Origin of the sequence: Streptomyces sp. NPDC050509, assembly GCF_044457965.1 — a bacterium.
GTDB lineage: Bacteria > Actinomycetota > Actinomycetes > Streptomycetales > Streptomycetaceae > Streptomyces.
Genome location: NZ_JBITHL010000010.1, coordinates 286539 through 341102, shown reverse-complemented (window position 1 = coordinate 341102; position 54564 = coordinate 286539). Strand labels below are relative to the sequence as shown.

The 54564-nt window shown below is 70.6% G+C and carries 48 protein-coding genes and 1 tRNA gene; 25 read left to right on the top strand and 24 right to left on the bottom strand.

The features are described 5' to 3' along the window. Positions 1–439: 439 nt before the first annotated feature. The 6 genes from ACIBJC_RS28750 to ACIBJC_RS28725 form a co-directional block, all read right to left on the bottom strand. Positions 440–3379 carry a hypothetical protein gene (locus ACIBJC_RS28750; protein WP_399297311.1) on the bottom strand — a complete coding sequence of 980 codons (2940 nt, stop codon included), beginning with the start codon at positions 3377–3379 and terminating at the stop codon, positions 440–442. 2 nt (positions 3380–3381) lie between these two features. Next, on the bottom strand, positions 3382–5229 hold the full coding sequence (locus ACIBJC_RS28745; protein ID WP_399297309.1) for an HSP90 family protein: 1848 nt from the start codon (positions 5227–5229) through the stop codon (positions 3382–3384). 57 nt (positions 5230–5286) lie between these two features. Then, on the bottom strand, positions 5287–6270 hold the full coding sequence (locus tag ACIBJC_RS28740; protein ID WP_399297307.1) for a hypothetical protein: 984 nt from the start codon (positions 6268–6270) through the stop codon (positions 5287–5289). A gap of 149 nt (positions 6271–6419) precedes the next feature. After that, the gene (locus ACIBJC_RS28735; RefSeq protein WP_399297305.1) at positions 6420–7364 is read right to left on the bottom strand and encodes a lysostaphin resistance A-like protein; all 945 of its coding nucleotides are present in this window, start codon (positions 7362–7364) and stop codon (positions 6420–6422) included. Positions 7365–7606: 242 nt separating this feature from the next. Continuing rightward, on the bottom strand, positions 7607–8440 hold the full coding sequence (locus tag ACIBJC_RS28730) for a PIG-L family deacetylase (protein ID WP_399297303.1): 834 nt from the start codon (positions 8438–8440) through the stop codon (positions 7607–7609). Between the two features lie 434 nt (positions 8441–8874). Next, a complete protein-coding gene (locus ACIBJC_RS28725; RefSeq protein ID WP_399297301.1) occupies positions 8875–9504 on the bottom strand; it encodes a TetR/AcrR family transcriptional regulator in 630 nt (209 codons plus the stop codon). 233 nt (positions 9505–9737) lie between these two features. On the opposite strand from ACIBJC_RS28725, the gene ACIBJC_RS28720 reads away from it, so the two are divergent. The 7 genes from ACIBJC_RS28720 to ACIBJC_RS28690 all read left to right on the top strand — a co-directional run bounded on the left by ACIBJC_RS28720 (position 9738) and on the right by ACIBJC_RS28690 (position 17242). Continuing rightward, the gene (locus ACIBJC_RS28720) at positions 9738–10943 is read left to right on the top strand and encodes a cytochrome P450 (RefSeq protein ID WP_399297299.1); all 1206 of its coding nucleotides are present in this window, start codon (positions 9738–9740) and stop codon (positions 10941–10943) included. Next, positions 10940–11080: a hypothetical protein gene (locus ACIBJC_RS28715; RefSeq protein ID WP_399297298.1), complete on the top strand. Its 141-nt coding sequence runs from the start codon at positions 10940–10942 to the stop codon at positions 11078–11080. The genes ACIBJC_RS28720 and ACIBJC_RS28715 overlap by 4 nt, the downstream gene beginning before the upstream one ends. Positions 11081–11148: 68 nt before the next feature. Further along, positions 11149–12375 carry a cytochrome P450 gene (locus tag ACIBJC_RS28710; RefSeq protein ID WP_399297296.1) on the top strand — a complete coding sequence of 409 codons (1227 nt, stop codon included), beginning with the start codon at positions 11149–11151 and terminating at the stop codon, positions 12373–12375. An 84-nt stretch (positions 12376–12459) separates the two neighbouring features. Further along, positions 12460–12657, top strand: coding sequence for a ferredoxin (locus ACIBJC_RS28705; protein ID WP_399297294.1), 198 nt, complete (start codon positions 12460–12462; stop codon positions 12655–12657). Beyond that, the gene (locus ACIBJC_RS28700; RefSeq protein WP_399297292.1) at positions 12654–13844 is read left to right on the top strand and encodes an NAD(P)/FAD-dependent oxidoreductase; all 1191 of its coding nucleotides are present in this window, start codon (positions 12654–12656) and stop codon (positions 13842–13844) included. Before ACIBJC_RS28705 ends, ACIBJC_RS28700 begins: the two co-directional genes overlap by 4 nt. A gap of 729 nt (positions 13845–14573) precedes the next feature. Beyond that, positions 14574–15254 carry a DedA family protein gene (locus tag ACIBJC_RS28695; protein WP_399297290.1) on the top strand — a complete coding sequence of 227 codons (681 nt, stop codon included), beginning with the start codon at positions 14574–14576 and terminating at the stop codon, positions 15252–15254. A gap of 140 nt (positions 15255–15394) precedes the next feature. Then, positions 15395–17242, top strand: a complete 1848-nt coding sequence (locus ACIBJC_RS28690) for an MFS transporter (protein WP_399297288.1) — start codon at positions 15395–15397, stop codon at positions 17240–17242. Between the two features lie 55 nt (positions 17243–17297). Here ACIBJC_RS28690 and ACIBJC_RS28685 read toward each other — a convergent pair whose 3' ends face one another. Together ACIBJC_RS28685 and ACIBJC_RS28680 are read right to left on the bottom strand one after the other, a co-directional pair. Continuing rightward, the gene (locus tag ACIBJC_RS28685; protein ID WP_399297286.1) at positions 17298–17948 is read right to left on the bottom strand and encodes a response regulator; all 651 of its coding nucleotides are present in this window, start codon (positions 17946–17948) and stop codon (positions 17298–17300) included. Then, positions 17945–19090, bottom strand: a complete 1146-nt coding sequence (locus ACIBJC_RS28680; protein WP_399297284.1) for a sensor histidine kinase — start codon at positions 19088–19090, stop codon at positions 17945–17947. Before ACIBJC_RS28680 ends, ACIBJC_RS28685 begins: the two co-directional genes overlap by 4 nt. A 132-nt stretch (positions 19091–19222) precedes the next feature. On the opposite strand from ACIBJC_RS28680, the gene ACIBJC_RS28675 reads away from it, so the two are divergent. Both ACIBJC_RS28675 and ACIBJC_RS28670 read left to right on the top strand, forming a co-directional pair. Continuing rightward, positions 19223–19948 (top strand): class I SAM-dependent methyltransferase, encoded by a 726-nt coding sequence (locus ACIBJC_RS28675; protein WP_399297282.1) that lies wholly within the window; start codon positions 19223–19225, stop codon positions 19946–19948. Continuing rightward, on the top strand, positions 19945–20622 hold the full coding sequence (locus ACIBJC_RS28670) for a DedA family protein (protein ID WP_399297280.1): 678 nt from the start codon (positions 19945–19947) through the stop codon (positions 20620–20622). The genes ACIBJC_RS28675 and ACIBJC_RS28670 overlap by 4 nt, the downstream gene beginning before the upstream one ends. On the opposite strand, the gene ACIBJC_RS28665 is transcribed toward ACIBJC_RS28670, so the two are convergent. From ACIBJC_RS28665 to ACIBJC_RS28640, 6 genes are all read right to left on the bottom strand, one after another. After that, positions 20592–21248 carry a response regulator gene (locus ACIBJC_RS28665; protein WP_399297278.1) on the bottom strand — a complete coding sequence of 219 codons (657 nt, stop codon included), beginning with the start codon at positions 21246–21248 and terminating at the stop codon, positions 20592–20594. The two genes, ACIBJC_RS28670 and ACIBJC_RS28665, sit on opposite strands and share 31 nt — an antisense overlap. Beyond that, positions 21245–22579 carry a sensor histidine kinase gene (locus ACIBJC_RS28660; protein ID WP_399297276.1) on the bottom strand — a complete coding sequence of 445 codons (1335 nt, stop codon included), beginning with the start codon at positions 22577–22579 and terminating at the stop codon, positions 21245–21247. The genes ACIBJC_RS28665 and ACIBJC_RS28660 overlap by 4 nt, the downstream gene beginning before the upstream one ends. Before the next feature lie 240 nt (positions 22580–22819). Continuing rightward, positions 22820–24100 carry a sensor histidine kinase gene (locus ACIBJC_RS28655; protein ID WP_399297274.1) on the bottom strand — a complete coding sequence of 427 codons (1281 nt, stop codon included), beginning with the start codon at positions 24098–24100 and terminating at the stop codon, positions 22820–22822. Between the two features lie 139 nt (positions 24101–24239). Continuing rightward, positions 24240–26690, bottom strand: coding sequence for an MMPL family transporter (locus ACIBJC_RS28650; RefSeq protein WP_399297272.1), 2451 nt, complete (start codon positions 26688–26690; stop codon positions 24240–24242). Between the two features lie 600 nt (positions 26691–27290). Next, entirely contained in the window at positions 27291–27506 is a 216-nt protein-coding gene (locus tag ACIBJC_RS28645; RefSeq protein ID WP_399297271.1) for a DUF6243 family protein, read from the bottom strand. A gap of 620 nt (positions 27507–28126) precedes the next feature. Beyond that, positions 28127–28200, bottom strand: a tRNA-Gly gene (locus tag ACIBJC_RS28640). A 210-nt stretch (positions 28201–28410) separates the two neighbouring features. Here ACIBJC_RS28640 and ACIBJC_RS28635 point away from each other — a divergent pair. The 3 genes from ACIBJC_RS28635 (at position 28411) to ACIBJC_RS28625 (ending at position 29726) form a co-directional block, all read left to right on the top strand. Then, positions 28411–28596, top strand: coding sequence for a hypothetical protein (locus tag ACIBJC_RS28635; RefSeq protein ID WP_329824222.1), 186 nt, complete (start codon positions 28411–28413; stop codon positions 28594–28596). Positions 28597–28666: 70 nt separating this feature from the next. After that, the gene (gene dcd / locus ACIBJC_RS28630; RefSeq protein WP_329824221.1) at positions 28667–29242 is read left to right on the top strand and encodes a dCTP deaminase; all 576 of its coding nucleotides are present in this window, start codon (positions 28667–28669) and stop codon (positions 29240–29242) included. A 7-nt stretch (positions 29243–29249) separates the two neighbouring features. Then, the gene (locus ACIBJC_RS28625; protein ID WP_399297268.1) at positions 29250–29726 is read left to right on the top strand and encodes a phosphoribosyltransferase; all 477 of its coding nucleotides are present in this window, start codon (positions 29250–29252) and stop codon (positions 29724–29726) included. A gap of 76 nt (positions 29727–29802) precedes the next feature. On the opposite strand, the gene ACIBJC_RS28620 is transcribed toward ACIBJC_RS28625, so the two are convergent. The 5 genes from ACIBJC_RS28620 to ACIBJC_RS28600 form a co-directional block, all read right to left on the bottom strand. Next, a complete protein-coding gene (locus ACIBJC_RS28620; protein ID WP_399297266.1) occupies positions 29803–30726 on the bottom strand; it encodes a Yip1 family protein in 924 nt (307 codons plus the stop codon). A gap of 162 nt (positions 30727–30888) precedes the next feature. After that, positions 30889–32079 (bottom strand): FG-GAP repeat domain-containing protein, encoded by a 1191-nt coding sequence (locus ACIBJC_RS28615; RefSeq protein WP_399297264.1) that lies wholly within the window; start codon positions 32077–32079, stop codon positions 30889–30891. A 46-nt stretch (positions 32080–32125) separates the two neighbouring features. Next, on the bottom strand, positions 32126–33481 hold the full coding sequence (locus tag ACIBJC_RS28610; protein ID WP_399297262.1) for an FG-GAP and VCBS repeat-containing protein: 1356 nt from the start codon (positions 33479–33481) through the stop codon (positions 32126–32128). Positions 33482–33824: 343 nt separating this feature from the next. Continuing rightward, positions 33825–36113: a (Fe-S)-binding protein gene (locus tag ACIBJC_RS28605; RefSeq protein WP_399297260.1), complete on the bottom strand. Its 2289-nt coding sequence runs from the start codon at positions 36111–36113 to the stop codon at positions 33825–33827. A gap of 67 nt (positions 36114–36180) precedes the next feature. Beyond that, positions 36181–36777 carry a sugar transferase gene (locus ACIBJC_RS28600; RefSeq protein WP_399297258.1) on the bottom strand — a complete coding sequence of 199 codons (597 nt, stop codon included), beginning with the start codon at positions 36775–36777 and terminating at the stop codon, positions 36181–36183. 260 nt (positions 36778–37037) lie between these two features. On the opposite strand from ACIBJC_RS28600, the gene dnaK reads away from it, so the two are divergent. From dnaK to ACIBJC_RS28580, 4 genes are all read left to right on the top strand, one after another. After that, complete coding sequence (dnaK, locus tag ACIBJC_RS28595; RefSeq protein WP_399297256.1) at positions 37038–38894, top strand: molecular chaperone DnaK; 1857 nt, start codon at positions 37038–37040, stop codon at positions 38892–38894. Continuing rightward, positions 38891–39547 (top strand): nucleotide exchange factor GrpE, encoded by a 657-nt coding sequence (gene grpE, locus ACIBJC_RS28590; RefSeq protein WP_329824213.1) that lies wholly within the window; start codon positions 38891–38893, stop codon positions 39545–39547. The genes dnaK and grpE overlap by 4 nt, the downstream gene beginning before the upstream one ends. A 111-nt stretch (positions 39548–39658) precedes the next feature. After that, positions 39659–40858 carry a molecular chaperone DnaJ gene (gene dnaJ, locus ACIBJC_RS28585; protein ID WP_329824212.1) on the top strand — a complete coding sequence of 400 codons (1200 nt, stop codon included), beginning with the start codon at positions 39659–39661 and terminating at the stop codon, positions 40856–40858. 4 nt (positions 40859–40862) lie between these two features. Next, complete coding sequence (locus ACIBJC_RS28580) at positions 40863–41339, top strand: heat shock protein transcriptional repressor HspR (RefSeq protein ID WP_329824211.1); 477 nt, start codon at positions 40863–40865, stop codon at positions 41337–41339. Between the two features lie 143 nt (positions 41340–41482). On the opposite strand, the gene ACIBJC_RS28575 is transcribed toward ACIBJC_RS28580, so the two are convergent. Beyond that, positions 41483–42460: a LuxR C-terminal-related transcriptional regulator gene (locus ACIBJC_RS28575; protein WP_399297253.1), complete on the bottom strand. Its 978-nt coding sequence runs from the start codon at positions 42458–42460 to the stop codon at positions 41483–41485. 281 nt (positions 42461–42741) lie between these two features. Beyond that, positions 42742–43752 carry a helix-turn-helix transcriptional regulator gene (locus ACIBJC_RS28570; protein WP_399297251.1) on the bottom strand — a complete coding sequence of 337 codons (1011 nt, stop codon included), beginning with the start codon at positions 43750–43752 and terminating at the stop codon, positions 42742–42744. A 126-nt stretch (positions 43753–43878) separates the two neighbouring features. Here ACIBJC_RS28570 and ACIBJC_RS28565 point away from each other — a divergent pair, with 126 nt between their 5' ends. From ACIBJC_RS28565 to ACIBJC_RS28550, 4 genes are all read left to right on the top strand, one after another. After that, a complete protein-coding gene (locus ACIBJC_RS28565) occupies positions 43879–44154 on the top strand; it encodes a hypothetical protein (RefSeq protein WP_399297249.1) in 276 nt (91 codons plus the stop codon). After that, complete coding sequence (locus tag ACIBJC_RS28560) at positions 44151–44474, top strand: (2Fe-2S)-binding protein (protein ID WP_329824207.1); 324 nt, start codon at positions 44151–44153, stop codon at positions 44472–44474. Before ACIBJC_RS28565 ends, ACIBJC_RS28560 begins: the two co-directional genes overlap by 4 nt. A gap of 469 nt (positions 44475–44943) precedes the next feature. Then, positions 44944–47562 carry an ATP-dependent chaperone ClpB gene (gene clpB, locus ACIBJC_RS28555; protein ID WP_399297247.1) on the top strand — a complete coding sequence of 873 codons (2619 nt, stop codon included), beginning with the start codon at positions 44944–44946 and terminating at the stop codon, positions 47560–47562. Between the two features lie 128 nt (positions 47563–47690). Further along, complete coding sequence (locus tag ACIBJC_RS28550; protein ID WP_329824203.1) at positions 47691–48218, top strand: YbjN domain-containing protein; 528 nt, start codon at positions 47691–47693, stop codon at positions 48216–48218. A gap of 1316 nt (positions 48219–49534) precedes the next feature. On the opposite strand, the gene ACIBJC_RS28545 is transcribed toward ACIBJC_RS28550, so the two are convergent. Next, positions 49535–49744, bottom strand: coding sequence for a DUF397 domain-containing protein (locus tag ACIBJC_RS28545; protein WP_399297245.1), 210 nt, complete (start codon positions 49742–49744; stop codon positions 49535–49537). After that, a complete protein-coding gene (locus tag ACIBJC_RS28540; RefSeq protein WP_399297243.1) occupies positions 49741–50625 on the bottom strand; it encodes a helix-turn-helix domain-containing protein in 885 nt (294 codons plus the stop codon). Before ACIBJC_RS28540 ends, ACIBJC_RS28545 begins: the two co-directional genes overlap by 4 nt. Before the next feature lie 161 nt (positions 50626–50786). Between ACIBJC_RS28540 and ACIBJC_RS28535 the strand changes: the two genes are divergently transcribed. The 5 genes from ACIBJC_RS28535 to ACIBJC_RS28515 all read left to right on the top strand — a co-directional run bounded on the left by ACIBJC_RS28535 (position 50787) and on the right by ACIBJC_RS28515 (position 53370). After that, positions 50787–51269, top strand: coding sequence for an ATP-binding protein (locus ACIBJC_RS28535; protein WP_399297241.1), 483 nt, complete (start codon positions 50787–50789; stop codon positions 51267–51269). A gap of 211 nt (positions 51270–51480) precedes the next feature. Further along, a complete protein-coding gene (locus ACIBJC_RS28530) occupies positions 51481–52446 on the top strand; it encodes a helix-turn-helix domain-containing protein (RefSeq protein ID WP_399297239.1) in 966 nt (321 codons plus the stop codon). An 86-nt stretch (positions 52447–52532) separates the two neighbouring features. Next, entirely contained in the window at positions 52533–52880 is a 348-nt protein-coding gene (locus tag ACIBJC_RS28525) for a hypothetical protein (RefSeq protein ID WP_399297237.1), read from the top strand. Next, complete coding sequence (locus tag ACIBJC_RS28520; RefSeq protein WP_329824196.1) at positions 52877–53134, top strand: hypothetical protein; 258 nt, start codon at positions 52877–52879, stop codon at positions 53132–53134. Before ACIBJC_RS28525 ends, ACIBJC_RS28520 begins: the two co-directional genes overlap by 4 nt. Before the next feature lie 26 nt (positions 53135–53160). Further along, positions 53161–53370, top strand: coding sequence for a hypothetical protein (locus ACIBJC_RS28515; RefSeq protein ID WP_399297235.1), 210 nt, complete (start codon positions 53161–53163; stop codon positions 53368–53370). Positions 53371–53391: 21 nt separating this feature from the next. On the opposite strand, the gene ACIBJC_RS28510 is transcribed toward ACIBJC_RS28515, so the two are convergent. After that, positions 53392–54543, bottom strand: a complete 1152-nt coding sequence (locus ACIBJC_RS28510) for a pyridoxal phosphate-dependent aminotransferase (RefSeq protein ID WP_399297233.1) — start codon at positions 54541–54543, stop codon at positions 53392–53394. Between the last annotated feature and the right edge of the window lie 21 nt (positions 54544–54564).

The window sequence follows — 54564 nt, the reverse complement described above, 5'->3', positions numbered from 1 at the left end:
CAGCAGTCAACACGAACTCGACGGAAGGACGCCTCGGAAACGACATCCAGAAACCCTAGCAACTTAATGCCGGAATTTCAGGCGCATAACACTAGGACACCGGGGCCTCAACGGTGAGACCACCCAGGAGATGGCCTCAGGTCCCCGTTTTCCGGATCGGCGAGCACTTGTGGCGACGTGGCCCGACCCTGAGAAGTGAGCACCGGTCCCCCCCCCTTGACCGGGCACGGTCAGAGCGTGCTGCCACCAACTGCTCGACGGGGAGCAGCCGCCCGGCCACCACCGGGCGCTGCCAGGGGCCGCTGGTGGCGCACCCTCACCTGGGACCACGTCCACACCTGGCGCCTGCCGCGCTGAGCGCCTGCCGCGCTGAGCGCCTGCCGCGCTGAGCGGCTGTTGCGCTGAGCGCGGCAGGTGCCCCGCACCGCGGGCCGTCAACTCACTTCTCGTCGCGCAGCCGGGCCGCCAAGGAGGTCAGGGAGGTCAGCGGCTCGGTTCCGGCCGGGTGGCCCAGGGCGGTCAGGTGGGAGACCGCCGCGTCGAGGCGGGTGAGGGCGGGGGCGGGGCGTTCCAGGTAGATGCCCTCCACGGCGCCCGCGAGGCGGACGCACTCGGCCCACTCGTCGGGGCGGTCCCCCTCCGCCGGCTCGCCGAGCAGGGCGAGGGCCTTTTCCAGGGCTGCCAGGGCGTCCTCGTACTCACCGGCGTAGGCATGGACCCGCCCGTGCTCGTAGGCCAGAGCGGTGTCCAGGGAGCGGCCGTGGGCCTGGTACCCGGCGGCGCGGGCCTCGTCGGCGATCCGGCCGGCTTCGGCGAGGTGGGCGAGGGCGTCGGCCAGGCCGTCGGAGCCCTGCTGATGGGCCTGGAGGCGGGCGAGTTCGCGCAGGCAGTTGCTGAGCTGCTCGTAGCGCGGGGCGCGGGCGTGGGCGGCGAGGGCCTGGTCCGCGACCTCGCGGGCCCGGCCGAACGCGCCGGACTCGCCGAGGAGCATGGCCGTCTCCGCGGCGATCATGGCGTGGCTCCCCGGGTCGTCGTCCCAGCCGGCCGACTCGGCAGCGAGGGCGACGAACTCCGCCGTGGCGGCCTTGAGGTCCTCCCCGGCGTGCAGCGCGCGGGCGCGGGACAGGCGCAACTGGGCGACGAGCCGGTCGTCCAGCTCTCCGGCGGCGACGGCGGGGTCGGCCAGGAGGGAGTCGAGCAGAGCGATGCAGTCCTCGAAGCGGCCCAGGTCGAGGCTGAGTTGGGCCGCGTTGCTGTACGTGCAGAACGCCTCGGTCCGGCTGCCGCGGCGAAGGTCCAGCTCGGCCGAGCGGGTCAGGTGCCGCAGTGCCTCGTCGGGGCGGCCCAGGTGCATGCACACCTCGGCCAGATCACCGTGGAGGCGGGAGACGCCGACCACGTCGGCCGACCAGTCGGCGGCCAGCCGCAGGCCCTCGGCCAGGTCCGCGTGGGCCGACCGCGCGTCCTGGAGGCCGAGTTGGCACCGGCCACGCAGGACGAGCGTGCGGGGCAGATGCCAGGCGGGGCCGTGCGCCCTCAGCAGGTCGAGGAGGGCGTCGATCTCGGTGACCGCGGCTGGCAGGTCACCGGAGACGGCGCAGGTACTGGCCCGCAGCAGCCGGGCGCCGGAGATCTGCCCGGCGATCTCGTGCCGGGTGGCGAACGCGTGCAACAGGTCCACCTCGGCGAAGGCCGACGCGATGTGCTCCTCGCTCCGCGAGGCCTGAAGGCGCAGGCCGAGCGCGGTCGCCCGCAGCCGCAGCAGCCGAGCCTCCTGGTACGGGGCGAGCCCGGAAGTCTCCTCGTGCAGGCGGACCATGGACGCGTGGGCGGCGGTCAGCGCGGCGGCCTTCGCCTCGGCGCCGTCGGCGCCCTCCGCGGGGATTTCGGCGGCGGCGAGCAGGGCGCAGGCGCGGGCGAGCGCCGCGTGACCCGGCGCTCCGGCGTCGTCGTACAGGCCCGCCGCCTCCTCGTGGAGGGCGACGGCGTCGGCGAACTCGTCCTGCTCGCCGGCCCGGCTCGCCTCGTCGTCCAGCAGGTCCGCGCGCAGTCGTACGAGCGGGCCCACTGCCGGGTCGTCGGGGTGGGTGTAGCCGCGGGCGGTGACGAGCGTACGCAGCCGCGCCCAGCAGGCCTTCGCGTCCGGGTGCCCCTGTTCGTCCAACGCCCGTGCCTGGGCGATGAGTTCCGGCAGTGACTCGGGGACGGCGACGGGTATGGGGGCGGCGGGCGCGGCGGCCGGCGCGGCCGGGGCCACGTCGTCGAGGCCGCGGGTGCGCAGGGTCAGTTCCAGTGCGTCCCGGAGCGGGGCGCGGTCGAGGCGGGCCCTGCGCCGGTCGGTGTGGGCCGTGGTTCCGTTGCGGGCGTCGAAGCGGGCGGCGAGGTCGTCGGCGCGGCCCCGCACCTCGGCGCGCAGGCCGGTCACCGTCCAGGTACGGCCCGCGTATCCGGCGGCGGGCAGTTCGCCGTGGCCGAGGAGCTCGACGCGCTGGAGGAGGACCTCCACGCCGGTGGAGAAGTCGAGCAGGTCCAGCGGCGAGTCCACCTCGTCGAACAGGCTCCGGTTCTCGGCGAGCAGCTCCAGGCCGCGTGCCTCGTTGCCGGTCAGCGCGCAGAACTCCAGGTGCCGGCCGACCTCCCCGGACATGGCGGGGTTGCGGCGGCAGCCGCGGTAACCGGCGAGGTGCAGTTCGCGGGCCCGGTCGGTGCGACCGGTGCGCAGCAGGGGCAACAGCGCGTGCGAGACGGAGTGGGCGGGCTCCTCCTGGCAGGACTCCTTCCCGGCCAGGACGGGTTCCCAGGCGCGCAGTGCCCGCTCGTCGTCGCCCGCCGCGAGGTGGTACAGGGCGCGCTCGCAGATCTCGCAGGCCTCGCAGTCGCTGAGCGGGGTACGGGTGCGGCCCGCCCACAGCTCGTAGGCGAGGGTGGTGTCCTCGCCGAGGTGAGCGGCGAGCTGGTACGCCTGTCCGTAGGAGGGCTGGAGGCCGAGACCGGCCTTCTCGTACCGGTCGCTCATCTCCGTGAGCCACTGACGCAGGCTGGCCAGCGGGATCTCGGGCAGCGCGCGCAGGGCGTTGGCCACCCATTTGAAACGCCAGAACAGCATGTGGCGCAGGCGCTCGTCGAAGACGTCGGGCTGCTCGTCGAAGAGGGTGAGCAGGCGGGCGAAGACGACGGGCGACTTCCGGGGTTCGGAGCCGTAGGTGTACGCCTCCTGGAGTTCGAAGAGCGCGCGGACGAGCGGGACGGGCTCGTCGAACTGCTCGGCCGCCTCGACGAGTTCCTCGGCGGTGACGGTACGGGTGCGGCCGTAGGGGCGCCGGTCGTTCTCCTGGAGCGCCTGGTACAGCTCATCGGTGGTCTGGGGTGCGGTCGGCATCGTCAGCTGTCCTTGCGGAGGGCATGGGCGAGAAGGTCGAGGAAGGAGCGGTTGATGAGGCTCGACTCGGCGGGCCTGAGCGGGCGCCGGGACAGCAGCGCGGCCTGCCCGTAGAGGGCTTCGGCGCTGGTGCGGGCCAGTTCGGGCGCGTCGATGGCGATGGCGGTGCGGACCAGCGGGTTGAGCTGGTTGAGGATCAGTTGGGCCCGCGGGGCCTCCTGGCGCAGCGCGCCGAGGATGTCGCCCCACAGGCCGCCCTCCTGCTCACGGGCGAGCTGGGAGCGGGTGCGCTCGTGCCGGGCGTCGCGGCTGTCGACGAGGAGGGCGGGGGCGGAGGCGGGCTGGAAGGTGCGCAGCGCGACATCGCAGTCGAAGACGGCGAGGGCGTCGCGGGCCAGGGCGAGATAGGCCGCCGCGGCCAGTTCCGTCTCGCGGTCGACGGGGTCTAGGTGGGCGGTGAGGGTCGCCGGGTCGAGGTCGGCGACGCTGACCTCGGGCCTGATCTCGGGCAGCCGGTGGACCAGTTCACGGTCGTAGGTGTAGCCGCCGTTGACGACGCCGAGCCCGGCGGCCGAGGCGATCGCCGCGACCTGCCGGAACTCCTCCACGCTCGACGTCACGAGGACGGTGCGGTGGGTGCGCGCGAACCCGTCGAGGGTGGTGTGCCCGTCGGTGGTCTCGAACGGCAGCCAGGGCAGCAGCATCCGCAGGATCTCGTCGTCGTGCACCGCGAGCGACTTCACGGCCAGGTGGTGGGCCTGGAGGAAGCGGGCGAGCAGGTCAGGGTCGCTGGCGGCGGCCCGGGCGATCCACGCGCGAAGCCGCTCGGCGAGGGTGTCGCGGACGGCGGCGAGGGTGTCGTCCTCGTACAGGGACTCGCGGGACGCCGTCGGGCGCAGACTCTCGGCGTCGACCACGCAGCGGACGAAGAACGCCCACTCGGGCAGGATCTCCGCGGCCTGCTCGGACAGCAGCATGCCCTTGACGTGTACGCGGTGGCCGAGGCGGCGCCCGGCCGGCACCGCCTCGGGCAGCACGCACGCGATGCCCTTCAGGCCGACGGCCGGCAGGTCCAGATCGATGGTGTCCAGCGGTGTGAACCCGAAGACCTCCTCGCCGTAGGCGGCCAGCGCGCGGGCACGCGTCCCCGGCGTGGGGTAGGTACGCGCCCAGGGGGCGGGATCAGGGTTGACGGACGCGCCCGGGCCGCCCGTGCCGTCGTCGAAGGTCACCGGGTGGCGCAGCAGGGAGCCGAAGTGCCGGGCCAGCGCGTGCACCCGCACCGGCCGGGTCCACTCCTCCGCGTCGGCGCGCGGCGTCAGGGTGACGGTGGTACCGGGCCGGGGGCGGGCGGAGGCGGGCAGGGTGCGCACGGTGTAGCTGCCGTCGCCGCGGCCCCGCCACTCCACGGTGGGCGCGTCGGGGGTGCGGGCGGAGCGGGTCATGACGTGGATCTCGTCGGCGACCAGGAAGCAGGAGAGCAGGCCGATGCCGAACTGCCCTATGAAATCGCCGCGTTGCTCCGCTATCCGTTCGGCGCGCTTGCTGCTGCGGCCGATCGTGGCGAGGAAGGCGTGCACGTCGTCCGCGGTGAGACCGACCCCGTCGTCCTCGACGCGTACCACCGAACCGTCGGCGTACAGGCGGATACCGAAGGCGTCGGCGGGGGCGGCCGGTTCGAGGCCGCGCCGGGCGGTGAGCGCGTCCACCGCGTTCTGGAGAAGTTCGCGCAGGTAGACGCGGGGGCTGGAGTAGAGGTGGTGGGAGAGGAGGTCGACCAGGCCGCGCAGATCCACCTGGAAGGTGTGGTCGGCGCCGGACGGGTTCGCGGTGATGTCGGGCAGAGTCATGGGCAGTCCGGAGTGGGAGGGGCGACAGGTACGGGCGGAACGGGGACCGGCGTGCGCTCAGACGCGGCGGCGGCGGTCGAACTGCTCCTCGGGCTCCGCGAAGTAGGTCCAGGGCCAGTCGGTGTAGGCGCCGTCGAGGGCCTGGAAGACGCGCCGGACCGTGTGACGCTCATCGGCCAGCGACAGGGCCATGGCGAACGTGTTGAAGTCGTACTGCCAGCCCGGGCGCCGCGGGTAAGCGGGGTGGAGGATGCTGTGGTCGGCCGCGTTCCGCAACTCGGCCTGGATCTCCGGGGTTTCGAGGCACTCCGCCGTGTCCGACTCCACCCACTCCTCGATGTGGGCCATGGCGACCACGCAGCCGAGCCGGTGCCCCTGCGGGGCGCGGGCGAACGCGTCGCGGGCGAACCCCAGGGCCTGGCCCGGCTCGCCGCCCCAGCGGGGCTGCGACTGCGACACCCATTCGAGGTGGGTCTCCAGGTCCAGCGGGTCGCGGCGCAGGGCGGCGTCGAGCCGGGTCTCGTTGACGGCGAGGCCCAGCGACATACCGCGGCCGGAGGTGAGGAGGCGGCGCCACGGCGTCACCCATTCCGGCCGCGACTCGGCGGCCTCGAACAACTGCTCCTCGGCGATGCGGAGCCGCTCGTGAAAGACCCGCCACTGCTCCTGCGTGACGTTCTTGGCACGCGCGTCGGTGCGCGCCTCCCAGCCCCAGATGATGTGGCGGGCCCCGGATATCAGCAGGGCCGTCGCCCGGTGCTCCTTGTCCTCCTCGACGGCCCGGCCGATCCACTCCTCCACGCCGCCCAAGTCGGCGAGCTGGCCCAGGACATGGTGGTCGCGGCCGAGATCGAAGGGGGTCAGTGCCGCCTTGACCGCCTCCCAGTCACCCGCGTCGGCCGCCTCCACCAGCGCGAGCACCCGGGTGTCCCCGAGCGCGCGCAGTGTGTACATCCCGTTCTTCCGCCTGCGTGGGGCGGGAAGGGCGTACGGATCCGCACCCGGTCTCTCCCCACCCCTACCGAACAGCCTGTCGAACATGCCGCGCCCTCCCCTGAACCGCGTGATCGTCGGTGCAGCATAGGCGGCCCCACTGACATCGGCTCCACAGGGTATTCACAAGTGCTTCACGAGCCCGGGGCCCGGCTCCGCCTCTGGCGGCCGGGCCATGCGGACGAGCTGGCCGTCGATCAGCCTCGGGTCCCACCGGCCTGACGCGACGCGGCGGTGACCAACGGCTGCGGGTGAGGGGCCGCCTGACCGGGCGGGTCCGTCCGGCGGTCGCGCTGCGTGGCGAGCAGCGTCATCGCGAGGACGACCTGTACCGCCAGGATGTATGCCTGCGTCAGGGGCGACTCGACGGTCAACACGGCCATGGTCGCGTTGAAGCCGAGATGAACCGCGATGGCCGCCGCGACTCCGGCCCGCTCGTAGGCGTAACCGGTCAGCAGCGCCACCGGCAGGACGCTGAGCGAGAACATCAGGCCACTCCAGCTGATCAGACCGAACGCGGCCTGGACGGTTCCCTCGATGAAGAACAGCGGCAGATGCCACACCGCCCAGACAGCACCCAGCAGAAGGCCTGCCTGAAGACGGCCCATGGACGCCCGCAGGCGCGGATAGGCAGTGCCGCGCCAGCCGGGCTCCTCGGCCAACGGACCGGCGATCAGCATGCTGACGAAGAACGGGACGACTCCGCCGACGGTCGACACCAGCTCCTTGCCCTCGGTCAGGCTCACCCTGGTACCACCCAGGAACTCCGCGAGCAGCGCGCCCGCCACCACGGTCGCCGATGCCAGCACCAGTAGGGGCAGCACCCAGAACAGCCGTACGCCCTGCCGGAATTTCACCGTACGAGCGGGTACGGGCTCCCCACGACGAGTGCGGCGCACCCGGACCGCGATCGCGCCGAACACCGGGCCGAAGCCACCGAGCAGGAAGGGAACGGCGGTGGGGGAGCTCGTCGGCGATCCGCCGAGCGCGATCGCGATCAGCCAGAAGGCCCAGCTCGTCGTGAACGTGACAGCGAAGAAGAGAACGAGCCCGCTGCGCCGACCCTGAACGCCGCCGCCCCCGACCTGCCGCGGCGCTCCACCGCTCCTGGTGGGTCCGGTTCCGCTCGTCCGCTGGAACATGTCCGCCGTCCTCTCCGCAAGGCGCTCCCTGCGCCATGTCCATGACGCTACGGAGAACGAGAGCCCGGCACACTGGGCGTACGGACCCGCCGGGGGGTGGGGCTGAGTACACCCCCCGGCCCGGGCCGAGTCACTGTGCGTATCGGCGCCGAACCCCTGGAATGTCTGGCCCGCGGTTCCAACGGAGCCGGGGTGAGCCAGTTGGGCCGATGAACTTCCCGGGCCCCGGCCGGACGGGCGGATCAGCGCAGTCCGGCGAAGAGATCGTTCTCGGGTACGGCCGCGCCGGTGGCGTCCTTGACCCGTACGAAGGTCTCCATGCCCATCAACTCGCCGAACTTCTCCTTGCCCATCTTGAGGAAGAAGATGTTCTCGCCCTGGCTGGCGTGCGCGGCCAGCGCATCGAACTTCTGGCCGCTGAACGCGGTGGTGTCCACCCACGTGGTGATCTCATCGTCGGGGAGGCCGATCTCGGCCATCGCGGCGACCTCGGCAGGATCCGGCTCCGGCATGTCCTCCTGGAACTCGCGCATGGTCTCCCCGAACCGCTGCATCATCGAGCGGGGCATGGTCGTCCAGTACACCTTCGGTGTCAGCTCGGTCATCTCCAGCGCCGCCATCGTGATGCGGTGGGCCTGGATGTGGTCGGGGTGGCCGTAGAAACCGTTCTCGTCATAGGTGACGACCACATCGGGTCGGTAGTGCCGCATGAGTTCCGCAAGGCGGGCGGCGCCTTCCTCCACGGGGGTCTGCCAGAAGGATCCGGGGGCGTCGTTGCTCGGCCAGCCCGTCATCCCGGAGTCGGCATAGTCCAGCATCTCCAGATCGCTGATCTTCAGGACGTCACAGCTCGCCTCGAGTTCTTGGCGGCGCATCGAGGCGACGGCCGCCGGATCGTGGCCGGGATCGCTCGGCTTGACACCCCCTGGCCCGTCACCGCAACCGCCGTCGGTACACGTCACGAGAACCGTGCGGATGCCTTCCGCCGCGTACCGCGCGAGGACCCCGCCGGTGCTGGTGGCCTCGTCGTCGGGGTGGGCGTGTACTGCCATGAGCGTCAAGGGCCGGTCGGTCATGAAAAACAGTCCTCCTGCGGAAGTACGTCTGGGTTCGAGTGCGCGGCGGGCGTGTACCGCGATCCTGGGGCCCGGATCCTGGTGGGGCGGACGACCTCGCGGTCTCCGTGTTCCCCGACCGTGCCGGTCCCTCGATGGCAACTGTGCCGACCGGACCGGTTGTTCCCGGCGGGGCGGCTCGCCTTCCGGACGTCGGTGAACCGATGGAGTCGCGACGCGTCGGTAGCGCCGCACCCGGCAGCACCGCCATGTCTCTTCCGTTGTCCCGAGGGGATGGTGGCCCTTGGGCGACTCCGGATTCGGTCACGCTGATTTTCTGGCCTGGCCTGCCGGAAGCGCGCTGACGGGTGCCGGGATGCCGGGATGCCGTACGGAAATTCCGTCCGTTGGGCAGGGGCGAGTGTCCCGCCGAGGGGCGCCGTTCGGCCCTCGCGTCAGATCGGCCAGTTTCCAGATCGTGGTGATGGCCGCAGCGGGACGGACTCGGGAAGCGGGGTCGCCGCCGCCGGTGAGAGGCCGTCGAGGATGAGGGAGAGGTAGCGGCGCCAGCCGTCGCCGGCCGGGTCCATGGTCCACAGCAGGCTGAAGAGCATGGCCATGATTCTGGGCAGGTCCTCCGGGACGAGGTCGGCGCGGATACGTCCGGCCTGCTGGGCGCGCCGGGCGAGCAGGGTCAGCGATGTGTAGAACGGGCCGATCGCGTCCGAGATGACGGCGCCGGCGTTTCTCGCGGCGGCCAGAGTGTTGTGCTCACGGGCGGCCAGCCCCATGGCGGCGTCGATGACGGAGGTGAGGGCACGTAGCGGGTCGTCATCGAGGAGCGCCTGTTCGATGGCGGGAGCGATGCACTCGGCGATGCCCTGCTCCAAGGCGGCCTTCGCGAGGACGGCCTTGTTGGGGAAACGCCGGTAGAGCGTTCTGCTGCCGACCCCTGCGTGTTGGGCGATCTCGTCCAACTGCGCGTCGGGCCCGCTCTCTGTGAAGACTTCGCGGGCGGAGCGGAGGATTCGCTCCACGTTGCGGGCCGCGTCGGTCCGCAGGAGTCGCTCGGGATCGGTGGCCACGAGAACAGAGTAGCAAAGAGGCGGTTGACTGCCACTTGCGTCAGGTGCACCATGGAACTGGCAGTCAACTGCCAGTTCCTGCCGTACGTAGGTTCGCGGTGATCCGGTGAGTGGCGAACGCCGAGCGCGGCGCGCTGCCCACGACGCGCGCAGTGCCTCTGCGTTCTTCCAGGTCACGACGGCTCGCTCAGCAGTACCTCGGCGCCTTCCCCCACGACGCTCCAGGAGTTCTCATGTCCACCACGACCGACATCGATGACGCCACCGGTCTTCCGGTCTTCCCCGGTGACCGCGACGCACGCTGTCCTCTCGCCCCCGCCCCCGAGTACCGGGAGTGGCGTGAGACGGATGGTCTGCGCCGGGTGAGCTTCAGAGGCCACGCCGCCTGGGCCGTGAGCCGGTACGAGGACGTGACGGCCGCGATGACGGATTCGCGGATCAGCGCAGAGGTCCCGATACAGCAGATCGGCATGGGCCCCGACGCCCAGATGTTTCCCCGGATGGACGACCCCGAACACGCCCGGCTGCGCCGCATGCTGACCAAGGACTTCACGGTCAAGCGGGTACAGGCCATGCGCCCGCGCATCGAGGAGATGGCGAACGAGTTCATCGACACCATGGTGGCCTCCGGCAGCCCCGCCTATCTGGTCCAGGCGTACGCGCTGCCGATTCCGTCCCTGGTGATCTCCATGCTGTTGGGGGTGCCCTACGACGACCACGCCTTCTTCCAGGACATCACCTCCGTCCTGATGAGCCGCACCGCCACGGAGGAGGAGAAGCAGAAGGCCAGAGGGTCGCTCTTCGTCTATCTGCTCGACCTCATCGGGAAGAAGGAACGCGAACCGGACGACGCCCTGATCAGCCGCGTCGCGCGCGAGCACCTCCAGGAAGGGCGGCTGAGCCGCGAGACCTTGGCGGTGAACGGCTTCATCCTCCTCAACGCCGGGCACGAGACCACCGCGAACATGATCGCGCTGGGCACCCTCACGCTGCTGGAGAACCCGGACGCGCTCGCGCGGATCCGCGACACGGACGACCCGAAGGTGGTCTCGGCCGCGGTGGAGGAGCTCCTGCGCCACCTCACGATCGTGCACAGCCTGGTCACCCGGGTGGCCAAGGAGGACATCGAGATCGGTGGCCAGCTCGTCCGCGCCGGTGACCTCCTGGTCATGAACCTCTCGGCAGCCAACTGGGATCCCGGCTTCGTCAGCGACCCCGACCGCCTCGACATCGGGCGCGACGCCCGCGGACACGTGGCCTTCGGACACGGCGTGCACCAGTGCCTCGGACAGGTCCTGGCCCGTGCCGAACTCGAGATCGCCCTGCCCGTGCTCCTGCGCCGGCTGCCCGGCCTGCGGCTCGCGGTGCCTCCGGAGGAGATCAGGTTCCGCAACGACATGAACGTCTACGGCGTCCACGCGCTGCCGATCGCCTGGTGACGGACACGACCCGGGTGCCCTGCCGCACCGCCGTCGCCCCGGTCGCCGCCACCCGCATGCTCGCGGGATCCCTGGCGTACGCGCGGATCGGCGGCGCGGGGACGGCCCCGCTGCGGAGTGCCACACGCCGGCCATGAGCAGGCGCCTTGCGCGCCCTGCTCCGGCGGATCACTGCTCGTCCACCCCCCTCCCCACAGGAGTAACCATGAGTACGGCGACCGACCGGACCCAGCCGAACGACGGCACCGATCTTCCCGACTACCCGGGCACGCGTTCCCCTCGCTGCCCCTTCGACCCGCCCCCCGTACAGGCAGGTTGGCGGCGCGCCGACGGGCTGACCCAGGTGCGGCTGAGCAATGGCCGCATCGCCTGGGCGGTCACCCGGTACGACGATGTCAAGCAGCTACTGGGCGACCCGCGGCTCAGCGCCGACGGACATCGCTACCCGCAGCTGATGGAGACCCAGCAGCACGGCCAGCCGCAGGCGTTCCCGCGGATGGACGACCCCGAGCACTCCCGCATCCGGCGCACCCTCACCGGAGAGTTCACGGTCAAGCGGGTCGAGGCGATGCGGCCGCACGTCCGGTCGCTGGTCAACCGGTTCCTGGAGGAGATGATCGCCGCAGGTTCGCCGGCGGACCTGGTGCGCGCGTACGCCCTGCCGATTCCGTCCCTGGTGATCTCGTTGCTGCTCGGGGTGCCCTACGACGACCACGCCTTCTTCCAGACCCGCAGCGCCACGCTGATGCGCAAGGGAACCCCACAGGAGGAGAGGAAAGCGGCGAGCGGCGAACTGTTCGGCTACCTCCTGGACCTGGTGAAGCGCAAGGAGCGCGAGCCGGGGGACGACCTCATCAGCCGGCTGATCACCGAGCGGGTGGTCACCGGAGAGCTCACCCACCACGACGTGGCCATGAACAGCATGGTCATCCTGCACGCAGGGCATGAGACCACGGCCAACATGATCGCGCTGGGGACGCTGGCCCTGCTGGAGAACCCCGGGCAGGCCGCCCGGATCCGGGACGCCGATGATCCGAAGACGGTCGCCGGCGCCGTCGAGGAACTGCTGCGGTACCTGTCGATCGCCCAGGACATGCTCGTGCGCGTGGCGACCGAGGACCTCGACGTCGGCGGTCACCTCGTGCGGGAGGGCGAGATGCTGGTCTCCGGTGTGCCCTCGGCCAACCGGGACGCCGTCTTCGAGACCGCGGACGCCCTGGACCTCGACCGCGATGCCCGCGGACATGTGGCCTTCGGCTACGGCGTACACCAGTGTCTCGGCCAGTCCCTCGCCCGCGTGGAACTGCAGGAGGCCCTGCCCGCGCTGCTGCGCCGGCTGCCGGACCTGCGTCTGGCCGTACCCCTGGATGAGGTGCGTTTCCGGCACGACATGGTCGTCTACGGCGTGCACGAACTGCCCGTCGCCTGGTAGTCGCGAGACCCCCTCTGAAGAACCACTTCCTGAAGCCCCACCCCCTGAAGCCCCACCCCCCTGAAGAACATGAGGACAAGAACCATGCGTGTGGAGCTGGACGAACCGAAATGCGTCGCGGCCGGACAATGTGTCGTGGTCGCCCCTGAGGTGTTCGACCAACGGGACGAGGACGGCGTCGCCGTGGTGCTGGACGAGCATCCCGCCGCCGAACTCCTGGACGGCGTGCGGGAGGCCGTGGCCGTCTGCCCGGCCGCGGCGATCCGCCTGGCCGAGCTGTGAAACGGATCGTGGTCGTCGGTGCCTCGGCCGCCGGGCTGGCGGCGGCCGAGACACTGCGCCGGGAAGGCTACGACGGCACGCTGACCCTGGTCGGCGACGAACCCCACCCGCCCTACGACCGTCCGCCGCTGTCCAAACAGGTCCTGTCCGGTCAGTGGGACGCCGACCGGACGGCCCTGCGGACTCCCGAGGACCTCGCCGCCCTCGGCCTCGACCTGCGGCTCGGCGTCGCCGCGGCCGGCCTCGACCCCGCCACGGGTCTGGTGCGGCTGGCGGACGGCTCGACAGTGCCGTACGACCGGCTGGTCGTCGCGACCGGCGTACGGCCACGGCGCCTTCCCGGCGACCGTGTCGCCCACGTCCTGCGCACCCTCGACGACGCGCTCGCCCTGCGGGACCGGATAGGACCGGGACGGCGACTGGTAGTGGTCGGGGCCGGATTCCTGGGGGCGGAGGCAGCGGCGGTGGCGTCGACGCTGGGCGCTCAAGTGACCCTGCTGGAGCCGGCGCCGGTACCGCTGGCGCATGCGGTGGGCCGTGAGGTGGGGCAGGCGCTGGCACAGGCTCACCGGGAGCGGGGCGTGGAGCTGCGGTGCGGGGTCACCGTCACGGAGGTGACCGGGAACGGGGTGCGGCTGGCGGGCGGCGAGGTCGTCGAGGGCGACGAGATCCTGGTCGCGATCGGCTCACTGCCGAACACCGACTGGCTGGCCGGCAGCGGTCTCACGGTCGACGACGGCGTGGTCTGTGACGAGTACTGCCAGGCCGCGCCGGACGTGTACGCGGCCGGGGACGTCGCCCGCTGGTACAACCCTCTGTTCGGCGCCTCGATGCGGATCGAGCACCGCACCAACGCGGCCGAGCAGGGCATGGCCGCCGCCCGCAACCTGCTTGCCGCTCCCGGGGCGCGCAAGCCGTTCACGCCGGTTCCGTACTTCTGGTCCGACCAGTACGACATGAAGATCCAGGCGTACGGCTACCTGCGCGGCCATGACGAAGTCGCCGTCGTCGAAGGGAACGTGGCCGAGCGCCGCTTCCTGGCCGCGTACCGCTCCGGCGACCGGATCACCGGAGCCCTCGCGGTCGGCATGCCGGCCAAGGCCGTCCGGCAATGGCGGCAGGTCATCGCCGTCCGCGCCGCCTGGCACCACGCCGTGCCGAATCGGCCGTGGGCGACACGCACGTAGGCGACACGCGCGTACGCGACACAGGGCTCAGGAGCTCCGTAAGACGCGACCGGCCCTGTGACAGCCACACGCTTTCCGTATCGCCGTCCCCACCGGCTCCCCCACACGGAGGCCTCGTCCATGTCCCCGCTCTGTCCCCCCACCACCGAGGCGGGGAATTCCGTACCCCCACGAGTGGCCACCGCCCCCCTGCTGTGCGCCGCCCTCGCCACCACCGGTGACGGAACGGCTCGGTGACATGTACGGCAAACGCCGCATGCCGCCGGCCTGGGGCACCTTCAAGGGGGCGGGCATCAGCGTCATGCGGAATGTTCTGCCTGCGGACAGGCTCGCCACGTCCACCGCCTTTGAGGTACGGCTTCTTCGGCGTCGGTGGTTCCCCGGGCCTTCCCATCGCCGCGCTCGTCGCCGAGAACCACGACTGGCAGGGGCTGGACCGCCGCTGCCCTCGGCACCGTCGTGGCCGTCGTGGCCGTCCTCGTCGGGCTGCTCGTGTCCGAGTCGAAGGTGCGCACGGGCGGACGCTCCGGCCTCACCGGCGCCGCCGGCCTCACAACCGGGACGCCAACTCCGCGGGAGAACCCGCGCCGGCGGGCACGGCCGCGCACATGCCCGCCACCGACGCCGAGTAGGGGCCACGGAGCGGCTCTTCCTGCTTCCTCACCTCTCGTTCCACCACACCCCCCACCATTCCTCGGCAGCTACTGCCGAGGTCCCCGGAGGAGAAGCATGATGCTGTACCTCGCCCAGACCACCGGCGAACCGACAGGGGGCGTGGCAGGCTGGGCCTTCGATGTGATCGACGCACTCGGCGGGCTCGGGGTCGGGGTGCTCACCGCCCTGGACAGCTTGGTTTTCGGGGCCCTCCCCGTCGACGTGCTGCTGCCGCTGATCGGGTACACCGCCAGCCAGGGCGCCGTCAACATCGGCGTCGCCATCGTCTGCGCCGCCGCGGGAGTGGTCGCGGGCAGTCTCGTCCAGTACACGCTCGGCGCGCGGCTCGGCCGTGACCGCGCGCGAGCGCTGCTGGTGAAGGTCCCGGGCATCAAGCCGGAAACCGTCGACCGCGCCGAGGCATGGTTCGCCCGGCACGGCGCCAAGGCGGTGTTGTTCGGCCGGATGCTTCCCGTCGTCCGTCCCATCATCTCCATACCGGCCGGGGTCGAGCGGATGGCACTGCCGAAGTTCGTGCTCCTCTCCTCGATCGGCAGCCTGATCTGGAACGCCGTACTGCTGGGCTCCGGATACCTGCTCGGCGAGAACTGGCACCGAGTGGTCGACATCATGGGTTACGTCCCGTATGTCTTCTTCGGCGCCCTCGCCGTGGGCGTCCCCCTCTTCCTCAGGCGCCGCAACCGACGCCGGAAGAACGCGGCGACCGCGATCGCCGAAACCGACGCATCCAGGTGAGGTGGCCGCGGGGAAGGAGGCACGCGTACTGCCGTGTCGCGCCGAACCTGTACGGGGCAGGCGACGTCGCCCGCCGGCACCACCCGCCCTTCGGGGCACCGATGTGGTTCGAGCGCCGTACCGACAGGGGAGAGCAGGGCATGGCCGCGGCCCGCGGCCTGCTCCACCCCGACGTCCGCAAGCAGTTCGACCCGGTGCCCTGCCTCTGGTCCGCCCAGTACGACGTGAGGATCCAGGCGTACGGATACCTGAGCGACCACGAGCAAGTGGCCTTCATGGAAGGCGACGTGGCCGAGCGCCGGTACGTGGCCGCGTACCGCACCGGCGAGACACCGACCGGAGTCCTGGCCGTCGGCGTGCCGCCCGAGGCCGTCCACCCGCACCCCTGGCACGACGCACTGGTGACCAACGCGCTCCAGGCCGGCGCACCGGGGCCGAGGCTCGCGGGAGGAACCCCCACCCCGGCGCGTCGTGGCCGCCCTCAGCCCCGCACCAGACACACGGAGGCCCCACCCATGTCCAGAACACACCCGCCGGGCGCCCAGGCGCGGAATTCGCCGCCACCACGGCTGGATGCCATGGTGGCGGCCCTCACCCTCACCGGAATCATCGGCGCGTTGACGCAGACCCTGGTGATCCCGATCGTTCCCCTCCTGCCCCAACTGCTGGACGCCAAGGCTTCGGACACCGCCTGGGCCGTCACGGCCACGCTGCTGTGCGGCGCTGTCGCCACCCCTGTGACGGGCAGGCTCGGCGACATGTACGGCAAGCGGCGCATGTTCCTGCTCGGCATCTGCCTGATGCTGGTGGGCTCGGTGATCTGCGCGCTGAGCGACTCCCTCGCTCCGATGATCGTCGGCCGGGCGTTGCAGGGCCTGGCGGCGGGCGTGGTGCCGCTGGGCGTGAGCATCATGCGTGAGGTACTTCCCGCCGAGAAGCTGCCTGGGGCGATGTCGGCGATGGTCGGCTCCCTCGGCGTCGGCGCCGCCCTGGGTCTGCCCGTCTCCGCGGTCATAGTCGACAACTTCGACTGGCACGTACTGTTCTGGGTCTCCGCGGTCCTCAGCGCCGTCTCCGCCGGACTCGTCGTCCTGCTGGTGCCCGAATCGAGGGCGCGTACGGGCGGGCGCTTCGATCTGATGGGGGCGGCCGGCCTGGCACTGGGCCTGGTCTGCCTGCTGCTCGCGGTCTCCAAGGGCGCCGACTGGGGATGGGGCAGCGGCACGGTCCTCTCCCTGTTCGCCGCGGCCGTGATCGTGCTGCCGCTGTGGGGCTGGTTCCAACTGCGCACGCCGCAGCCCTTGGTGGACCTGCGTACCAACGCACGACCGCGGATACTGCTCACCAACCTCGCCGCGCTGGCGCTGGGCCTCGTCCTGTTCTCGATGAACATGGCGCTGCCGCAACTGCTCCAGATGCCGGAGGCCACCGGCTACGGTCTGGGCAGGTCCCTGATCGTCACCGGCCTGGTGATGGCTCCGCAGGGCCTGGTGATGATGGCGGTCTCTCCGTACGGAGCGCGTATCACCAGGAGCAAGGGGCCGAAGGTGACCCTCATGATCGGGTCCGCGATCGTGGCAGCGGGCCACCTCGTCACCATGGCGATGATGTCCGGGGTCTGGCAGGTCATCGTGGCCTCCTGCGTCGTGGCGACCGGAGTGGGCTTCGCGTACGGCGCGCTGCCCGCGCTGATCATGGAAGCCGTGCCGGTGTCCGGGACCGCCGCCGCCAACGGCCTCAACGCACTCATGCGCTCCATCGGCACGACCGTCTCCAGCGCCGTCGCCGGCCTGATCCTGGCCCACATGACCACCGACTTCCACGGCGTGCTCATCCCGACGGAGAACGGCCTGCGGGCCGTCCTGGCCCTGGGCGCCGGCGCCGGTGTCCTCACCTTCACCCTCGCGAGTCTCATCCCCCGCGGAGCGCCGACGGAGGTTCCTGCCCCGCCGGAGCCGGCCGCCGCGAAGGCAGCGGGGGCGGAGTAGGGCACCGCTTCGAGGCTGTCGAACCCCGCCTTCCCCGTGTCCCGTCCACCGCTCGTCAGGTGGTGAGTCCCGCGTCGCGGGCCAGCAGGGCGGCCTGGACGCGGTTGGTGACTTCCAGGGAGGTCAGGATGCGGCTGACGTGGGCTTTGACGGTGCTCTCACGCATGGCGAGGCGGGTGGCGATGTCGGCGTTGGTGTCGCCTTGGGCGAGCAGGGTGAGCACGTCGCGTTCGCGGGGGGTGAGCCGGTCCAGCCGGGCCTTGGCAGCGGTTGCCTCGGGCTGGTTGGCCGCGTGGTAGCGGTCGATGAGGCGGCGGGCCGCGGTGGGGTGGAGCATGGCCGAGCCGGCGGCCACCAAGTGGACGGCACGCAGGATTTCCGCCGGGTCGGTGTCCTTGAGCAGGAAGCCGTCGGACCCGGCGGCGAGGGCGTTGTAGACGTACTCGTCGAGGTCGAAGGTGGTCAGGGTGATCACCTTCGGCGGGTGGGGGAGGGCTCGCAGGCGGGTCGTGGCGGTGATGCCGTCCATGCGGGGCATGCGTACGTCGACCAGGGCGACGTCGATGCGGTGGGCGGTGGCCTGTTCGACGGCCTGCAGGCCGTCAGCGGCCTGGGCGGCCACCTCGATGTCCGGGTCGCCGTCCAAGAGGTCGGCCAGGCCGAGGCGGACCAGGGCGTCGTCGTCGACGATCATGGTGCGGATCATGTGCGGGGGCCGTTCTGTTCGATGCCGGCGGGGTGGGGGATCCGTGCGGCCAGCCGCCAGGCGCCCGCGCCGGCCGGTCCGGAGTTCAGGTGCCCGCCGAGGGCGGTGACGCGTTCGCGCAGGCCGACGAGTCCGTAGCCGCTGCCGACGGTGTCCGTGCGGGGAGTGCCAGGGGGGTTCGTGATTTCGACGAGGGTGGCGGGCGGCCCGTAGTCGATGCGTACGGTCACCGGAGCACCGTCGGCGTGCTTGCGGGCATTGGTCAGTGCTTCCTGGACGATGCGGTACACGGCCAGCCGGTGGGTGGTCGGAGCCTGGTCGGGAAGGCCGTCGGTGGTCAGCTCGACGTGCTGGCCGGCGGCGCGGGCCTCGTCGGCCAGTTCCCCTGCTTCCCTCATCATCGGCGTGAGGGCGGCGCCGGCCGGCGCGGCGTCGGGGTCGCGCAGCACGCCGAGAACGTCGCGCAGATCGGTGAGGGCCTCGACGGACGTCGTGCGCAGCAGCCCGAGGCGTTCGGCGACGAGTGCGGGCAGTGTGTCGCTCTTGGTGGCCAGGACACCGGTGTGCAGGGCGATCAGGCTCAGGCGGTGGGCCAGGACGTCGTGCATCTCGGCGGCGATACGGGACCGTTCCGTGATGCGGGCCGCTTCCTCGCGCAGCTGCGACTCGATGCGCAGATGCTCGACGTCGGCTGCCAGCGCCTGGATCAGGCGGCGCCGACTGCCGAGCCACAGCCCGACGAGCACGGCCAGCACCGGCAGGAGCAGCGTGGACGCGTAGGACTGCCCCGTCCACAGGGAGGTGGCCTGGTAGCTGAGCAGGTTGGCGCTCAGCGCGGCGACGGCGCATCCCACCGCCACCCGCGCCCGGCGGTCCACGGCCAGGTCGAACAGGGCGACTGCCAGCAGGGGCAGCAGCGGCCATCCCCACCACGCCGTGGCCACGGTGACCAGGAGAGGCGAGACGGGCCATCGCAGCCGGGGCACGAGCAGAGCCGCTCCGCACACCAGCGCCGCGGTGAGGACGGGGGCCAGGTAGCGCCCTACGACCGACACGTCGTTCAGCGCGGCGGCCAGTACGCACAGGGCTACGAGAGCCCCACGTCCGTACGCCGCCCATCTGCGGCTTTCTCTGCTGCTCACCTGGTCAATCCTAGGCAGACCGGTGCGCTGTTCCGTCCGACGATTGGTGATGTCCACCCCCTACTTTCGTAGGGGGACGCCGTCGCAGAACGGCGGATCCGAGGTCGGACGCGGTTTTCTAGCGTCAATTCCATGAACGACTGGACCACCTCCCACGACCGTGTCCTGGCGCAGCGCAATGCTGAAGGCTGGATGTTCCTGCTCGAAGCGGCCCGTGATCTGCGCACCACGGGTGCCATAGCCCCCAGCGGAAAGGCCCTGGCCCGCGCGCTCACCGACCCCGTACGGGCCCAGGCGCCCAGCCCACTGGCGGTCCTGGAAGCCGGGGCCGGCACCGGCCCGGTCACCCGGGCCCTGATCCCGCAGCTGTCCCGGGGCAGCCGCCTGGACATCGTCGAGGCCAACCCGCGCTTCGCCGCCCGACTGCGCCATCTCGTCACCACGCACCCGCACCTGGCCGCCAGGCCCGCGCAGGTGAACGTGCACCAGAACTACGTCGAGCAGCTCGACACCGACCAGCGGTACGACGTCATCGTCTCGGGGCTGCCGCTGACCAACTTCACGCCCGTACAGGTCGAGCGCATCATGGCCCGCTACATGGAACTCCTCCACCCCGGCGGCACACTGACCTACTTCGCCTACCTCGGCACCCGCAAAGCCCGTGCCCTGACGGCACCGCGGGGCGAAGCCCGCCGCCACGCCGCTGTGGACGAGATCATGGCCGCCTACCAGCGCACCTACGCCACGGGCCGCTGGACGGTGTGGGCCAATCTTCCTCCCGCCTGCGTCTGGCATCTGCGGCGCCCCCTCGTCTCCGCGGACCGGCCCACGTCGCAGTTGGACGGGACTCGGCGGTGAACGTGCTCTCCGACATGCTCGGCCACCTCTCGCCGACCGCGGCGTATATGGTGGTGGCCGCCGCGGTCCTGGCCGAGTCGGTCCTTCTGGTCGGTGCTTTCGTCCCGACACTGTCCCTGCTCCTGACCGCGGGCGCGTTGGCTCGTACCGGCCAGGTCGACATTCTCCTCGTCATCGCAGTCGCAGCAGGCGCCGTGGTGGTGGGTGACTTCCTCGCCCACCGCACCGGCAGATATCTCGGTGACCGGCTGCGCGGCGGCCGGCTGGGCCGTCGCGTTCCGGATGCCGCGTGGGGCCGGGCCGAGACGCTGATGAAGCGCCACGGCGGCCGAGCGGTCCTGGTGGCCCGCTTCCTGCCGGTGGTGCGCACCCTCGCCCCGCACACGGCGGGCGCCACCCGCCTGCCCTACCGGCGTATCGCTCCGTACAGCGTCGTCGCAGCTTGTGTGTGGGCCACAGCGGAAGCGGGTGTCGGATACGCCGCCGCGACCTCTCTCCAGCGCGTCCTCACGCTGGGCGGCCCTGCCCTCGCCCTGGTCGCCCTGATGGCGATCGGGGGCGCGCTGCTGTGGCGAAGAAGGCGCCGCCCGTCTGAAGCCGGGGGACAGGCGCCCGAGTCCGGTGCAGAGTCCTCCAGTCGTGTTCAGGCAGGTCTGACGAGGCCGGCGTCGTAGGCGAAGATCACGGCCTGGACCCGGTCGTGGACCCCGATCTTGGTGAGGATGCTGCTCACGTGTGACTTGACGGTGGATTCGGCGAGGGAGAAGCGTGCGGCGATCTCGGTGTTGCTCCAGCCGGTCGCGATGGCGGTGAGTACTTCGCGTTCGCGGTTGGTGAGGCGGGCCAGTTGCCGTTCCTGTTCGGGCGTGTGGCCCGGCAGACGGCTGCCGAAGGCGTCGATGAGCTTGCGGGTCAGACCGGGCGAGATGACGGCGTCCCCGGCGGCCACCGCGCGGATGCCGGAGACGAGTTCCTCGGGCAGGGCGTCTTTCAGCAGGAACCCGGAGGCTCCGGCGCGCAGGGCGTCATAGGCGTATTCGTCGAGGTCGAACGTGGTCAGGACCAGGATGCGCGAGCGTCCGCCGGACGCGATGATGCGTCGGGTGGCCTCGATGCCGTCCATGCCGGGCATACGAACGTCCATCAGGACGACATCGGGCTTCAGCTCGGCGGCCATGCGGACGGCTTCGGCGCCGTGGGTGGCTTCACCGATGAGGGTGAGGTCGGCGTGCTGTTCCAGGAGCATGCTGAAGCCCAGGCGTTGCAGGGCCTGGTCGTCGACGATGAGCACGGTGGTCATGCGCGGGGATTCTCCGTTCTGGTCGTGGTGACGGGCGGGGTGGTGAGGAGCCGGGCGTGGACGCTCCAGCCGCCCTCACGGTTGGGTCCGCCGGTGACCTGGCCCTGGTAGATGGCCGCGCGTTCACGCATGCCGATCAGGCCGCGGCCGATTCCGGTGCTCCGCCTTCGGGAGCGGGGTGCGCGGAGGGGGCCGGTGTCCTCGACGTCGACGTGGATCGTGCCGGGCCCGACGGTTACCCGGACGCTGATGGAGGTGTCGGCGGCGGCGTACTTGAGGGAGTTGGTGAGGGCTTCCTGGACGATGCGGTAGACGGCGAGCTGGAGGCCGGGGGCCGGCGCCGTGAGGTCGCCCTCGGTGCCGAGGGTGACGCTCGGGCCGGCGGCGCGGACGCGTTCGATCAGCGGATCGAGGTCGGCCAGGCCGGGCTGCGGGGCGAGCGGGGCATCGTGCGGCCGGTCGTTGCCGTCACCGATGACGGCGAGGAGCCGGCGCAGTTCGGCGAGGGCGCCGCGACCGCTGTCAGCGATGATCCGCAGGGTCTCGGCACCGCGCTGGGGCTTTGTCTCGGTCAGGCCGGCGGCGCCGTCGGCGAGGCCGACGATGACGGCGAGGGTGTGCCCCAGGATGTCGTGCATCTCCTGCGAGACGCGGGCGCGTTCCTGGGCGACGGCGAGGCGGGCCTGCTGGTCCTTCTCCTTCTGCAGGGCGGCGATGACGACGTTCACCAGGCGGGTGGCGAGGCCGAGGCCGGCGATGGCCAGCACCGTCACCGTCCCCAGCAGAATGACGGGTTCCGAGCGTGCGGCGTACTCCGGCGGACCGTCGCCCCACAGCCCGGTGGCCCAGGCCACGAGCTGCGTCAGGGAGATGGCCAGGGCGATCAGCAACTGGCCGGGGGAGGCGAAGCGGCCCACGTTGAACAGGGCTACGAGGCGTGCGGCGTCGGCACCGGCGTCGGCACCGTGGAGGGACCCTGCGTAGGCCGTCAGCACGGCGGTGGCACTGGTGAGTACGAAGACCAGCATGGGCCTGCGCTCCCGCCACAGCAGGGGGGCGGCCAGGGCGACGGTGAGGACCAGCTCTTCGGCGACTCCGGTCCCGCCGGCGGGGTCGAGTACGGATGGAAGGCCCAGGGCGAAGCAGAACAGCGGTACGCCCCACCGCCGGACCCGGGGGTGGGCCCGGTCCGCCCACCGCCAGGAAGACAGCCGAGCGATGATCGACACGATCACCCGCTGCTCGGCGTCGCTCGTCAGTGCCTCGGGCAGTTCGGCCCGGTCGGGACCGTGTCGACCGGGCCGGGAATCCTGTGGGGGCGTGGGGGGCAAGGTCGGGGCCCTTCGCGGTGCGGGCGAGGCGCTCGCCGGTCCCGGTGGACGGCCGGACGGGCGGCGACTGGGGGCGAACGCCGACCAGGGGCGACCGCTCTTCCGCAATCGTACGGCTGACAACGGTTCGGGGGCGGCGGTCGTCCAGTACCGGGGTACCAGAGCCAGTGCCCCTCCCGGCAGGCTTTGCCCCGTCGGCGGGATGCCGCGGTCAGCTCGTGCGGGGCGGTGGGGCGTCTCTCAGGATCTGGCAGGCGCGTTGGGGATGAGGAGGGCGTGGACGGTCCAGCCGCCGTGAGGGTTGCGGCCCGCGGTGACGTCGCCCCGGTACAGGGTGGCGCGCTCGCGCATACCGACCAGGCCCCTGCCGCTGCCCGTCCCGCCACGGCGTGTGTGGATGCGGGGCGGGCCGGTGTCCTCCACGGTGATGCGTACGGTGTCGGGGTCGGCGGCGACGGAGACGTGGACCGAGGTGTCGGAGGCGGCGTACTTGACGGTGTTGGTCAGGGCCTCCTGGATGATGCGGTAGGCGGAAAGCTGGAGCCCAGGGGCCAGGCCGGTGAGGTCGCCGTGCGCGTGCAGCGCGACGGTGGGGCCGGCGGCGCGGACCCGGTCGAGCAGGGCGTCGAGGTCGGCGAGGCCGGGCTGCGGGGTCAGCGGGGCATTGTGCGGCCGGTCGTTGTCGTTGCCGATGACGGCGAGCAGGCGGCGCAGTTCGGCCAGGGCGTCACGGCCGCTGGCGCCGATGATGCGGAGGGTCTGGGCGCCGCGTTCGGGCTTGGTCTCGGCGAGCCCGGCGGCGCCGTCGGCGAGGCCGACGATGACGGCGAGGGTGTGGCCGAGGATGTCATGCATCTCGCGGGAGACACGGGCGCGTTCCTGCGCCGTGGCGAGACGGGCCTGCTGGTCGCGTTGCTTCTTCAGGGTGTCGATGTAGGTGTAGGCCAGCCGCAGGAGCAGGCCGAGTGCCGCGACCGCCGCCACGGCGACCATCGCCAGCAACGTCACGGGCTCCGGACGCGTGACGTACTCCAACTGATGTCCGCGCCAGAAGAAGTAGGCCCATGCGACGAGTTGGACGAGGGTGACGCCGGTGGCGGCGGCCAGCAGGCGTGGGGGGCAGTGGCGGCCGACATTGAACAGGGCGACCATCCGGGCGAATTCGGCGCCGGTCAGCACACCCAGGGGGAGAGAGACGATGGAAACGGCCGTGGTGAGGGCGAAGACCAGCATGGGGCGTCGTTCCCGCCACAGCAGCGGGACGCAGAAGGCGAGGATGATCGGCAGCTGGGGGTCGCTGACGTTGTAGGGGTTGAGGTAGGCATCGCTGCCGCCCGCGAAGCACAAGGCCGGGACACCCCACCGCCGGACCCGGGGACGGGCCCGGTCGGCCCGCCGCCACGAGGCGAGCCGGGACATGACCGAGACGATCACGCGCTGCTCGGGATCGTCCGTCAGGGCCCGAAGGAACTGGCGCTCATCGGGGCGTGGGCCGGGAGCGGGCGTGCTCGGTGCGGTCACGGGTAGGCCCTTCGCGGTTTCGGGACCGCCCGCCGGCCGAGGGGGGATCGGGCCGGCGGGCGGGGCAGGGGAGGCGGCCGGTGAGAGTCGGCCGCCATGTCGGGAGCCGTACGGAAGCCGGTGCTGCGGCTCGCTCTCGTCAACGCCTGCGTATCGGGTTCTTCAGCAGCTTCCTGCGTGCCGGTGCCTTCGGCTCCGGAGTGTCGGCGGCGTCGGTGGCGTCGCTGCCCCGTGCGAGGCGCTGCTTGAGCCTGGACAGTCCTCGTGCCTTCCCGCGCGCCCGCTGGGCAGGCGCCGGTACGTCCGTGTCGCCAGAAGCGTGGACGCCGGTGAAGGTGCGGGGGATGCCGTGGTCGTCCGAGCCCGCGTGGACCCCGGCGGCGACCCCGGCGAGCACGGGTTCAGGCGCGGGGACCGTCCGCTCGGCTTCGAGCGCGTGGCGCAGTTTCTCGCCCTCGACATCCACGTCGGGCAGGATGCGGTCCAGCCACTTCGGCAAGGCCCAGGAGCGGTGGCCGAGCAGAGCCATCACCGCGGGGACGATGGTCATCCGGACGACGAAGGCGTCGATGAACACGGCGGCGGCGAGCCCCAGACCGATGGACTTGATCAGCGCCGCGTCGTCGAGGAGGAATCCCGAGAAGACGGAGACCATGATGACCGCGGCCGCGGTGACCACTCGGCCGCTGTGCCGGAAGCCCTCCACGACGGCCTTCGTGGGGTCGGCGCCGTGGACGTACTCCTCCCGCATGCGGGAGACGAGGAAGACCTCGTAGTCCATGGCGAGTCCGAACACGACGCCGATCAGCACGATGGGCAGCAGGCTGACGATGGGGCCGGTCTGGTCGACGCCGAAGAGGTCCTTCAGCCAGCCCCACTGGAAGACCGCGACCACGACTCCGAGGGTGGAGGCCACGCTGAGCAGGAAGCCGAGGGCGGCCTTGAGCGGGATCACGATCGACCGGAAGACCAGCAGGAGCAGGACCAGGGCCAGGCCCACGACGATGGCCAGGTACGGCACGAGGGCCTGGGAGAGCTTGGTGCTGACGTCGATGTTGACGGCGGTCAGGCCGGTGACCATCAGGTCGGCGCCGGTGTCCTGGTGCAGGGCGGCGCTGCGGTCGCGGATCTCGTTGACGAGGTCCTTGGTGGCTTCACCGGTAGGGGCACTCTTGGGGACGACGCCGAGCAGGGCCACATCGCCCGCCTCGTTGAAGGAAGGGGGGCGAACGGTGGCGGCGTCATCCAGCTTGCCCAGCATGGCGTACGCGTCCTGGGCGGCTGCCTTGGGGCCGTCGCTGTCCCGGGCGTCGACGACCACCGTGAGCGGGCCGTTGAAGCCCGGCCCGAAACCCTTGCTGAGGGTGTCGTAGGCGATCCGCTGGGTGCTGCCGGGGGGCTCCATCGAGTCGTCGTTCAGGGCCATCCGCAGGGACAGCGCGGGGATGGCCAGCAGGGCCAGGCCGGCCACCGAGACCACGAGCACCTTGACCGGGCTGCGGGTGACGAACTTCGCCCAGCGCACGCCCATCGACTCGCCCTCGCCGCGCTCCAGCGCCTTCATACGGCGGGTCAGCATCTTGCTCTTCATGATCCGCATCCCGGCGAAGCCGAGGACGGCGGGCAGCAGGGTCAGCGCGATGATCACGGCGACGGCGACGGCGAAGGCCGAGGCCAGCCCCATCGAGGTGAGCATGCCGATACCGATGACGCTCAGGCCGCTCAACGCGACGATCACGGTCAGACCGGCGAAAACGACCGCCGAGCCGGCGGTGCCCAGGGCCCGTCCACAGGCTTCCTCGGGCTCCTGGCCGTCGTGGATCTCGTTGCGGTAGCGGGAGACGATGAACAGGGCGTAGTCGATGGCGACGGCCAGGCCCAGCATCAGCGCCAGGGTCGTGGAGGCCGAGGCCAGGTCGAAGAAACGCGTGGCGAGCGTGACCGACAGGACGGCCGCGGCCACCCCGAGGATCGCGGTGAGCAGGGGCAGTCCGGCCGCTGTCAGCGAACCGAAGGTGATCACCAGGACGACGGCGGCGACCCCGACGCCGATCAGCTCGGCCGCCTTGTTCGCGGTCTTGCCCTCGACGGCGTTGCCGCCCAGGCTCACCTTCAGACCGGCCTTCTCGCCCTGGGCGACGACGTCCGTCTGGACGGCGTGGGCCGCGCCGCCGACGTCGGCCTGGGCAACCTTGTAGGACACCTGGGCGTAGGCGATGGTGCCGGACCTGCTGACCAGGCCGCTGGTGAAGGGGTCGGAGACGCCCGACACCTGCGGCGACTTCTCCAGCTTCGCCACCAGGGACTCGACCTCGGCCTTGTTGACGCCGGAGGTGAGCTTCTGCCCGCTGGGCGCCTCGAACACCACCCGCGCGGTGGCGCCGTCGGCGGACGCCTGCGGGAACTCCTTCTGCAGCAGGTCGATCGCCCGCTGCGACTGCGTGCCCGGAACGCTCAAGCTTCCCGAGGAGGTGCCGGGCGCACTCATGGCGCCGATGCCGATGGCGGCCAGGACGGCGACCCACAGCATCACGACGATGCGTCGTCGCCGGAACGACAGCCGGCCGAGCCGATAGAGGAAGGTGGCCACGGATTACTCCCACCAGGAGAAGAGATCATTGGGTGAGCTGGGCCTGACTGACCCGCGATCTCAACCTAGGAGCGGTACCGGCCGACCATCCGGTACCGCGGATCCGAATCCGGCGGAGCCCGTTAGTACCGCAGTACTACGCCCGGTCCTCCTCGCCTCGTCGCCCATCACGATCTGGCCCCGTGGAACATCGTGGCCGGAGATGAGGTCCCATTGCCCCGAGGCGGCGCGGAAGTCCGCCGAAATCCCGCTCCTGCTGGCAGACAGGGCGGGCGGAGGGCCGGCTCAACAGAAAATGGTCCAGACGACAAACAAGGCCCTGGTCGCTGACCAGGGCCTTCGTCATGGAGCGGGTGACGAGAACCGAACTCGCGCTCTGAGCTTGGGAATCACCCAGTACTGCGTAGGCTTGCCCGCCTCTGGACTGGGGAAACGCGCACCTGAAGGCGTGCCGCAGTGGCTTCGTCCGGGCCTCTGCTGACCGCCGTTCACCGTCCTGACGGGCACGTAGCGGCACACGGACCCCGGGTGGTCGGCCGAGAGCTGAGCCGGACCCGGCTCCGCCCCGTGCGATGCCTGCCGCCCTGCGGCGGCGGTGCGTCAGCTCTGAGCCGTGTCGTCGCCCGTCTGCTCGGCGCCCTCGGCTGCGCCTGCCTTCTCGCGCATCTTGCGTACCAGCTCCGCCTTCTGGTCGGCGGCACCCTTGCGGTCGAGGTTGCGGTGCGGACCGTTGTTCTGCCGTTCGGCGCGGGACAGCCTCTTGCGCTGCCCGCCACCCATGCCCACGGGGTTGTTGATGTTCTTGCTCACGGTCATGAGTTCTCCCGGAATGATGTGTACGGATTCATCGGTGGGGACGGGCGTGGCGACGTCGAGGGCGTCAGCGGGGGCCCATCACGCTCTCGCTCGTAAATGGGTGTCTAGGAGAACATGACAAAGACGTTACCCGGTTCCGTCGGCCCCACTCGCCAAGCCTTTCGCAGCCCCGTGCGACGGAAACGGGAAGAACGCCCGCAGGGCCGGCCGCGCGTACAGACCTCGGCCAGTTCGGCGTCGCCCAGCCTGATCGCCGGTGAGCGCTCCAGGGGCAGTCGCCATGCGGCCGGGACCATCCTCCCGGGCGGTGCCGCTTCCAGCGGGCTCGCCGCGAGCAATGTCCACTCGCGCCGCAGTTGATCGATCGGCATCCCCCCCCATGTCAGGCGTGGCGTCGACTATCGCGAAGTGCTTCTCTCGGCCCGCCTGGCGCAGCCAGCTCTGGATGGAGCTCGCGCAGGACTTTGCTTGAGCGTTCGGGCATGCACACATTGGGCAGTGATCACGAGGTCAGGCGGGCTGATCGCGCCGAACTGCGAACGGGCACGCGGCGGGCACGGCGACCCGTAAGAGGTTGAGACAACAAGGAAGCCCCGGGCCGCTGGCCTGGGGCTTTTGTGTGGAGCGGGTGACGAGAATCGAACTCGCGCTCTGAGCTTGGGAAGCTCATGTTCTACCATTAAACTACACCCGCTTGGCGAGCCGGTGATCGGCTTCGCATCGTCGGACACTCTACCCCATCCCCTGCCCCGGGCGCCCGTCGCGTCGTGGGGTTCGGTTGGTGTGGGTGGGGGGCGGGGGCGGGAGTTGGGGCGTAGGGTCGGGGGCGGAGTGCCGCTTCTTGTGGTGTCCTGATCATCCCCTAGTGTGGGCGTTCGTCCGCGTTTGTTGGGGAAAGGACCTGATGGACTTGATGGAACGCACCGTCGTCCGCTGTGCCGAAGGGCACGTGTTCAGTACTGCGACATTCCCGATGCAGCAGCTCGACACCGGGCGGATCGGCCCCGGGCGGCTCATTCGGTGTCCGCGTTGTGCGCGGTTGCGGCATGCCGTGCCGGTGGAGACGGTGAACAGGGTGGATCAGCGCTGATTCCTGGCGGGTGAGGCGCGTGGGGCTGCCCGATTGGGGTGGGCTCGCGCGCCTTGCGTATCCTCGGGGCGTGCTTCTCTCAGACAAGGACATCCGGGCCGAGCTCGACTCCGGCCGCGTACGCCTCGACCCGTACGACGAGACGATGGTGCAGCCCTCCAGCATCGATGTACGGCTCGACCGGTTTTTCCGGGTGTTCGAGAACCACCGTTATCCGCACATCGATCCTGCTGTCGAGCAGGCCGATCTGACGCGTACGGTCGAGCCCGAAGGCGACGAGCCGTTCATCCTGCACCCCGGTGAGTTCGTGCTCGCGTCGACGTACGAGGTCATCTCGCTGCCCGACGACATCGCCTCCCGGCTGGAGGGCAAGTCCAGCCTCGGGCGGCTCGGGCTGGTGACGCACTCCACCGCCGGGTTCATCGACCCCGGGTTCTCCGGGCACGTCACCCTCGAACTGTCGAACATGGCGACCATGCCGATCAAGCTCTGGCCGGGGATGAAGATCGGGCAGCTCTGTCTGTTCCGGCTCAGTTCGCCGGCCGAGTTCCCCTACGGGTCCGAGCGGTACGGGTCGCGGTACCAGGGGCAGCGGGGGCCGACCGCCTCGCGTTCGTATCTCAACTTCCACCGGACGCAGGTGTGACGCGGCCATGACCGAGCGCCGGGAGAACCTGTCGTACGAGAAGTTCGGCCGTGCCGTGCGCGAGCTGGCGCAGAGTGTCGCGGACGACGGCTACGAGCCGGATGTCGTGCTGAGCATCGCGCGCGGTGGTGTCTTCGTCGCCGGCGGGCTCGCCTATGCCCTGGACTGCAAAAATATCCATCTGATCAACGTCGAGTTCTACACCGGTGTGGGGACCACGCTCGCGATGCCCGTCATGCTCGCGCCCGTCCCCAACGTCGTCGACTTCTCCCGTAAGAAGGTCCTGATCGCGGACGACGTCGCCGACACCGGCAAGACACTGAAGCTCGTCCACGACTTCTGTGTCGGCCATGTCGCCGAGGTGCGCAGCGCCGTCATATACGAGAAGTCGCAGTCGCTCGTGAAGTGCGAGTACGTCTGGAAGCGCACCGAGGACTGGATCAACTTTCCCTGGAGTGTCGAGCCGCCTGTCGTGCGTAGGTGAGGGGGGCGTAGGGAGAGGTGGGCAGGGAGGAGTGGGCAGGGTGGGCGGTTGTGCCGCCTCGACCCTGCCCTTGTCCCTACAGCGTGCCCAGTTTCAGGAGCGACAGCAGGCCGATGAGCTGGATCGCCGACGCGCCCAGTGCCTTCGGCCACGGCAGGTCGTGCGACTTGCTCACCATCACCGTGAAGAGCGCGCCCGCCGCCACCCACGTCGCCCAGCCGATGATCTGCACCAGTGAGTTCTCGCCGCCCAGGAAGAGCGCGAAGAGCAGGCGCGGGACGTCCGTGATCGACATGATCAGCATGGAGAGGCCCACGGTCGGCTGCCAGGCGCCGTCGCCGCCGAGCTGGCGGGCGAGCGTGTGGGTGACCGCGCCCAGGATCAGACCGCCGATCACGAAGGCGACCGCCGTCGTGAGGACGTACGGGATGGCCGTGGTGAGCGTCGCGTTGATCGCTTCCTCGCGGGCCGTGTCGAAGCCGAACAGCGCCAGCAGGCCGTAGAGGAACGTGACGATCAGGGCCGGGCCCCAGATCGGGAGGTCGCGCATCTGGAGGAACGTCTGCGCCGGGCGCAGGACGATGCCGCTCAGCAGCTCCTTCCAGCGCAGCCGGGGGCCGGCCGGGGCCGGGGCCGCGCCGGGCTGATACGTGGCGCCGTCGCCGTAGCGCTCCTCGTCGACGCGGAACGCCTGGGTGTGCCCCGGGTTGTTCGCGTACGGGTCGCCGTGCTGCTGCGGCTGCGGTGCGCCGCTGTACCCCTGCTGCCCGTACGGGTCGCCGAAGTACTCGGGTTCGCCCTGCCCGCCGCCTCCGTACGGCGCGCCGCCCCCTTGCTGTCCACCACCCGCGGGGGGCCACTGCTGCCGGCCGTACGACGGCGCGCCCTGCTGACCGCCCCCGTATGCGGGGGGCGGCGCCTGCCGTCCGTACGGCGGTTGCTGCGGTTGCTGTTGCGAGGTGCGGTTGTCCCGGCCGCGTCCGATCCTGAATCCAGCCACGCGATCGAACGTACCCGCTCCCGACGGGCGCGGTGACGAAGGGAGGGAAACAGGAGGGCCTTTGCGGCCGAGCTGTGACATCCCTTAGGGGAACCCTGGGGGGATCTCCCCAGTAAACGGCTCGGGGGACGTCGGTCGGCCCCACTCGGCGTCCGCCGGACGTCAGTCCAGGAAGACCGCGGTGCTGAAGGTGAGCAGGGGGTGGGGGCGGAAGGCCGGCGCCTTGGGACCGGACGCGTAGGCCGCTATCAGGTCCGTGCTCTCCGCCCGGTGCGTCCTCGTCACCAGGTAGCCGTCCGTCGCGCGCAGGATCTCCGTGGTCGCCTTGCCGCCCGGTACGCCGGGGAGCCGTGGCGCCGGGGGCTTGCGTACCGCGGTGAAGGTGTACGTCGCGCCGGGCCGCTCGGGGCCGTTCGGGCCGCCCAGCAGCAGCGTTCCGCGCGCGGCCGTGCCGGGCGCGTGGGCGCGGGGCAGGACGACGAGGTCGTCGTAGCCGTCCCCGTTCACATCGCTCCTCGGTTCCGGCGCCGCCAGGACCGGGCCGCCGGCCTGGACCGGCGCGGTGGCGGTGCGCGGGGCGCCGGTCCGGCGGAACGGGCCGCGCAGGAAGCTGACCTGGCCCGCGCTCGCGGTGACCGCGAGATCGACCTCGCCGTCCCCGTCGAAGTCGCCGCAGACCGGGTGGTCGGGCCACTCGTCGCCCGCACGGGCCTTCGCCGGGATCCGCAGGACGACCGCGCGGCCGGTGGGCCCGCCCGGGCCGCCGAACAGGATCTGGAGCGGTACGGGCGGCATCCCGATGCCGTTGTACGGCGGGTCCGTGGCGATGATCAGGTCGCCGAAGCCGTCGCCGTCGAGGTCGCACGCCGCCTCGGCGTCGAACGCCGCGGGCGGCACCCCGTCCACGCGCGCACCCCGTTCCCGCGGGTCGAGCGTCTGGCGTACGGCAGGGTCGAAGCGGCGGGCCGCGCCGGTCCCGGCCGCCGTGCCGTACACGATGCCGATGCCCGCGTCGTCCCCGTACGTGTCGCCCGCCGCCTTGACCAGGTCGTTCAGTACGAGGTCGGGGTGGCCGTCGCCGTTGAGGTCGTCCGGGAGGCGGCTGCCCCTGCCGCGCGGGACGGCGCGGCGCGCGGTGGCCGTCGGGCCGGCGCCCGGGGCGGTGTCGCCGTTCTTCGCCTCCGTCGAGCCGCCCGAGGCGGAGGAGGACGAGGTGGAGGTGTCGGTGCAGGCCGTCAGTGGCAGCAGCAGGGCCGCGCAGGTGGAGAGGGTGATCGCCGTCCTCGCCGCCGTCGTACGTATCGGCAGTCTTCGCCGTGTCCGCCGTGTCCGCCGTACCCGTCGTATCCGCATGTCCCCACCCGCCCCATCCGTACTCATCGACCCCCGACGCACCGCCTCATTGTGCGCGTGGCGGAGGGCCGTGCCCAGGCCGGGCGGGGGCTCGGTGACCGAAGTCCCAGCCGAAGTTGTCGCCCGGCACCGGCGTCAGGCCGAGATCCGCCGGGGTGATCCGGCGCGGCCACCCGTCGGCGTCGGCGCCCGTGCCGGGGCCCGTGCCCGTCAGTCCCTCCCGGCCGCCGTGCAGGACGCGCACCTGCGCCTTCTCGCCGATCGCCAGTTCCGCCGCCCCGTCCCCGTCCGTGTCCAGCAGCGCGAGCGCCCAGGCGGGGCCCGTGAGGTGCTGGGCGCCCGTTCCGGTCAGGCCCTTCTTGCCGCCGCGCAGGACGAGGACCACGGCCGAGTCGTCCTCCGTCGGGGCGGTGAAGGCCACGTCGGCGTATCCGTCGCCGTTCATGTCGCCCGCCGTGGGCGCCCTCCCGAAGTCGCAGCCGGAGGAGACGGGCGCGCCGGGCAGCCCCGGCGTCCGGTCGTCGATCGTCGTCGGCTTCCGGGCGTGGCCACGGCCCGCCCGGGCGCCGTACACGACTGTCAGCCGGCTGCCGTCGTCCGCGAGCTGCTCGTCGCCGATGACCTCGCAGGAGCGCCCGACGATCACGTCCGCGGTGCCGTCCTTGTCGACGTCGGCGGTGAGCGTGTCCGCGCCGTAGATGTCCTGGCCCCGCGCGTCCTTGAGGCGCGTGTACGCGGCGGATACGCCCCCGGAGCCCCCGGAGCCCCCGGAGCCCCCGGAGCCCCCGGCGTCCCGGGCGTCCCGGGCGGTCCCGGTGTGGACGGCGGTGGCGCGCGGGACGGGCATCTCGTCGACGAAGACATGGGTCCAGGTGACGACGAGGTCGTCCCGGCCGTCGCCGTTCACATCGCCCGCCGCGGCGAGGCGGGCCGCGTAGTACCCCTTGCCGTCCTTCGGCGTGAGGTCCAGGGGCACCGTGGCCGCGGGCGCGCCCGCCCGGCTGAATGGGCCGTACGACAGCGTCGCCGTGGACGGCGACTGCCCGGCGGTGACGAGGTCGGCGTACCCGTCCCCGTCGAAGTCGCCGGTCAGCGGCGCGCTGCCGGAGAGCCGGGCCCCGCCAGCGAGGCCCTTGTCGCCGCCCCAGACGACGAAGACGGTGTTGGTGCCCGCCCCGGTGATCAGGTCGGCCGTCCCGTCCGCGTCGAGGTCGGCCGAGGCCACGGATCCTCCGAACCCGCCGCCCTGGCCGGCCTTCCCGAGGTTCAGGCCGTTCTGGGTGATCACCCGGTGGCGGGCCGGGGCCGGGCCGTCCGGTGAGCCGGGCACCACGGCCGCGTAACCGGCGGCGTAGACGCCGTCGACCGTCGCGGCGGAGTCGGTCAGGACGAGGTCGCTCACGCCGTCGCCGTCGAAGTCGGAGTACGCGGCGGGCTCGGACGGCGGGGGAGGAGGAGGGGACGGGGACGGGGGTGGGGACGGGGACGGGGGTGGTGCCGATGCGCTGGACGGCGCGCCGGCCGTCGGCCCGGACGGCCCGCCGTCCGGTGGTGTGCCCGCGCCCCCGCACGCCGTCGCCAGGCCTGCCAGACAGATGAGGCCGATCAGAGGGGACACGGGAGCAAGGACGCGCCTACCGGCCACCGGACGTTTCCGCATGGCCAGTTGGACCTGCCCCGCCCCCGGATGGTTGTGCCCGCCTCGTGCTCCCGCGCCCGCCCCGCACCCGGGGCGGGCGACGGTCCTACTTCGCCGGTTCGGGCTCCGGGTCCGGCGCGTTCTCCTGCTCCTCCGCCGGCTCCGGGTCCCCCGGTGCCCGTACCGAGTCGAGCAGCAACTGCGCCACGTCCACCACCTGGAGGGACTCCTTGGCCTGGCCGTCGTTCTTCTTGCCGTTGACGGAGTCCGTCAGCATCACCAGGCAGAACGGGCAGGCCGTCGAGACGATGTCCGGGTTCAGCGAAAGGGCCTCGTCCACGCGCTCGTTGTTGACGCGCTTGCCGATCCGCTCCTCCATCCACATCCGCGCGCCGCCCGCGCCGCAGCAGAAGCCGCGCTCCTTGTGACGGTGCATCTCCTGCTGGCGCAGGCCGGGTACGGACGACATGATCTCGCGCGGCGGCGTGTAGACCTTGTTGTGCCGGCCCAGGTAGCAGGGGTCGTGGTACGTGATCAGGCCCTCGACCGGGGTCACCGGCACCAGCCTGCCCTCGTCCACGAGGTGCTGGAGCAACTGGGTGTGGTGGATGACCTCGTACTCGCCGCCGAGCTGCGGGTACTCGTTCGCGATCGTGTTGAAGCAGTGCGGGCAGGTCGCGACGATCTTCTTCGACGCCTTCGGCTTCTTCGTCGAGGCGTCCGCGTTGCCCTCCTCGTCGAGGGACTCCCCGTACGCCATGTTCAGCATCGCCACGTTCTCCTGGCCGAGCTGCTGGAACAGCGGCTCGTTGCCGAGGCGGCGGGCCGAGTCGCCCGTGCACTTCTCGTCGCCGCCCATGATGGCGAACTTCACGCCCGCGATGTGCAGCAGTTCCGCGAACGCCTTCGTGGTCTTCTTGGCGCGGTCCTCCAGGGCGCCCGCGCAGCCGACCCAGTAGAGGTAGTCGACCTCGGAGAGGTCTTCGATGTCCTTACCGACGACCGGAACCTCGAAGTCGACCTCCTTCGTCCACTCCAGGCGCTGCTTCTTGGCGAGCCCCCAGGGGTTGCCCTTCTTCTCCAGGTTCTTGAGCATCGTCCCGGCCTCGCTCGGGAAGGCGCTCTCGATCATCACCTGGTAGCGGCGCATGTCGACGATGTGGTCGATGTGCTCGATGTCGACCGGGCACTGCTCCACGCACGCGCCGCAGGTGGTGCAGGACCACAGCACGTCCGGGTCGATGACGCCGTTCTCCTCCAGCGTCCCGATCAGCGGGCGTTCGGCCTCCGCGATGGCCGCCGCCGGTACGTCCTTCAGGGCCTCGGCCGAGGCCTTCTCCTCGCCCTCCGCCGTCTTGCCGCCGCCCGCCAGCAGATACGGCGCCTTGGCGTGCGCGTGGTCGCGCAGCGACATGATCAGGAGCTTCGGGGAGAGCGGCTTGCCGGTGTTCCAGGCGGGGCACTGCGACTGGCAGCGCCCGCACTCCGTACACGTCGAGAAGTCGAGGATGCCCTTCCAACTGAACTGCTCGACCTGGCTGACCCCGAACACCGCGTCCTCGGCCGGGTCCTCCCAGTCGATCTGCTCGCCGCCGCTGGTCATCGGCGGCAGCGCGCCGAGCGCCGTGGAGCCGTCCGCCTCGCGCTTGAACCAGATGTTGGGGAAGGCGAGGAAGCGGTGCCAGGCGACGCCCATGTTGGTGTTGAGCCCGACGGTGATCGCCCAGGCCATGGTCGTGCCGAGCTTGATCATGGCGGCGAGGTACACCAGGTTCTGCAGGGTGGCGAGGCTCAGTCCGCCGAACGCGGCGACCAGGGGGTACGAGACGAAGTACGCCGCCTCGTAGTGGTCGACGCCGTGGATCGCGCCCTCCAGGCCGCGCAGCGTGAGGATCGCGAGGCCGATCACCAGGATCACGTACTCGACGAAGTACGCCTGGCCCAGCTTGGAGCCGGTGAAGCGCGACTTGCGGCCCGCGCGCGAGGGCAGGCTCGCCAGCCGGACGCCCATCAGGACGAGGATGCCGACCGTCGTCGCCAGGGCGATGAACTCGGTGTACATCTCGTACGGCAGCCAGCCGCCCAGCACCGGGAGGACGAAGTCCGCCCGGAAGAGCTGGCAGTACGCGGTGATGATCGTCAGCCCGAGCGTGAGGAAGCCGACCGCGACGAACCAGTGGGCGACGCCGACCACCCCCCACCGGTTCATCCGGGTGTGGCCGACGAACTCCTTGGCCAGGGTGAGGCTGCGCTGCTTCGGGTCGCCGGTGCGGCTCCCCTCGGGCACCGGTTGGCCGAGTCGGACGAACCGGTAGATCTGCGCGACGGCGCGGCCGATGAGCGCGACGCCGACCACGGTCAGGACCAGCGACACGATGATCGCGGCGAGTTGCATTCGGGGGCTCCTCGGGCCTGCGAGGGTGGGTGACTCAGCACTCATACTGATCGTACTAAGCGGTAACTTAATCAGTTCGTGCTGAGGGTACCCACTTATTCCGTCGCAATGTAGCCGTGGGGCCGGTGATCTGTGTCGCTGAGGGCACCCTGACCGCAGGAAGGAGCGCGCCGGGCGTACGGGCGAGGATCGCCAGGTCGAGGCCGATCCAGTGGTGCTCCACGTAGTGCTGGTCGAGCAGGGGCGCCTCGTCCCACGGCAGCGCCGAACGGCGCCGTACCTGCGCGAGTCCGGTCAGCCCCGGCCGTACGAGCTGCCGCCAGGGCGCCGCCGCGGCGGCGGAGCCGAACTTCAGGGGCGCGGGCCCGACCAGCGAGAGGTCGCCGCGTACGACATGGGGCAGCCGGGAGAGCAGGTCGAGGCGGAAGCGGCGGGTGCGCAGGGAACTCAGGAGGAAGGGGTTTCCGTTGAGCCCGGTGCGGTAGTCGCGTACGAGGACTCCGTCGGCCGGACGGGTGAGCGCGACGGCGAGAGCGGCGCCGGCGAGGACGGGCGAGGCCAGCACCAGCAGGGCCGACCCGAGGATGAGGTCCAGCAGCCGCTTGGGGTCGGGTAGCCGCTTGGGTTCCAGGTGTGGGGAGATTCGGGATGCATGTCGCTTCATGGCCACATCTGACCGTTCTCTGAGCGATATATGGCTTTTGATGGGGAACGATCGCATGCTGGAGCGGCACGGGTCAGGTAGGCGCCCCGAGGGAGCTGTCGGGGAGCCGCCGGGAAAGCCGCCGGTCCGGAGCCCGCGAAACCTCCAGTCGAGGCCCAGACGCACAATAATTGAGCCCCCTCGGCTCAGGTCCTTTGACTCCGCAGGATCTGTCATGCATCCTTGAGCCTGTTCCACTCAAGTCACCTGGAGGAATCGAAATGGCACGTGCGGTCGGCATCGACCTGGGCACGACTAACTCCGTCGTCAGCGTTCTCGAAGGCGGCGAGCCCACCGTCATCACCAACGCAGAGGGCGCCAGGACCACGCCGTCCGTCGTCGCCTTCGCCAAGAACGGCGAGGTGCTCGTCGGCGAGGTCGCGAAGCGCCAGGCGGTCACGAACGTCGACAGGACCATCCGGTCGGTCAAGCGCCACATGGGCACCGACTGGAAGATCAACCTGGACGGCAAGGACTTCAACCCGCAGCAGATGTCGGCCTTCGTGCTGCAGAAGCTGAAGCGGGACGCCGAGGCGTACCTGGGCGAGAAGGTCACCGACGCGGTGATCACCGTCCCGGCGTACTTCAACGACTCGGAGCGCCAGGCGACCAAGGAGGCCGGCGAGATCGCGGGCCTGAACGTCCTGCGTATCGTCAACGAGCCGACGGCCGCCGCGCTGGCCTACGGCCTCGACAAGGACGACCAGACGATCCTGGTCTTCGACCTCGGTGGCGGTACGTTCGACGTCTCGCTGCTGGAGATCGGTGACGGCGTCGTCGAGGTGAAGGCCACCAACGGTGACAACCACCTCGGTGGTGACGACTGGGACCAGCGTCTCGTCGACTTCCTGGTGAAGCAGTTCGCCAACGGTCACGGCGTGGACCTGGCCAAGGACAAGATGGCTCTCCAGCGTCTCCGCGAGGCCGCGGAGAAGGCGAAGATCGAGCTGTCGTCCTCCACCGAGACCACGATCAACCTGCCGTACATCACGGCGTCCGCCGAGGGCCCGCTGCACCTGGACGAGAAGGTCACGCGCTCCCAGTTCCAGCAGCTCACGGCCGACCTGCTGGACCGGTGCAAGACCCCGTTCCACAACGTCATCAAGGACGCGGGCATCCAGCTCTCCGAGATCGACCACGTGGTGCTCGTCGGTGGTTCGACGCGTATGCCCGCCGTGGCCGAGCTGGTCAAGGAGCTGACCGGTGGCCGCGAGGCCAACAAGGGTGTCAACCCGGACGAGGTCGTCGCCATCGGCGCCGTGCTCCAGGCCGGTGTCCTGAAGGGTGAGGTCAAGGACGTCCTGCTCCTCGACGTCACCCCGCTGTCCCTGGGTATCGAGACCAAGGGCGGCATCATGACCAAGCTCATCGAGCGGAACACGACGATTCCGACGAAGCGCTCGGAGATCTTCACGACGGCCGAGGACAACCAGCCGTCCGTGCAGATCCAGGTCTACCAGGGCGAGCGCGAGATCGCCGCGTACAACAAGAAGCTCGGTATGTTCGAGCTGACCGGTCTGCCGCCCGCGCCGCGTGGTGTGCCGCAGATCGAGGTCGCCTTCGACATCGACGCCAACGGCATCATGCACGTGGCCGCGAAGGACCTCGGCACCGGCAAGGAGCAGAAGATGACCGTCACCGGTGGCTCCTCGCTGCCGAAGGACGAGGTCAACCGGATGCGCGAAGAGGCCGAGCAGTACGCGGACGAGGACCACCGCCGCCGCGAGGCCGCGGAGACCCGCAACCAGGCCGAGCAGCTCGTCTACCAGACGGAGAAGTTCCTCAAGGACAACGAGGAGAAGGTTCCCGGCGAGATCAAGACCGAGGTCGAGGCCTCGATCGCCGATCTCAAGGAGAAGCTGAAGGGCGAGGACACCGCCGAGATCCGTACCGCCACGGAGAAGGTCGCGGCCGTCTCGCAGAAGCTCGGACAGGCGATGTACGCGGACGCCCAGGCGTCCGGCGGCGCCGCCGGACCCGAGGGTGCGGCCGGCGAAGGCCAGGCCAAGCCCGAGGACGACGTCGTGGACGCCGAGATCGTCGACGACGAGAAGCCCAGGAAGGACGGTGCGGCGTGACCGAGGAGACTCCGGGCTTCGAGGAGAAGCCCGATGTCCCCTCCGGCGCCGACGACGCCACGCCGAAGGCCGCCGAGCCGGACTCCCCTCAGGAGTCCGGGCCGGCGGCCCCCGCCGGGGACATCCAGGACGCTGCTCTGCTGGCCCAGCTCGACCAGGTCCGTACGGCGCTCGGTGAGCGCACCGCGGACCTCCAGCGGCTCCAGGCGGAGTACCAGAACTACCGCAGGCGTGTGGAGCGGGACCGGGTCTCCGTCAAGGAGATCGCGGTCGCGAACCTGCTGACCGAACTGCTGCCCGTGCTCGACGACATCGGCCGGGCGCGCGACCACGACGAACTGGTCGGCGGCTTCAAGTCCGTCGCCGAGTCGCTCGAAGCGGTCACGGTCAAGCTGGGGCTCCAGCCGTTCGGTACGGAGGGCGAGCCCTTCGACCCGACGATCCACGAGGCCCTGATGCACTCGTACGCGCCGGACGTCACGGAGACGACGTGCGTCGCGATCCTCCAGCCCGGGTATCGGTTCGGGGAGCGGACGATCAGGCCCGCGCGGGTCGCGGTGGCCGAGCCACAGCCGGGCGGCAAGACCAAGTCCGCGGAGGAGCAGGCGGATTCGGCCGATGACAGGGAGAACGGTGGCCCCGACGAGGGCTGACGGAGCAGACACACCGGCGACGGCCGGCGCGCGACGCGCCGGCCGTGTGCCGGACACAGGTGACGCGGTGACCGGCGGTGCCGGTGCGGGCGGAGAGGAGGGACGTCGAGGATGAGCACGAAGGACTTCGTGGAGAAGGACTACTACAAGGTTCTCGGCGTTCCCAAGGACGCCACCGAGGCCGAGATCAAGAAGGCGTACCGGAAGCTCGCCCGCGAGTTCCACCCGGACGCCAACAAGGGCGACGCCAAGGCGGAGGAGCGCTTCAAGGAGATCTCCGAGGCGAACGACGTCCTCGGTGACCCCAAGCGGCGCAAGGAGTACGACGAGGCGCGCTCGCTCTTCGGCAACGGCGGATTCCGGCCGGGTCCCGGCGCGGGCGGCAACGGCTCGTTCAACTTCGACCTCGGCGACCTCTTCGGCGGCGGTCAGGGCGGTCCGCAGGGCGGCCCCGCGGGCGCCGGCGGGGCCGGCGGCTTCGGCGGCGGGCTCGGGGACGTCTTCGGCGGGCTGTTCAACCGCGGCGGCCCCGGCACCCGTACGCAGCCGCGCCGCGGCCAGGACATCGACACCGAGGTGACGCTCAGCTTCACGGAGGCCGTCGACGGGGCCACGGTCCCGCTGCGGATGTCCAGCCAGGCGCCCTGCAAGGCGTGTTCGGGCACCGGCGACAAGAACGGCTCGCCGCGGGTCTGCCCGACCTGTGTGGGCACCGGACAGGTGTCGCGCGGCTCGGGCGGCGGCTTCTCGCTGACCGACCCGTGTGTGGACTGCAAGGGCCGCGGGCTGATCGCCCAGGACCCGTGCGAGGTGTGCAAGGGCAGCGGGCGTGCCAGGTCCTCGCGGACCATGCAGGTCCGGATCCCGGCGGGTGTCAGCGACGGCCAGCGGATCAGGCTGCGCGGCAAGGGCGCTCCCGGTGAGCGCGGCGGCCCCGGCGGCGACCTGTACGTCGTCGTCCATGTCGACGCGCACCCGGTCTTCGGCCGCAAGGACGACAACCTCACCATCACCGTGCCCGTCACCTTCACGGAGGCGGCGCTCGGCGGCGAGGTGCGGGTCCCCACGCTGGGCGGTCCGCCGGTCACGCTGAAACTGCCCGCGGGTACCCCCAACGGCCGTACGATGCGGGCCCGTGGCAAGGGCGCCGTACGCAAGGACGGCAGCCGCGGCGACCTGCTGGTCACCGTCGAGGTGGTCGTGCCCAAGGACCTCGGCGGCGAGGCGCGCGACGCGCTGGAGGCATACCGGAAGGCGACCGCGGACGAGAACCCGCGGGCGGAGCTGTTCCAGGCGGCGAAGGGAGCATGACCCGATGGACAGGGACGGGCGGCGGCGGCCGTCCTCATCGTTCGGCAGGGCGTACACGCTGACCGAGGAGACGCCGGTGTACGTCATCTCGGTGGCGGCCCAGCTCTCCGGGCTGCACCCGCAGACCCTCCGGCAGTACGACCGCCTCGGTCTGGTCTCCCCGGACCGTACGGCGGGGCGCGGGCGCCGCTACTCGGCCCGTGACATCGAACTGCTCCGGCAGGTGCAGCAGCTCTCGCAGGACGAGGGCATCAATCTGGCCGGAATCAAGCGCATCATCGAGCTGGAGAACCAGGTCGCCGCGCTCCAGGCCAGGGTCGCCGAGCTGTCCTCCGCGGTGGACGGCGCCGCGGCGGCGATGCGGCAGCGCGAGGCGCAGGTGCACGCGTCGTACCGCCGGGACCTGGTGCCGTACCAGGACGTGCAGCAGACGAGCGCGCTGGTGGTGTGGCGCCCGAAGCCCAAGCGCGCGACGGACTGAGTTCGAGCGCGCGACGGGCTGACAGCCGACGGGCTGACAGCCGACGGGCTGACGTCTCTCACCGCCACACGACGCCCGGCCGGGATCTCCCGCCGGGCGTTCCGTCGTGTGCGGGCGCGGTCGGCCCGGTTTCGCGGTCGCGGTCAGCCCAGTTTGCGTTCCTCGGCGGCGGCCTCGGACCCCCACCACACCCCGAGCGAGAACAGCGTGTCCACGCCGACGACCTCGTACAGCTTGTTCAGGTCGGTGTTGACGGTCCGCAGGCTCACATCCAGCTCGCTGGCGATCTGCTTGAGGGTGCGGCCCTCGCGGAGCTTGTTGAGGATGCGCCGGGAGCGGCCCGTCGTGACGATCCCCTCCCTCGGCAGGAACCGGCCGCCCATCCAGGGCTCGGCCCGCTCCCACTGCTGGTCGAAGAGGTGGTGGAGGAAAGCCACCATGCCGGGGTGCGTCACCTTGAACGCGGTCATTCTGTTCGGCTCGTCCCGGTGGTCGGAAATGATGGCGAATCTTCTGTCCACGAGGATCATTCGCTCGAAATCGGAGGCGAGGGTACGTATCTCCGCGCCGTGCGCGCTCATGGTGGTGGCCCACTCCTGTTCCGCGGCACGGGTGCGGGCGGGCTCCGAATAGATCGTGCGGCGTGCGATCCCGCGCTGGAGGAGTTTGATCTCGCGGGGGACGACCGCGGCCAGTCCTTTCGCGGTTCTGTTCACCGGATGCGCCGTATACATGTGGGATTGCGCGTAATCCGCCGCCTGCATGATGGCGGCATTGACGTGTTCGACCCGGTCGAGAAACTCGATTCCGTTACCGGTGGGCGATTCGTGTGTGCGGATGTCGCGGTACAGCTCGTCGAGCTGGTGCATGCGCTGGAGGTGGCGGGCGATGCCGGCGCGCTCCTCGGCCATGGCGGTCTGCTCCGCATGGTGCAGGTCGGCCACGCCCCACCGGTCGGAGTGGGGGTCGTGCACCGCCAGTCCGAGGGCGATCAGTTCGGTGCAGCCCGGCTCGGCCCGCCCGACCTGCTCGCCCCTGACGAGCCGGCGCAGCAGGGTGTGCGCCCCCGCCGACACAGCGGGCGACGGTTCTCTGTGTGTCACCGCGTCCGGTTGTGTCATATGTCCCTCCTGCGTGGTTCCGCAGTGCTGCACGGTTCCGCAGTGCGCATCAGTGCAGTCGCGTTTCGCTTGATCCGGGCAGGCCGTGTCGGCACTCTACAGAGAGTGACCGAGACCATCGCCGAGTTCTCGCCGTGCAGGGGTGGGAGTTCGACGTCCGGTTCAGGGAATTCGGGCTGATTCGGGCCGATTCAGTTGGCGGGTTCCCTCTCTGTGTTCACGGTGGTTCTCGTTGTGGGCGGTACGGAGCGAGATAGGTCGAGGTGTTTCGAAATGCCGGGTCAGCGCTCCTGGTCGAGGATTCCCGAGTGCGCGATCAGATAGCCGAGCTGCGCCCTGCTGCCGCTGCCGAGCGTGGTGGCGAGTTTGGCGATGTGGGCACGGCAGGTCCGTACGTTCATCCCCAGCCGCCGGGCGATGGCCTCGTCCACGTACCCCTCGATGAGCAGTTTCGCGATCGACCGCTGGACGCCGGAGACGCCGTCGGGTGTCGGCTCGTACGAGACCTGCTCGGTGAGGGGCGTGGCGCGGCGCCAGAGCTGTTCGAAGACCTGGGCCAGGTAGTCGACGAGCGCCGGGTGGCGCAGTTCCAGGGCGACCGCCCGGTCGGAGCGTGCCGGGATGTACGCGACGGTGCGGTCGAAGATGATCAGTCGCTCGACCAGCTCCTCCAGCGTCCGGATCTCGACGTTTCCTTCGGCGAGCCGTTCGGCGTAAGCGAGCGTGCCCTGTCCGTGCCGGACGGTGTGCTGGTACAGGGTGCGGATGCTGACCCCGCGGTCCACCACGAGCTGGCCGCGCTCCAGGCCCTGTTCGAGCGCGTCGGCGCTGCGGACACCACCTGGCTGCACGGTGAGGACCTCGGTCCTGCACGCGGCCGTGGCGAGGTCGATCGCCGCGTTGATACGGCCCTTGCCCTCCAGGACGGTGATCGCGTGGGCGCTCGGCGGCCCCTGCGAGGCGATGGCCATGAACGGCTCGAAAGCGTCGGTGAGCGCCACCGCGAAGTGCCGTCGCTCCTGGATCTCCCGCTCGACGGGGTTGAGGCGTTGGGAGAGCGCGGCGGACGGCGGAACCGGTCGCAGCCAGTCCGGATCGTCCGGGTCCGGATGCAGGAGTGGGAACTCCATGAGACACGGGGCGGCGACGATCTCGCTCCGGGCGAGGCGCCCCGAGCGCAGTGCGCTGGCGTAAAGCCGCCTGCCGTCTTCACATAGATCAGTGACGGCATGGGGATGTGTCGGTTTTGTGATGCTTTCGGTCAAATCTCCACCCCTCAGGGTCCTGAACATGCAGGAACATGATGCCTCGTCCCGGTGGTGTTGACGTGTCCGAATGAGACATCGTCTAGATGGCGGGGGAGAGGAATCCATCAAGTGAGGACGAAGCCGACTATGTATAAGAGAATGCTTCGCGCGGTGGTTGCCACTGCTTTCTCTGCGGCTCTGGCCTACGGTGTGCTGGGTGTTGCCGGGGAGATCTCCTGGACCAGCGCGCCGGCCGGTTCGGCCGGCCAGACCACCGCGGTGGGGGAGATCTCCTGGACCAGCACTCCGGCCGGAACCGTCGTCCAGGCCGCGGGCGCCGGGGAGATGAGCACGGAAGAGATCTCATGGACGGTGGCCCCGAAGGCAGCTTCGGGTGACGCCGGCGACATCGAGTGGGGCAGTACCCCGGCCGGCATCACGGCATGACCGTCCCGCCGGACGATCGGGTCTTCCGGCGTGAGATGGCCACGGCGTACCGATCGGGGTGGCACTTCATCGATCTGGTCACGGCCATTCCCCACCGAGGAGACTCGTTGATGGTCACTCTCTTCGGAGAGCCGATCGTCGTCGTGCGTGAGGAGGACGAGGACGTACGTGCCTACCGCTGCCTCCGCAGGCCGCGCGGGGCTCCACGCCCGGTCCGCTGCGCCATCCGCTACGACATGATCTTCGTCAACCTCGACCAGCGTGACCACCAGCTCGTCGGGTCACCACAAACCACCCTCGCCACCCCCCGCAGTGCCTGAACGATTCCCCCGTCGTTTCAAATCGTTCAGGCGCTTCCCCCACACAACGGCGCCATCGTGGACCTGAAACACGATGGCGCCGTTGTGCTGCCCGGATTCTTCCCGGATTCTTCCCGGGCCCCGGTGGCGGCCCCGGCAGGCCTCCCTGCCCCCTTCCTGACCGCTCCTGGCCCGGCGCGCGGACACCCGTGCGCCGGGCCATTGGTGTGTACCGGTGGTGCCCGCGCCGGAACGCGAGAAAATCAGGGGGCGGGGGCCGATTTTCCGGGCGCCACTCGGCCGAGCCAGCCTTGAGTGGAATAGACTCAACTTTGCGTAGGTTCTTGCTGTCAGGGATGCGGCGGCCCGGATGAGACCGGAGTGGCGTTTTCCCGTACCCATAGGGGATCACGCAAGGGATCGCGTGAGGATCACGTAAGGGATCCCGCAAGAGCCCGCGCAGAACTCGTGCAAGGAGGAGAGGGCCCACGTGGACGCCGAGCTGACCAACAAGAGCCGGGATGCGATCAACTCCGCCACCAACCGGGCGGTGGCGGCGGGACATCCCGATCTGACCCCCGCGCATCTGCTGCTCGCGCTGCTGGAGGGCCAGGACAACGAGAACGTCACCGACCTGCTGGCCGCCGTCGAGGCCGACCAGGCGGCCGTACGGTCGGCCACCGAGCGGCTGCTCGCCGCCCAGCCCAGCGTCACCGGGTCGACCGTCGCGCCCCCGCAGCCCAACCGCGACCTGCTCGCCGTCATCGCGGACGCGGGCCGCCGGGCGAAGGAGCTGGGCGACGACTACCTCTCCACCGAGCACCTGCTCATCGGCATCGCCGCCAAGGGCGGCCCGGCGGGGGAGATACTGGCCCGGCAGGGGGCGGCGGCTGACCGGCTCCTGGACGCGTTCGAAAAGGCAAGGGGAGGGCGCCGGGTGACCACACCCGACCCGGAGGGCCAGTACAAGGCCCTGGAGAAGTTCGGCACCGATTTCACCGCGGCGGCCCGCGACGGCAAGCTCGACCCGGTCATCGGCCGGGACCAGGAGATCCGGCGCGTGGTGCAGGTGCTGTCGCGCCGTACGAAGAACAACCCCGTGCTGATCGGTGAACCGGGCGTCGGTAAGACCGCCGTGGTCGAGGGGCTCGCGCAGCGCATCGTCAAGGGCGACGTGCCGGAGTCCCTCAAGAACAAGCGGCTGGTCTCGCTGGACCTCGGCGCGATGGTCGCGGGCGCCAAGTACCGCGGCGAGTTCGAGGAGCGCCTCAAGACCGTCCTCTCCGAGATCAAGGAGAGCGACGGCCAGATCATCACGTTCATCGACGAGCTCCACACCGTCGTCGGCGCGGGCGCCGGCGGCGACTCCGCGATGGACGCGGGCAACATGCTCAAGCCGATGCTGGCCCGCGGCGAGCTGCGCATGGTCGGCGCGACCACCCTGGACGAGTACCGCGAGCGGATCGAGAAGGACGCCGCCCTGGAGCGCCGCTTCCAGCAGGTGCTGGTCGCCGAGCCGAGCGTCGAGGACACCATCGCGATCCTGCGCGGGCTCAAGGGCCGTTACGAGGCCCACCACAAGGTGCAGATCGCGGACGCGGCCCTGGTGGCCGCCGCCGCCCTCTCCGACCGCTACATCACCTCCCGCTTCCTCCCCGACAAGGCCATCGACCTCGTCGACGAGGCCGCGTCCCGGCTCCGTATGGAGATCGACTCCTCGCCGGTCGAGATCGACGAGCTCCAGCGCTCCGTCGACCGCCTCCGCATGGAGGAGCTGGCCCTCAAGAACGAGTCCGACCCCGCCTCCAAGCAACGCCTGGAGAAGCTGCGCCGCGACCTCGCCGACCGCGAGGAGGAGCTGCGCGGCCTCACCGCCCGCTGGGAGAAGGAGAAGCAGGGCCTGAACCGGGTCGGTGAGCTGAAGGAGCGTCTCGACGACCTGCGCGGCCAGGCCGAGCGCGCGCAGCGCGACGGCGACTTCGACACCGCCTCCAAGATGCTGTACGGGGAGATCCCCAACCTGGAGCGGGAGTTGGAGGCGGCGGCCGAGGCCGAGCAGGAGGCAGCCAAGGACACGATGGTCAAGGAGGAGGTCGGCCCGGACGACATCGCCGACGTCGTCGGCTCCTGGACCGGCATCCCCGCGGGCCGCCTGCTGGAGGGCGAGACGCAGAAGCTGCTGCGTATGGAGCAGGAGCTGGGCAAGCGGCTGATCGGCCAGGGCGAGGCGGTCCAGGCCGTCTCCGACGCCGTACGCCGCACCCGCGCCGGCATCGCCGACCCGGACCGGCCCACCGGCTCGTTCCTCTTCCTCGGACCGACGGGCGTGGGCAAGACCGAACTGGCCAAGGCCCTCGCGGACTTCCTCTTCGACGACGAGCGGGCCATGGTCCGTATCGACATGAGCGAGTACGGCGAGAAGCACTCCGTGGCCCGCCTGGTGGGCGCGCCTCCCGGTTACGTCGGCTATGAGGAGGGCGGCCAGCTCACCGAGGCAGTAAGGCGGCGCCCGTACTCCGTGGTCCTCCTGGACGAGGTCGAGAAGGCGCACCCCGAGGTCTTCGACATCCTGCTCCAGGTCCTGGACGACGGCCGCCTCACCGACGGCCAGGGGCGGACGGTCGACTTCCGCAACACCATCCTGATCCTGACGTCGAACCTGGGCAGCCAGTACCTGGTCGACCCGAACATCACCCCGGAGCGCAAGAAGGAGCAGGTCCTCCAGACCGTACGGGCCTCCTTCAAGCCGGAATTCCTCAACCGCCTGGACGACCTGGTGGTCTTCTCCGCCCTGTCCCAGGACGAGCTGGCCCACATCGCGGGCCTCCAGATCGGCCGCCTCGCCAAACGCCTCGCGGAACGCCGCCTCACCCTGGAGGTCACCCCGGAGGCCCTGACCTGGCTGGCGGAAGAGGGCAACGACCCGGCCTACGGCGCCCGCCCGCTGCGCCGCCTGGTCCAGACGGCGATCGGCGACCAGCTCGCGAAGGAGATCCTGGCGGGCGACATCACGGACGGGGACACGGTCCGGGTGGACCGGGTGGGAGACGGCCTGATGGTGGGGAGGGGCGCGGCGGAGGCGCCAGGGCGCCTGGAGAAGGCGCTGTAGGGGAAGATCCCCGGGTTGCGGTGGGGCCCGTTCCGTGTCAGCCCAGAGCGGATGGACGCGGGCCGGGCTTGCCAGGGACCGCCCGGGATGGGAGAGGATGGCAGGAACCGTACGAAGGGAAATACACGGTGAGCATCGACCCGTCCTCGATTCCGAATTTCGGGGGACAGCCCCAACCGCAGGGTGAAGGACCGGCGGGCCCCGTCGTCCCCGACCAGGATCTGGTCAAGCAGCTCCTGGAACAGATGGAGCTGAAGTACGTCGTCGACGACGAGGGCGACCTCGCGGCGCCGTGGGAGGAGTTCCGCACCTACTTCATGTTCCGTGGCGAGGAGGACCAGCAGGTCTTCTCGGTACGGACGTTCTACGACCGGCCGCACCCCATCGAGGACAAGTCCAAGATCCTCGACGCGATCGACGACTGGAACCGCCGCACGCTGTGGCCCAAGGTCTACAGCCACATCCACGAGGAGGGCGACGGCCCGCCCACCGTGCGGCTCATCGGCGAGGCCCAGATGCTGATCGGCATGGGGGTCAGCCTGGAGCACTTCGTGTCGTCGACGGTGAGCTGGGTGCGCGCCTCGATCGAGTTCGACAAGTGGCTCGTGGAGCAGTTCGGCCTGGAGCCCGGCGACGAGAAGCCCGAGGACGTCTGAGCCACGTCCTCTTCTGCCGCGGGCGAACCGATGAGCCCGTCCCCAGGTGGGGGCGGGCTCATCGGCGTCCGGGGCCACGAGCTCGGCCCCGTTGCCTGGGGTGTGGCGTGCGGGGCGGGTCAGGGGGTTTGCGCCTGGGCGCAGAGCTGCCGAGGGCGCGCTTCGCGCGGTCGGGGTGGGCCGGGTGTGTCTTATGGCGGGTGGCCCGCCCCCTCCCTGGTTCGATGATCGCGGCTCCGGGGTGTGCGTCAAGGGCGCTCCTTTGTCGCGTCGGCTTCGCCGATGTCGCTGCGCTCCACCCTTGACCCCCACCCCTCCACCGCTGGAAAAGGCGTGGGGAGGGGGCGGGGGGAGGGGTCCCCTGGGAAACACCGATGTCCCTGGGGTCGGTTCCAGGCTTGCGGGCCGGTTCGCCCTGCGGGGCGCGCGGTAGTGGAGTGGGGTGGCCCGGCTTTCGTCAAGCGGCTCCCCTCCGGATGACGGCTGGGCTTCATGCCCCGCTGGTCACCCGCCGTGGGTGGGAGGGGTCGGGTGGAGTCGGGGCGGATGTGACGTGTGGGGCGGGGGTGGTGCGCAATGGGGATGTGTGTGCCGAGAGTCCCGCATAGGTGCGCTGGCTGCACGCAGTCACGGAACAACGGAGCCAACCCCTCCAATCAGCCGGGGCAAACTGGGGCATAACGCATGCTTTCTGGGTGGGGAAGCGCCCTATCGGCCACCAAGACCGCGCCCTGCCCCGGCACCGCATCCCGCCCCGGCACCCCATCACCCCGGCTCCATCAAGGCACCCGGCTCCGTCAAGTCGCCCCACTCCACGCCGCATTCACCACCGGCCCCACCCACGGCGAGTGACCAGCGGGGCATGAAGCCCAACCGCTATCCGGTGGGGAGCCGCTTGACGAAGCCCGTCACCGCCCCACTCCACTGCCGCGTGCCCCGCAGGGCGAGCCGACCGCAAGCCTGGGACCGACCCCAGGAACAGCCGTGTTTCCCAGGGGACCCCTCCCCCCGCCCCCTCCCCACGCCTTTTCCAGCGGCGCAGGGGTGTGGGTCAAGGGTGGCCGGAGGCCATCGGCGCAGCCGACGCGACGTAGGAGCGCCCTTGACGCACACCCCGGAGCCGCGATCATCGAACCAGGGAGGGGGCGGCCCTCCGGTGACCCATCAACCACCGGGCAACCTCGGTTCCCCCTCGGCACTGACCTGCGCTCAATGCCGTCAGGGCACTCGTGGAACGTGAGGTTCGCTCGGGCCCGCTTGGTGAAGATGCGACCGCGCCTGGTCCAGCGATGCCCGGGGCGCGTGCCGTCGAGGCGTCAGGCTTCCACGGCGTACGTCACAAAGTGCGCCCAGGCGCGGGGTGCGAGTGCCAGGTGGGGGCCCTCGATGGTCTTGGAGTCGCGGACGTGCACGGTGCCGGGGGTGGTGGCGATCTCGACGCAGGACTCGCCATTGGTACCGCCGCTGTAGCTGCTCTTGAACCACGTCAGTTCGGAGGCGTCCCCGGCGGAGGCCTTGCGCATCATGTCTCTCCCAGAAGTCTTTCGATGAAGGCCAGCGACTCCCGTGGAGGGAGGGCCTGCGCTCGGATGGTGCCATATTGCAGCTCAAGGATGCGGAGGTGCTTCGGATCGGAGACGGGCCGCCCGTTGAACAGGCCGTCGGAGCGCCCCACCGCTGTACCATCCGGGAACTTCAGCAGATCGATCCTGCCGTCCAGCCCAGGGTGTGCCTCGGTGTTGGTGGGCATCATCTGGAGTGTGACGTTGTGCAACCGCCCCGCCTCCAGCAGACGTTCGAGCTGCTCTCGCCACACCATTGTGCCCCCAACCTGTCGGCGCAGCGGTGCCTCTTCCAGGACGAAATGGATTGACGGAGCCGGGTCGCGATCGAAGACCGACTGCCGGGCCAGACGGGCCGCCACCATGCGTTCGACATCGTCCGGGGAGTACGGCGGCTGCGCGGCCTGGATCACGGCACGTGCGTGCTCGGGCGTCTGCAACAGCCCCGCGATGATGTTGCACTCGTACACGCCGATCTCGACCGCCTGGGCTTCCAGCTTCCCCAGATCCCGAACCTTCTTCGGGTACCGGACCTTCTTGACGTCCTCCCAGGTCGCCGCGATGAGCCCACCCGCTCCCAGCACCTCGTCGGCCGCGTTCAGGAAGTCCTGGCGGGGGATCCGCTTGCCGCCCTCGATCTTGTACACCATGTCCTCGCCGTACCCGATGGCCTTTCCGAACTCCCCGGCGCGCATCCCCGCCGCCTCCCGTCGGAGCTTCAACTGCCGCCCCACCGTGGTGATGACGGCCACGCCCCACTCGTCGTCCGGGTCCACCTCCCACCCCGGCTCGTCCGCCTCGTCCGTCTCGTCCCTCGGTTGTACCGCCTCGCCGTCCACCGACATCCGTACTCCTCCGTCCTGCCGCGCCGTCCCTCGGCGCCCTGCGCCCTACCCGTAACAACGGCGCGGACAGTCAGGACAGCACCGGACAAGAGCCGGACAGTGACCGTACGCAAGCGCTCCGTCACTCCTCAGGGTAAGCAGATTCGGACACTGTGAGTGATGTGAACGATGAAAAAGCCGAGACCACGGCTCAACTCGACCACCCCGTCCCCGTCTTCAGCGTGCTGCTTTCCTCCACGCGCCGGGGCGCCCGCCTCGCCCGTCTGCTTGCGGAGAGTCAACTCCGGGACTGGGGGCTCCCGCTGGACCCGGGGCGGCTCCTCGTGGCCGAGCTGGCGGCCAATGCCGCGAGTCATGGCCGGGTGGCCGGGCGGGACTTCCGGCTCACGTTGCGTCTTGCCGGGGGCGTTCTCCGGATCGAGGTCGCCGATACGCGCCGGGAACGCCTGCCCGTACTCCAACGGCCACCCGTGGACGACGAGTCGGGGCGTGGCCTGCTGCTCGTGGACGTGCTGGCCGACCGGTGGGGAGTCACCGAGGGCCTTTTTCCGCGCAAGACGGTGTGGGCGGAGCTGCGCTGTACGCGACCGGAACCCGTTCCGTCGGGTTCCGGTGACTCCGGTGCTCTTTCCCAAGGAACGTGAGGAGAAAGAAACCCACCAAGCCCCACCCCACCCACCCGTCGCTCACACTCACTCGGGCGGGTGAACATCCCTGGCTGGGCTGGATTTGGTGTCCCCCGGCTGCCTTACGCTCAGCGAGAGCGGACACACCACCGCAGACATACGTCGGCCCCCGGCCGGGACTAGCGATCCCGATCGAGGGCCTGACCAACGAGGAAGAGCAACCTTCCTGATGGATAGTCGAAACACTAGCGTGCCCCCGCACGCCCCGTCAGCCGTAGCTGGCGGTCAACGCCCCGCACGGGCTAACCCGCGTCCCCGTGTTCGGCCCCCGGCCGCCCCGGTGGCTCATCCCGCCGGAGTCGAGCACGACAACTCCCGCCACACCACCCACTTCACGGTGATCGGCAACCACCTCGCCCAGCACCGCGAGTTGTCGCTGACCGCCATGGGGCTCGCTCTGCACATCCAGTCGCTGCCCACCGGGGCCCGCGTGGACATCAAGACCCTCGCCCACCGTTTCACGGAGGGCTCCACTCGTATCGCCGCCGGGTTACGGGAACTTGAGGCCCACGGCTATCTGCGCCGGGTCCGTGAACGTACCCCTGGTGGCCGGATCGTCACGCGTACGATCTCCTGCAACCAGCCTGCGGCGGCCCGGCACCGTACGGCCAACGCGCCCGTACGAGCCACCAGGCCCGTCCCTCCGGCGCACGAGACGGGCCCCGAGCGCGCGGGCCCCGAGCGCACGCGGCCCGCGCCGCCCCGGAAGAAGCGGCCTCTGCCCGCCGTGCCCCAGCCCGGCTTCTCCTCCCCGGAGCTCCTCCGGGCGGCCACGGAGGTCCTGGCCGACCTGCGCGCCCTCGACCCCCGGCTGCTCCTTTCCACCTGCGACACGGCCCACCTGGCCCCGGGGGTCGCCGCCTGGCTGGAGCGCGACGTGCCACCCGCCGCCGTGTGCCACGCCCTGGCCGCCGACCTGCCGCCCGAGGGCCCGCGCCGCCCGGCCGCTCTGGTGGCGTACCGCCTGATCGCCCAGTTGCCACCCCCGCCCCCGTTCCGCCCACCGGCGGCCCTGGAACCCGTCCGGCATCCCCTCCAGAACTGCGACCGCTGCGACCGCGCCTTCCGCGGCCCGGAACCGGGCCGCTGCGGAGAGTGCCGCCCGGCCGGCCTCGGCGCTCCCACCAGCCCATGAACAGGACCTTCACACCCATGTTGGCGACAACCTGCCCCAACCGTCCCGGACGACTACCCTGGCCCGTGCGCTCCCAGGAGGACACGATGAGCATCCAGGCCGACCATGGACACGAGCTGGCCCCCCGCCCCGAGCAGACGCCCGACGCACTGCGTGCCGCGCTCGCCGTCGTCGCCCCCGGCCGCCTGGCCGAGATGCAGCGGACGAAGGACGAGGCCTTCGCCAAGGCCGTCGAGTGGCAGTCGCTCAGCCCGGTGCGGAGCTGGGTCCTGGCCTGGGCCAGGGACATCGAGATCGCTCGCTGTCCCGACCTGTCCGCTCGCCATGCCCGCGCGAGCAGAGACCTGGAGCACGAGGATCCGGGCGTCGCCCGGGAGGCGCTGCGGGAACTGACCGCGGTCCTGGACGAGGCGATGACGGCAGTACGCGGTTGAGCTGGGCCTGGGAGTACGCCTTCGGGGCAGAAGAAGCGGCCCGCACCGCACCGCGCTCCTTCCTGGCCGGAGTGGAGGAGAAGGCGGATGAACTGGTCAGGGCGGCGGAGGCACTGTACGTGCACGGCCGAAGCCATGAGGGAGACAATCCGAAAGGCGGGAATCTCCCCGTTCCCGGTGGCATGTTCACGTACCAGATTGTCGTGCGCAGTGAACATGTCTACATCGTCCAGATCACCTACCTGGGATTCTGACAGGCGGTTGCCACCGGCCGGATCTCATGTCTTCCAGCAGCTCCGAACCAGGCGGCTCGGGGCGACTTTACGTAGGGAGCACCCAGGCGTCGACACCACGATTCCGGTTCACGGAAACGGAGCTGATCGCGGAGACCTCGGCCGGTTTCGACCAGCTCTACGCACGGGGTGAGGAGCACGCCGACTTCTTCGACCGCGAGATCGCCCCGCTCCCGCCGCCGGTCGCCCTCCTCTGAGCCGGGCCGTTCGCCGTGCGGTCAGGACGACAGGCGTCGAAGGCGACTGACGGCCTCTTCGAGGACATCGGGGCGTTTGCAGAACGCGAAGCGTACGAAGGGCGCGCCTTGCTTCCGGTGGTCGTAGAAGACCGCGTTCGGGACCGCGACCACTCCGCACCGCTCCGGGAGCGCGCGGCAGAACGCGAAGCCGTCGGTCTCGCCGAGGGGGCGGATGTCCGTCGTGACGAAGTAGGTGCCCGCCGGGCGGTAGACCTCGAAGCCGGCCGCCTCCAGGCCCGTGCAGAGCAGGTCGCGCTTGGTGCGGAGGTCGGCGCGGAGGTCGTCGAAGTAGCTCTGGGGGAGGCGTAGGGCTTCCGCGATCGCGTACTGGAAGGGTCCTGAGCTGACGTACGTCAGGAACTGCTTCGCCGAGCGCACCGCTGTGACCAGGGCGGGCGGGCCCGTCACCCAGCCGACTTTCCAGCCGGTGAACGAGAAGGTCTTGCCGCCGCTGCTGATGGTCAGGGTGCGTTCCCGCATGCCGGGCAGGGTGGCGATCGGTACGTGTGCGCCGTCGAAGACCAGGTGTTCGTAGACCTCGTCGGTGATGACCAGCAGATCGCGTTCCACGGCGAGTTCGGCGACGGCGGTCAGTTCGGCGGGGCTGAGGACGGTGCCCGTGGGGTTGTGCGGGGTGTTGAGGAGCAGGATTCGGGTGCGGTCGGTGATCGCGTCGCGCAGTTCGTCGAGGTCCAGGTGGTACGCGCCGTCGCGGGGGCGCAGGGTGACCGGGACGCGGGTGGCGCCCGCCATGCCGATGCAGGCGGCGTACGAGTCGTAGTACGGCTCCAGGGCGATCACCTCGTCGCCGGGGCCGGCCAGCGCGAGCAGGGCGGCGGCGATGGCCTCCGTGGCGCCCGCGGTGACCAGGACCTCGGTGTCGGGGTCGTACGTCAGGCCGTACCGCAGCCGCTGGTGGTCGGCGACCGCGGTGCGCAGTTCGGGGACGCCGGGGCCCGGCGGGTACTGGTTGCCGCGGCCGTCGCGCAGCGCCCGTACCGCGGCCTCTCTGACGGCCTCGGGCCCGTCGGTGTCGGGGAAGCCCTGGCCGAGGTTGATCGCCCCGGTGCGGGCGGCCAGGGCCGACATCTCCGCGAAGATCGTGGTGCCGCCGAGCCATTCTTTGGTCATGGCGGCCATCCTGCGCCGAAC

What these genes read in the sequence shown, in the direction of transcription:
- ACIBJC_RS28750 (WP_399297311.1), bottom strand. Translation starts at nt 3,379, where the DNA reads ATGCCGACCGCACCCCAGACCACCGATGAGCTGTACCAGGCGCTCCAG.
- ACIBJC_RS28745 (WP_399297309.1), bottom strand. Translation starts at nt 5,229, where the DNA reads ATGACTCTGCCCGACATCACCGCGAACCCGTCCGGCGCCGACCACACC.
- ACIBJC_RS28740 (WP_399297307.1), bottom strand. Translation starts at nt 6,270, where the DNA reads ATGTTCGACAGGCTGTTCGGTAGGGGTGGGGAGAGACCGGGTGCGGAT.
- ACIBJC_RS28735 (WP_399297305.1), bottom strand. Translation starts at nt 7,364, where the DNA reads ATGTTCCAGCGGACGAGCGGAACCGGACCCACCAGGAGCGGTGGAGCG.
- ACIBJC_RS28730 (WP_399297303.1), bottom strand. Translation starts at nt 8,440, where the DNA reads ATGACCGACCGGCCCTTGACGCTCATGGCAGTACACGCCCACCCCGAC.
- ACIBJC_RS28720 (WP_399297299.1), top strand. Translation starts at nt 9,738, where the DNA reads ATGTCCACCACGACCGACATCGATGACGCCACCGGTCTTCCGGTCTTC.
- ACIBJC_RS28710 (WP_399297296.1), top strand. Translation starts at nt 11,149, where the DNA reads ATGAGTACGGCGACCGACCGGACCCAGCCGAACGACGGCACCGATCTT.
- ACIBJC_RS28705 (WP_399297294.1), top strand. Translation starts at nt 12,460, where the DNA reads ATGCGTGTGGAGCTGGACGAACCGAAATGCGTCGCGGCCGGACAATGT.
- ACIBJC_RS28695 (WP_399297290.1), top strand. Translation starts at nt 14,574, where the DNA reads ATGATGCTGTACCTCGCCCAGACCACCGGCGAACCGACAGGGGGCGTG.
- ACIBJC_RS28690 (WP_399297288.1), top strand. Translation starts at nt 15,395, where the DNA reads ATGGCCGCGGCCCGCGGCCTGCTCCACCCCGACGTCCGCAAGCAGTTC.
- ACIBJC_RS28685 (WP_399297286.1), bottom strand. Translation starts at nt 17,948, where the DNA reads ATGATCCGCACCATGATCGTCGACGACGACGCCCTGGTCCGCCTCGGC.
- ACIBJC_RS28675 (WP_399297282.1), top strand. Translation starts at nt 19,223, where the DNA reads ATGAACGACTGGACCACCTCCCACGACCGTGTCCTGGCGCAGCGCAAT.
- ACIBJC_RS28665 (WP_399297278.1), bottom strand. Translation starts at nt 21,248, where the DNA reads ATGACCACCGTGCTCATCGTCGACGACCAGGCCCTGCAACGCCTGGGC.
- ACIBJC_RS28645 (WP_399297271.1), bottom strand. Translation starts at nt 27,506, where the DNA reads ATGACCGTGAGCAAGAACATCAACAACCCCGTGGGCATGGGTGGCGGG.
- ACIBJC_RS28635 (WP_329824222.1), top strand. Translation starts at nt 28,411, where the DNA reads ATGGACTTGATGGAACGCACCGTCGTCCGCTGTGCCGAAGGGCACGTG.
- ACIBJC_RS28625 (WP_399297268.1), top strand. Translation starts at nt 29,250, where the DNA reads ATGACCGAGCGCCGGGAGAACCTGTCGTACGAGAAGTTCGGCCGTGCC.
- ACIBJC_RS28615 (WP_399297264.1), bottom strand. Translation starts at nt 32,079, where the DNA reads ATGCGGATACGACGGGTACGGCGGACACGGCGGACACGGCGAAGACTG.
- ACIBJC_RS28605 (WP_399297260.1), bottom strand. Translation starts at nt 36,113, where the DNA reads ATGCAACTCGCCGCGATCATCGTGTCGCTGGTCCTGACCGTGGTCGGC.
- ACIBJC_RS28600 (WP_399297258.1), bottom strand. Translation starts at nt 36,777, where the DNA reads ATGAAGCGACATGCATCCCGAATCTCCCCACACCTGGAACCCAAGCGG.
- dnaK (WP_399297256.1), top strand. Translation starts at nt 37,038, where the DNA reads ATGGCACGTGCGGTCGGCATCGACCTGGGCACGACTAACTCCGTCGTC.
- dnaJ (WP_329824212.1), top strand. Translation starts at nt 39,659, where the DNA reads ATGAGCACGAAGGACTTCGTGGAGAAGGACTACTACAAGGTTCTCGGC.
- ACIBJC_RS28580 (WP_329824211.1), top strand. Translation starts at nt 40,863, where the DNA reads ATGGACAGGGACGGGCGGCGGCGGCCGTCCTCATCGTTCGGCAGGGCG.
- ACIBJC_RS28575 (WP_399297253.1), bottom strand. Translation starts at nt 42,460, where the DNA reads ATGACACAACCGGACGCGGTGACACACAGAGAACCGTCGCCCGCTGTG.
- ACIBJC_RS28570 (WP_399297251.1), bottom strand. Translation starts at nt 43,752, where the DNA reads ATGTTCAGGACCCTGAGGGGTGGAGATTTGACCGAAAGCATCACAAAA.
- ACIBJC_RS28560 (WP_329824207.1), top strand. Translation starts at nt 44,151, where the DNA reads ATGACCGTCCCGCCGGACGATCGGGTCTTCCGGCGTGAGATGGCCACG.
- ACIBJC_RS28545 (WP_399297245.1), bottom strand. Translation starts at nt 49,744, where the DNA reads ATGATGCGCAAGGCCTCCGCCGGGGACGCCTCCGAACTGACGTGGTTC.
- ACIBJC_RS28540 (WP_399297243.1), bottom strand. Translation starts at nt 50,625, where the DNA reads ATGTCGGTGGACGGCGAGGCGGTACAACCGAGGGACGAGACGGACGAG.
- ACIBJC_RS28530 (WP_399297239.1), top strand. Translation starts at nt 51,481, where the DNA reads ATGGATAGTCGAAACACTAGCGTGCCCCCGCACGCCCCGTCAGCCGTA.
- ACIBJC_RS28525 (WP_399297237.1), top strand. Translation starts at nt 52,533, where the DNA reads ATGAGCATCCAGGCCGACCATGGACACGAGCTGGCCCCCCGCCCCGAG.
- ACIBJC_RS28515 (WP_399297235.1), top strand. Translation starts at nt 53,161, where the DNA reads ATGTCTTCCAGCAGCTCCGAACCAGGCGGCTCGGGGCGACTTTACGTA.
- ACIBJC_RS28510 (WP_399297233.1), bottom strand. Translation starts at nt 54,543, where the DNA reads ATGACCAAAGAATGGCTCGGCGGCACCACGATCTTCGCGGAGATGTCG.